We start from the raw sequence: 44286 nt of genomic DNA, 5'->3' as shown, positions 1-44286 counted from the left end.
TGTAAACATTATCTCCTGCCTCTAATATTGTGCTTGTACCTGTAAAGTGATCATCAAGGTAAAGAACAGTGCTATCCAAACCATCAACAATAACTTTTAAAGTATATTCAGATTGTTGGTAACCTGTTGTGTACATTGAATACACCTCAGCTGCTTGTGGCATATCTCTTTGTTCGATACTCAAGTAAGTTCCGTTGTGGTCAATACCTAAGTTTTCGTAGAAGTTAATGGGCTTTACAGCATCAGCAGTTGTAAGCTCGTTGTTGTTTCCTTCTGCAAAGATAATTCCGAAGCTATCGTGTAGTGATCCTTCATTGTTGAAGTTTTCAGTAGTATATAATTGTACAGTCAACATATCATTCATTGTTGCTGGACGGCTTGTAGCTGTAAAATTCCCTGGCGCTTTGTCACTTTCGTTAAAGACAACCGAAGAAGCGCCGGCCGCTAAAGTCGCTACTTGTGCTCCCTGTCCTGGTTGTAAGAACTGGTTGGCAACAGAGCCAGATGTGTTTGTTCCTTCAGGAAGCATTACGGTAACATACGATCCGTGAGCTCCAAGTTCAGAATCATATACATAGTAATGACCAGGGTTTAGGTTTGTAGAAGCAGCAAATACACTATTAACATCTACCGCACTTTGGTATGGGTTACCAAACATTAAAATATCTCCTGCATTTGAAGTTGCATAGTTCTGAGTGCTAGTTCCAGTAAACAATGAACCTGTAGCACGAAGTACAGTTTCACCAGCAGCTAAATCATTAGTTAAGTCAATACTTCTGTCGCCACGAACAAACAATAAATAAGCATCACCGGCCGTCAATGTATTTACATCAGTATTTGCAACTGCTTCAAACATTTGTGCAGCTACATTCACACTGAACATAGAATAGTTTCCTGTAATTGTACCGTCAAAACCATTCATTTGGTCAGTTGTAGCACCTGTAATATGTGTTCCAAAACCTGGATTTGGATTGTCGGTATTGCTAGTAGCACCTTCTTGCCAGTTATCGTGGATAGTAGAAGTGGTAGTAACCGCGCTACTTATCATTCTATAAGAACGCTTGTTTTTCATGTAACGCTCAACTGTTACATCTCCTGTTATAGAAGAAGTTCCAAGTACTTCCGCCAATTCTCCGTTGCTTGTTGCAGTGCTAACAAATACAAGCGATCCGTTGTTGATGATGTCTCCAGCAATACTAAGTACGCTTTCAACGTTTAAAGTTGCTCCTTCATTGATAGTGATATTACGAGCTTCTACATCTGAAGTAAAAGTAGCAACACCGTCACTAACAACTATGTCATCAGCACTAGTAGATACACCACTAGGATCAAAAGGACTCCAAGCACCGCTTGAATATACATAACCTTCCATTTCTTGAATATCAAGATTAAAATCCCTTAGTCGAATACTTCCAGAACCGCTGGTCATTTCAAACTTGATACGACCGTTAGCTCCATTTAAAGATGACAAATCGATCAATTGTTCAAAAGTAGTATAGTTACTGCTTTCAATAGCAAAAGTAGTTACCGTAGTATAATTAACACCATTGTCATCGGATACGGAAACGGTTAGTTCTCGACCTGATCCAGATCCGTACGTTCTCATAGAAGCACTTACGACTAAAGCATTATAATTTGAAAAATCAATAGCAGCAGTAGTCATACTACCAGTTAGGTCTATTCTTAAATAATTTGTTATTGCAGTGTTATTGAATATAAAACCATAACCAACTGCTTCGTCGTAATCTGTTTGGCTTCCAAAAGCATTAGAATAAGGTATTGTGAAAGGAAGTGGGTCCTCAACAGTATAAGATTGCTCAGGGCTATTTGAAGTTTCAGGCGTTTCGTGAGCGTCTGTGGCTTGAATTTCGTAATAAACTGTTGTGCCATCTGCTTGTGCAGGAATAGCACTGTTTAGCATATACGTATCGCCAGCATCTAAACTCATTGCGATGATATTCGTTAAACTACCGCTTGTTGTTCCCCAATGTAGTTCTACTGAAGCAATGCCGTCACCATCTACGACATCTGCAATAACCATTACATCGTCTGATGAGGTAACTGTTGTGCTGCTTGGAGTTTGGTCTATGTTTGTAATAAACGGTCCTGTATTTCCTTCTCCTTCACCAAAAGCAGTCCAAGTAATATCATCGACAATTACTTGTTTGCTCGTAGTATTTCTAATTTCTATAGTAAAATCCCCTTCGATATTAATTCCAGAGACAGTAAAAATATGCTCGTCATAATCATCAAAAGCTGTTGAAGTACCTTGAGAAATACCGTTCACAAATAATTCAACCTGACGGTCACCACCACCTGTAAAACCTTTGTATAGCTTTACACTAAAGTCACCAATTCCATTTGGAATTAAACTAGAAGTAACTTTACTGTCATCGGAAGACCTTCTCAGCATTAATGCAGGAGCGGTAACACCTGTTGTACCGTTGTCATCGCGAGATTCTACATACGACCATGTAATGTCGTTATTTCCAACGAAAGAACTAGTTGAGTAACCACCACCTGCGTTTGAATTTGTAAAATCTTCAAGTCCCTGTGCCCACCCAATAGATGCGGCAAAAAATAACAGAACTAGTAAGCTGCCTGTTTTCAAGCGTTTGCGTAAAATTGAACCCATAATCTTTTTCTAAAATTTTTAGTTAATATTTATAATTGTGCAAAGATATGAAATATAGTACGCTATTTTTCACTAAAACACAGGTTTGGACTTTAATAACCTTTTAATAATGTAGCCAGTCTTTAGGAAGCATAGTTTACGCAAAACTTGTTTTTATTTTTTCATTCAAGGAGATGGTGTTTTGTGTTAATGGCTAGTTGTTTTAGAGACGGTTCATGCTCTATACAGCTTCTTTATATATTCGAGGATTGTTCGAGAATCCTTCGTAAAAACGTCGATTTATTGAAGGTGTCTCGAAGGAATCTCGAACCAGTCTCGAACAAGGTTAGAGGTAAACACGAGTAAAAGATGAAGGAGTGTCGATGGATTCGGGCGCGAATTACACTGTTTTTTTGAGAACTTCGCTCACTATCTTGACACAGCAGGACATTTAAACAAATCTCGGAACATTCAAAAAAAGTAGTGTTTTAAAAACCCAAAAATTCAATTCCTAAATCCCATTTCTTGAATACCAAACAGAAAAAAGAACCCATTACAGGTTCTTTTCTCATTTTAATTAACAAACAAAACACTAACCAAAATAACTAACATCTTTGTTTGCAAAAGCAAGTATTAGCTTCAGCAATTACTCTTTTATCAATCTAAGCGTACTTGTTTCTTCACCGTGTTTTAAAGTAACTAAGTAAACCCCAGATGCAATATTCTCGTCCATTGGTACTGTTACTGTGTTTGAACGACAGTCTAAAGTCTGCTTATAGATATTTTTCCCTATTAAATCGCTAATGCTAACTGACAATTGCTCTCCGTTTAATTTTGGTGCCTTGATATAGAATGTATCTCCGTTCAATGGGTTAGGGAAGAGGCGGATGCCTGAAAGTAGGTTGTTGTCATCAACTCCCAAGCGTTGTTCTGAACCTATTGAGAAACGGTTGGTTGCAATACTCAACGACTTGTCACCATTCACAGTAAAACTGTAGGTGTTTTCTCCAGTTTCTAAAAGTGTACGCGTTCCTGTGAAGGAATCAATAAGATAGAATTCGGTAGTTTCTAATCCATCGATAACCATTTTAAAGGTGTAATTGGTGTGTTGATAACCAGAAGTGTATAACGAATATTCTTCGCCCGCTTGTGGCATTTCTCTTTGTTCGATACTCAAGTACGTTCCGTCGTGGTCAATACCAAGGTTTTCGTAAAAGTTCATTGGCTTTACAGCATCAGCAGGGGTGAGGCTGTTGTCGTTTTCTTCAGCGAACACAATTCCGAAACTATCGTGTACCGATCCTCCATTGTTATAGTTTTCGTTAGTATATAATTGTACGGTTAGCATATCGTTTGCTAACAATGGGCGATTGGTTGCCGTAAACTGCCCTGGAGTTTTATCGCTTTCTTTAAACACTACAGATGAGGTGCCCGCTGCAGCGGTTGCTACCTGAGCGCCTTGCCCTGGTTGTAAAAAATGACTTGCAGCAGAACCCGAGGTGTTTGTTCCTCCCGGAAGCTCGATTGTTACATAAGCCCCATTATCTCCAAGGGTTGGGTCGTAAACATAATACATATTAGCGTTCAGGTTGGAGGAATTAGCAAACACCGTATTTATGTCAACTGCACTCTGATATGGATTCCCAAACATCACAAAATCTCCCGCGTCTTCTGAAGCAAAATTTTGGGTTTGTGTGCCAGTAACTAGTGAACCCGTGGCGCGAAGCACGGTTTCGCTAGAGGCTAAGTTGTCTCCAAGATTAATGGCTCTATCTCCTCTAACAAATAACAGATACGGACTTCCTGCTGTTAGGGTGTTTGCATCGGTATTTGCAATTGCTTCGAATTGTTGGGTAGCTACATTTACAGTAAACATTGAAGGGTTTCCTGTGGTAGTGCCGTCAAAGCCGTTTTGTTGGTCTATGGTGCTGCCTGTAATGTGTGTTCCATAACCAGCTACAGGATTATCCATATTGCTAATTGCACTTTCCTGCCAGTTATTGTGAATAGAGGTGTTTGTAGTAACCGCAGGACTCACCATTCTGTAAGAGCGCTTATTGCTCATATAACGATGCACGGTAGCATCACCGGTAATATTTGAAGTTGCTCCCATAGCAGCCAATTCTCCATTACCAGTAGCAGTGCTCAGAAAAATTAGATCACCATTAATTTCGATGTCTTTCACAGCTTTAATAGTGGTGCCCTCAGAAACGGTAAGCGTAGCTCCTGTGTTTATTTCAATGCCACAAGCGTTTATGCTTCCAAGTGTAGTGTTGTAATCATCGGCAAAAATGGCTTTCTTGCTGGGGGTAGGGGTGCCATTGCTCCATCCATCAGCTAGTGTATAGGTAGTAGTTTCAGGACAAAAGTTGCAACCTGATTCGCGACCTCCATCAAAAATATTCCAACCATAAGTAGTTATAATAGCTTGTCGTTCTATTGAGCTTGTACAGTACTGGCTATTTCCGCCATCAAATGTTACATTGTTTTGCAGGGGCAAGGCACTCCAACCAGTAAGTAAGGCGTCATAATTGGCAGTAGATAAGGTTGCGCCAAGAAACATCCAGGTCATATCCATAACGTTCGATACATCCCAGCTTCCGATGTTCTGATCGAAGGCATTAGCTTCATAAAACATCATCCCCATATCTGTTACATTGGCTACATTCCAGTTTCCAATATCTTGGTTAAAGACCTCTGCATGATGAAACATTCTATACATATTTGTTGCATTTGATACATTCCAGTTTCCTATGCTTTGGTTGAAGGCAATGGCATACGAAAACATCTCAGTCAAATCCATTAGACTGGACACATTCCAGCTTCCAATGTTTTGGTTAAAAACAGCTGCTTGGTAAAAAATGAATGACATATCTGTTACGCTCGATACATTCCATCCACCAATATTTTGGTTGAAGGTAGAGGCATAATAAAACATTTTACTCATATTTGTTACGTTAGTTACATTCCAACTTCCAATATTTTGGTCGAAGTCATAGGCATACCTGAACATATTGCTCATATCTGTAACATTTTCGACATTCCAGTTTGAAATACCTCCATTGAAAGAAGCAGCATCTTGAAACGTGGACACCATGGTGTTGACATTGCTTACATCCCAATCATTCAAATCTGAATTGAAGTTTGTACACCCAAAAAACATGGAATTAAAACTAGAATTGGCAGCCAATACGGGCGCATCTGTAGCAGATTCTGTGGTTAAATTTGAGCAACCTTTAAAGGCACTATCCATTCCCTGCCACACCTGCGTGCCCCATTGCTCAATGGTCAACAGTTTTTGGTCGTTGATGGCAATGCTATTTGCACTACCAAACTGGATAGCAGGAAAATCCCCAGTAATAGAAACCGTGTATATGCCAGCCGTGGTATATTGATGGGTAGCATCCGTAGTTTGAGCGGTAGAAATGTTTCCATCGCCCCAATCTACCGTATAGTTGTAGCCTGAAACAGCTGGATTTGTAGGGATGGTAATGCTTTCATTGGCAGTGGTGGTTTGCCAAGTGGTAATGAAGGCACTTGTAGGTTCCATTGAGCAGTTAAGACCGCCATCGGTAATTGTCCATCCGTATGTATCAATGAGTTCTTGGCGTTTTATATCGGCTGTGCAATATTGGTTGGTTCCGGCTCCAAAGGGTACATTGTTGGGGATGTCGTCTATACCATCACCGGCCACACCGCTACTATCGGTTGCCCAGCCAATTAGAATGGCATCATAATTTGCTGTTGATAGACTGGTACTCAAAAACATACCCTGCATAGCAGTTACATTGCCTACGTCCCAGTTGCCAATATTCTGATTAAAGGCAGTAGCCTCAATGAACATAGAGAACATCTTGGTCACGCTGCCCACATTCCAATTACCAATATCCTGATTGAATGCACTAGCCCCATAGAACATATAGCCCATACTGGTAACATTCCCCACGTTCCAATTCCCAATATCCTGATTGAATGCGGAAGCACCAGAGAACATAAATCCCATATCTGTTACGTTTACTACGTTCCAATTGCCAATATCTTGGTTGAAACTGGAAGGAGAATCAGATGCAAACATTCCATTCATATTTGTTACATTAGATACATTCCAACTACCGATATTTTGGTTAAAACTTAAAGAATTATAGAACATCCAGGACATATCCAAAACATTTGAAACGTCCCAATTTCCTATATTTTGGTTAAAGACGTTAGCATAAGAAAACATACTGCTCATATCCGTAACATTTTCTACATTCCAATTACTTACATCGCCGTTGAAAGCTGAAGCATTATCAAACATGCTATTTACATTGGTAACATTTTCTACATTCCAGTTGCTTACATCGCCGTTAAATGTAGAAGCGCCCCTGAACATATTGCTCATATCCGTTACATTTGACACGTTCCAGTTGCTCAAATCTCTGTTAAAAATGGAGGCGTCACTAAACATCCAGCTCATATCCGTTACATTTTCTACATTCCAATTGCTTACATCGCCGTTAAAACTACTAGCGCCATAAAACATAAAACTCATATCGGTAATGTTTGAGACGTTCCAGTTGCTCACATTTCCGTTAAAATTATTAGCTTCCGTAAACATTAAACTAATATCAGTTACCGCAGTTAGATTTGGTGAGTCTGTATAATTACCCTGTAAATTAGTACAGCCATAAAAAGCCCGTGTCATAGTAGTCCAGTTTCCAGTTCCCCACTGCTCAATAGAGGTGATTTTCTCTTTACTGCCAAAATTGTTAAAAAAAATAGCAGGGAATTCTCCCGTAATAGAAACCGTATATGTGCCAGCCGTGGCATACGTATGGGTAGCATCACCCGTTTGAGGGGTAGAAGTACTCCCATCGCCCCAATCTACCGTATAGTTGTATCCTGAAACATTTGGATTTGTAGGGATGGTAATGCTTTCATTGGCATTGGTGGTTTGCCAAGTGGTAATGAAGGCGTCGGTGTTACTAGCGCAATTTGGGTCTAAACCGCCATCGGTAACGGTCCAGTTATTCGGTGCGTTTGTTAATATATCTCTGGCGGCCGTTGCGCAATAGGTGTTATATCCTGCGTGAAAATCTACATTTGGTTGCAATGTTTGTGTGCTCCAACCATTTAATAAGGCATCATAATTTGCAGTGGATAGAGTTACTCCGTCAAACATTCTATCCATATCCGTAACATTTTCAACATTCCAGCTACTTACATCGCCATTGAAAGCAGAAGCATGCAAAAACATATACTTCATATTAGTTACGTTGGCTACATTCCAATTACTTACATCGCCATTAAACGCAAGGGCAGCAAGAAACATATAGCTCATGTCAGTTGCGTTGGCTACATTCCAATTGCTTACATCGCCATTAAAAGCAGAAGCTTCCCAAAATATTCCCATCATACTAATCACGTTTTCAACATTCCAGTTGCTTACATTGCCATTAAAAACAGTTGCATCGCGAAACATCATTCTCATATCAGTTACCGAACTTAGGTTTGGTGCATCTGTATAACTACCCTGTAAATTAACACATCCCTGAAATGCCCGGCTCATTGATTTCCATGTTCCTGTTCCCCACTGATCAATAGAAATAATTTTATTTTTATTATTGCTGTAAAAAAAACAGATAGATGGGAATTCTCCAGTGATAGAAACCGTATGTGTGCCAGGCGTAGCATACGTATGGGTAGCATCACCCGTTTGAGCGGTAGAAGTATTGCCATCGCCCCAATCTACGGTATAGTTGTAGCCTGAAAGAGCTGGATTTGTGGGGATGGTAATGCTTTCATTGGCGTTGGTGGTTTGCCAAGTAGTGATAAAGGCTGCTCCTGTACAATCCAAATTATCTCCCGTAAATGTCCATCCATCATTATCTATCATATTTTGGCGAGCTAATTCTCCATTACAATAATTTAAACCTGTTGCTCCTAAAGTAACATTGGGTTTTAGATTTAAAGCATTCCACCCATTTAAGGTAGAATCATAATTAGTTGTAGACAAATTTGAATCTGTGAACATATTTGTCATATTTATCACATTACTTACATCCCAATTTCCAAGTGAAAAATCAAAGGATCCTGCCCTGTTGAACATATTGTTCATATTAGTTACGCTACTAACATCCCAACCACTAATGTCTTGATTAAAGACGCTTTTAAAAAACATATGCTCCATATTAGTTACATTACTAACATTCCAACTACTAATGTCTTGATTAAACATATTGTGAATTTCAGGAATATCTGCTCCTAACATATAGCTCATATCTGTTACATTACTAACATCCCAACCACTAATGTTTGAAATCGTTCCGGTAATATCATAAAACATATAGCTCATGTCTGTAATGGTGCTTACATCCCAGCTGGCTAAATTTCCAATATAAGCACTAGTATCACGAAACATTTCCGAAGCATTTGTAACATTTGATAGATCTGGAACATCCGTAGCATTATAATTCATAAACACGCAGTTACTAAACATTGCCTCCATACTTGTCCACGCATTATTTCCCCATTGCTCAATAGACCTCAGTTTAAATGCATCGCTATTGGCATTCATATAAAAATGAGGAAACAACCCCGTAATTTCCACTCTATATTTATCACTAGAAGTAACACCTGAAATTAAGTAATCTCCGGTTAGGTTAGTCGCAGATCCATCTCCAATGCCTGGATTATCAAGATTTGTCCAAGTTATATTATAATTATAAAGGCCGCTCGCAGGGTTGGTTGGTATTGTATAGCTACTCCCTTTCCAAGTGGTGATAAAGGCATCGGCTGGTTGTGATACAGGACATATAGAAATGTCAATACTTGTGCACTCATCACCACCATCGCCATCCAATACAAGAAGTACGGGTTCGCCAGCAGTTAAAGTAGCTTGAAATGTGCTTGTGGTTCCAGCCTGAAGAAATCCGCACCCCTTTGAAGTATACGGGCCTCCACAGGTACCGCTTAGTAACCCAGCCTGAAGCCCAGAATTATAAGGGCTACAGGTGCTTAATACAGCTGTAACCTCGTGAGGGCCCGAAACAGTAGGAGTGTAGGTATACCATACGGTGTTTTCTACCGAAAGTGCGCAAATACTCATTGGGTCAAATGAATCTTCAGAACCTAAATCTGCTGTCGAACCTATGTTATTCCCACTTTTTACTAAACAAGAAGTTAGCACGGTTGGGGATGCACAGGAATCACTTTGTGCAATACCATTTAGAGCCATTGAGCATACTAAAAATAAAAAGTATATATTTTTCATAATCGCTAATTTTCGCTGATTTTTTATCGGAAATTTATTTAATAATGCAAGTTATGTTGAATTAAATAAATTTACGCAAAACAAGTCGTTTTGTGAAGTAATACCCTTTTTTTGTGAAGTATGGGTGTTTTTTTACGTTTAAATTGAATTTATGCTAAATTATCTGTTGCTGTTTAAAAACTGATTCTTCACTATTTCGAATAAACAAGGCTGACTTTTCATCTTTAACTTTTATTTTTACGTATTACAAGCCTTTTTGAGATATGTTTACTAAAATTGAGATATCTGTATGAATTATTGGTTATATGGGGGCTTATGGGTGTGGGTGATGTGGTTTTATGAGTGGTTGTTTGAAAAAGTATTACTTGTTTTTTAGTTGTGCCTGGTGCCAATAAAATTGAATAAACCAATCAAGCTGAAAGTAGATTCGTATTTTAAACTTGAGATTAATTACTCTTAACCATAGTGCTAAGCTTCACGCGAAACGGGATAAACAGTTTAATTTATATCATAGAAATCAGTAAAAAAATCAGCATATTGAATATTCAGAATTATTGAAATTAATAATCCACATATTGTTTTTCGCCATTGGCTTTTCTTGCATTTCGCAAAATGAGTTAGTGCAAACGAATTTGGAAAACAGCTATCCGATAGAAACATCGGAAGATTTCAATAAACTTCGACCGCAAATTCAGCAGCTGGCATCTCATAAAGAAGAAGATTTTTACTGGTCTACTAAACTTCTTAATACGCTGAAAAGTGCGAAAACTTGGGCTGAAAATCAGGGAAGCGAAACACAAGAACTTTTATCACAGTATTATTTGTTGATATATTACGACAACCGATTAAAAGATGACCTTGTTGTTTCTATTGGTGAAAAATTACTGATACAGCCAGAGTTTTTGGAGCTGCCTGAAAGTGTTTATGCGCTTTTGGCTATTAATTCTAGTTATCGGCGCAAAGGATATTACCAACAACAACTTAACATCCTGAACCTTCTGATTGAACAAAATGAGAAATTCAATTACTTGGTTTGGCCCAAAACCTACGGGTATTTTAATGAGTTAGCCCTTATTTATTATAATTTGGGACAGTACACACTTGCCCGTAACAATTATAAAAAGCAAGCAGACGTGTTTCTAAAGGCTGACAATTTTTTTCGAGCCAGCAGTATGTTCAATAATATTGGATTAACCTTTGCAAAGCAGGAAAAACCCGATAGTGCGCTTATTTTTTACAGAAAAGCAATTCAAATTTTGGGTCGAAACGATCTTAAAGACCACTATTTTTCCGAAGAATATATAAATCATTTTAAGAATGTAGTTGCATCGAATATCGTTAAAGTTGATATAGAAGGCGCAGGTTTTAACAAGAAGGAACAAGCGTTTAAAAATGAATTGGCTTCAAGCAAAGCTGTAAAGGAACCCAATACCGCAGCCCAAGTTTATCAAAATCTTTCTGAGCTGTATTATCATAACAATATGCTTGTATTAGCCCAAGCATACACGGATAGCACTTTAGCTTTTGAAAAATTTTTTCGAAACCCTGCCAATCGTAAAAATGCTTATTTATTAAAGGCGAAAATAAGCTTGGCACAAGAGGAGAATGAAAAGGCGCTAAATTATTTTGAGCAAAGTTTAGCTTTAATCGATTCGTTAAACAAAGCCAAGGATGAAAAAAGCTACGCTGAGGCAACGGCAAAATTCAATTTTGTTAAAACAGGGGAGGCATTAGAAAAAAATAAAAAACTGCTTCAACAAAAAGAAGAAGCTAATTTTATTCAACTTGTTTTTCTATGTATAGTAATATTGTTGGGATTCATTATTGGCTTTATGCTCTATAAGGCTATAAAAGCAAACAAAATTATTGCCAATCAAAAAGATGCACTTCAAAAAGGTTTAAATGAAAAGGGGATTATGCTAGATGAAATTCACCATCGAATTAAAAATAATTTACAAGTAGTGTCCGGTATTTTGGAGTTGCAACGTGGTAAAATTGACTCTAAAAAGCACGCAAAAATCTATGAGGAATCTCAAGCCTATTTGCAAAGTATGTCTATGATTCACGAACTGCTTTATGAACAGGAAGGGGTTTCAAAACTCGATATGCAAGCCTACTTAAAAAAGCTAGGCCATTTGCTTATAGATAGTTATCCAAATATCGATATTGGTTACAATGTTTCGGCTCCTACAGTGCAGTTAGATGTAAAAAAAGCAACTCCTTTAGCATTGATTATCTGTGAATTGATAACAAATTCGCTTAAACACGCTTTTGATGAAACAGGGACAATAGATATAACCCTTTCTAAGAACAAAGGTATATATATCCTAGACTATTCAGATAGTGGAAGTGGTTTTAATAACATCAATAATTCAAACTATTACAATACGGGGCTCAATTTGATTATTATGCTTGTAGAAGATCTTGATGGCACTGTAAAGTTTACGAATAATAACGGATTTAACTGCAACATAACCTTTACAGATTAATATGGAAAATCAAAATTTTTACATTGTAGAAGATATGGGAGTAACGCGGGCAGCACTGGTTTCAGTATTGCAGCGCGCGGGTTACCAATATGTAGGAAGCGCTTCTGCTGCCGAAAATGCTTGGTTAGAAATTCCACAAAAAAATGTGACAGTGGTGATTATAGATGTCAATTTAAAAGGTGCTAAAGACGGTATTTGGTTGGCTAAAAAAATAAGAGAATCTCTGAATTGTGCCATCGTTTTCTTGACGGCTTATGGCAGTGATGCAATGTTAGAGGAAATTCATAGTACAGACCCCGACGGGTATATAATGAAGCCATTCAATAATCCCACATTAATATCATCTGTAAAAATGGCTTGCAGAAATCTTCAGAAGCGAAACAAAGAGAAGAATCCCGTAAAAGTCATTCCTACGATTATCAAATCTAGAAGTGGGTTAGTGAAAATCAATAAAGCCGATTTGGTTTACCTCAAGTCTGAAGGAAACTACGTTCACTTAAAAATAGCTTCAATAACACATGAAGTACGTGGAAAATTAGATGAGGTTTTAAAAATGTTAGATTATGAAAATCTATACCGAATTCATAGAAGGTACGCCGTGAATGTTGAAAAAATTAAGGCTATAGATAGAAACTCAATCTTAGTTTCAATAAACAAAGAATTACCTGTTTCAAAATCGTTTAATTACGAAGAGTTGATTAAAAGACTAAACTTAGATTTAAAGTAAAATAGGGGTCAGGTATTTTACTGTTGACTTATTTTCAGACTGGCTAAAGTAGCATCTTTATCAGTCTTGTTTTCTTCAAAATCACTGCTCCGTATTTTCACGCAAAGTCGCAAAGTTTTTCGTTAAGGCCACAAAGGGTTATTTATTCTCTTTTGATTTCGCTTTGGATTTGGATTTCATCTTCAACTACATCTTCAAAAAAAAGAGGGCTCCACAATTGGAACCCTCTCTTCAAACAAACCACCTAATAAAACTAATCTATTAGAACATTCAGAGTTTTACTCCTTCAATTCTTTTATCCGCTTTCGTAAACCAATACAGACTCCAGCAATGAGGCCAATACTCAAGAAACCGTCAATAGGGGCATCTGGGATATTTGGATCTCCTCCAGGTAATCCTATCTGGGCGGTTGCGGTTATACTTCCAATAAGCATTAGACCGGTAAATAGTAATAAGGCTTTTTTACTAATGGTGCTATTGCTTACTTTCATATTATTTATTTTAGTTTTCATATTAATTCTGTTTTAAAGATTCTTATTCCTTAATTAATCTGTAAGTATAAGTCTCTCCACCGTGCTTTAACGTAACTAAGTAAACACCAGACGCAATATTATCGCCCATTGGAACAGTTACTGTATTTGCTCGGCAGTCTAACGTTTGCTCGTAGATGCTTCTTCCAGCTACGTCGCTGATGCTAACTGACAATTGCTCTCCGTTTAACTTTGGTGCATTTATGTAGAATGTATCTCCGTTCAATGGGTTAGGGTAGAGGCGGATGCCTGAAAGTAGGTTGTTATCATCAACTCCTAAACGTTGCTCTGTATAGATTGAGAAACGATCGGTAGCAATGCTCATTGGTTCATTAGCGTCAACTTTAAATTTGTAGCTATTTTCTCCAGCTTCTAAAAGGATACGTGTACCTGTAAAGTGATCTGCAAGGTAGAAGTCATTAGCTTCTAATCCATCAACTACTACTTTCAATGTGTATTCAGCTTTCGTATAGCCTGCACTGTACAATCCATATTCGTCGCCTGCTTCTGGCATTTCTCTATGCTCAATACTCAAGTAAGTTCCGTTGTTGTTTACACCTAAGTTTTCGTAAAAGTTCATCGGCTTTGTAGCATCTGCAGCAGTAATTCTGTTGTCGTTGCCCTCTGCAAATACAATTCCGAAGCTATCGTGTACTGGACCTCCATTGTTGAAGTTCTCAGTTGTATATAGCTGAACGGTTAGCATATCGTTTGCAGCCATAGGGTTAGCGCTAGTCGAAGTGTACATTCCAGGAGCTTTAGCACTCTCGTTAAACACTACTGTTGCAGGACCAGTTACTTTAACCTGTGCGGCTTGACCTGGTTGTAAATATTGATTAGCACTAGAACCAGCTGTGTTCGATCCATCAGATAGATCTACGGTTACATACGATCCGTAAGTCCCGAGACTTGGGTCATAAACGTAGTAGAATCCTGGAGCAACATTAGTTGAAGCAGCAAATACACTGTTTATGTCAACAGCACTCTGATAAGGATTTCCGAACATAACAAAGTTGTTTGCAGATGCATCAGCAAAGCTTTGTGTGTTGGTACCTGTAACTAATGAACCAGTAGCACGAAGCACCGTTGAGCTAGATAAATTGTCGGATGGATCAGTCAGATCAATGCTTCTATCTCCACGAACAAACAATAAATAGCCTTCACCTGCTGTCAAAGTGTTTACATTGGTATTACCAATAGCCTCAAACTGCTGTGTTGCAACATTAACCGTAAACATTGAAGCATTACCTGTAGCTGTAGCGTCAAAACCGTTCATTTGGTCTGTAGTAGTTCCTGTAATATGGGTTCCAAAACCTGGAGCTGGGTTATCTGAACTACTAGTAGCACCTTCTTGCCAGTTGTCGTGGATAGAAGAGGTTGTGGTTACTGCGCTACTTACCATTCTGTATGAACGCTTGTTTTTCATATAACGCTCTACGGTAACATTCCCTGAAATATTTGAAGTTCCTGATACCTCAGCAAGCTCTCCGTTTCCAGAATCACTACTTGCAAATACAAGGTTTCCATCATTAGTAATGTCACCACCCAAAGTAAGTACATTGTTAATTTCTAAAGTAGCACCAGACATAATAGTAAGGTTGTTTACTCCAGTATTTGCAGTAAGACTTGTTGTACCGTTTATTACATAAATGTCATCTGCTGTCGTAGCAACACCACTTGGGTTTTGAGGACTCCAAGTACCGTTTTCATAAACAAAACCGTCATATCCATCATCGTGTACTTCAATACCGAAAGTACCTGTGCTTGAACCATAACCATCAACTTGGATGTAATAGGTGTTCCCAGGCGTTAAGCCAGTCATTGTAGCTATAGATCTCCAATTATGACCAGTAGTTCCTCCTCCATCTTGATCACAGGCAATTTCTGCACCTAGGGTTAATAGGTCTGCACAATCTGTAGGAGCTTCATAAATAGTGACTTCAGTGTCATTCAAAGATCCACCCGCGATATCCGTAGTCACTGTTGCGTTTCCACTAAGTGGAGCTTCAAAGCTAAACCATACAGACATAATAGTACCATAAGCACAACTACCTTGTGGTTCGTTAGCTTGTGCAGTTGCGCCAACATTCGTATAAGCATCTCCAGCTGAACTTGCGCCCAAGGTTAAAGGTAAAGCATCACAAAGATCGTCATTAACTAAAGCTGAAGGCGTAGTAAAACTAAGTGGTCCTACGTATTCACTCAATCCAGGTTCACAGTTAGCGCGAACATATAAATCGTATTGTGTGTTAGCGTTTAATCCAGAAATCTGACCACCAGGTGAATTCGCATTTAACAAGCTAATTTCGTTGCTATCGCCTGGAGTATAACCAGGTGTTCCATAAGAAACAACCCATCTGGACTCAGTACCACCTGCTGTCCAATTTATAATAACTGAAGTTGCAGTTACCTGTACTAAATTAAGATTTGTAGGAGCAGCACAAGCTGGTGCTGGCACAAGGTTGATAGTATAATCTTCTACTTCTCCAATGTTAATATTCTCACACGGTGCAGGTATTCCTGGAGAATTACTCAAGGAAACACGCATTCTAGTAGTTATAGGGTTTACATCAGAAGGTAGAGTGAAGGAACCAGTAGCTACTACATCAGCCGTAGTTGCTATTGAAAAAACCCTTTCTGTAGCTTCAAATGTGCCGTTGTTGTTGTAGTCTATCCAAACAGCGTAATATGCAGGATAATCAGCATCAGAACCAGTGGTCAAGGAAATGGTGTATGTTGCACCAGCGGCTAAATCTGTACTTATATTTGTAAAATCAGAGTATCCACTTTCCGTTGAAGTATTGTTGATAGTATTTAAACTTACATTACTAATATGGAAGTTTGCAAGTGGATAATTTGCATAAGAATCACAATACGTTACTTCCACAGAATTAGTAGTGAAGGAAACCGCAGCTGAATATTCAGAAGGTGTTCCGTCTGTACACTTGCTTCTCACTTCAACTTCATATTCAGTTTCAGGATTAAGCCCTGTTACATCGTAGGTATTCGTTGCAATATCAAGTACATCAGACCAAGTAGAAGAAGCTACTTCACGGTATCTAAGGTCATAAGTCATCTCTGTAATTGACGTCCAAGTCACTGTCGCCGTTTCTTCAGCAACGTTAGTTACTGCAACATCCTGAGGTACTAAAGCAGTACAAGTAGCCTCCAAAAGCACAATCGTATAGTCTTCAACTTCTCCATTAACAATCGAGTCACACGGACCAGGCACTGTTTGTCCTGATGTCATAGAAACACGCATGGTTGTGGATAGTGGGTTACTATCTGCAGGAATTATGATGGAGCCTGTTGCAACTTCAACTGAACCTCCAGTGTACTCAAACACTTTTTCCGCTGCATCAAAAACGCCATTGTTATTATAATCTATCCAAACGCCATAAGAAGTCCAGTAATTTCCATCAGCAGAAGGAGTTAACGAAATTGTGTATGCTTCACCAGCAGTTAGCTCCGTACTAATATTTGTGAAATCAGAGTAAGTGCTTTCCGCTGAAGTATTGTTTATAGTATTTAAAGTTACATTACTTAAATAGTAATCACCTCTTGCAACACTACTAGAAGAGTCGCAATAAGTCACTACCATAGTAGTCGTAGTAAAAGAAATTGCAGTTGAATAATCTGAAGGTGTTCCGTCTAAACATTTACTTCTCACTTCAACTTCGTATTCAGTTTCAGGATTAAGTCCTGATACTTCGTATGAATTTGTTGAAATATCAAGTACATCAGACCAAGTAGAAGTGGCAACTTCACGATATCTTAGATCGTATGTCATCTCTGGGATTAACGTCCAAGTTACTGTTGCTGAATCATCGTTTATATTACTAGCACTAACATTTTGAGGTGTTTGAGCAATACAAGGTTCTGCTGTTTGAAGATTTATAGCATAGTCCTCAACTTCACCAAGAGATATTTCACCACAAGGATTTGATATTGCTGAATAGCTCAGTATAACACGCATGGTAGTTGTTGACGGATTCACATCCGAAGGTACAGTGAAGGAACCTGAAGCTACATTGTTAGCGACACCTTGGGTAGTGAATACTCTTTCAGATGTATTAAATACGCCATTGTTATTATAATCTATCCACACATTATAATAAGTTCTGTAATTAGCATCTGCGCCAGTAGTAAGTGCAATAGTATAGGTTTCACCAGCGGTTAATGTTGTGCTTATATTTGTAAAATCTGAATAGGTACTTTCGGTTGAGGTATTGTTTATTGTATTTAAAGTCACATTGCTTATATGATAATCTGATCTTGCCGATGAAGAGAAAGAAGCACAATAATCTAGTCCAGCAGTAGTGAAATTAAGCGTATTTGAGTAGTTTGAAGGTGTTCCCGATACACATTTACTTCTTACTTCCACTTCATATTCGGTGAAAGTGTTAAGTCCGGTAATTTCATAAGTATTAGAAGTAATGTCCGACACAGATGTCCAGGTCGAAACTCCTACTTTACGGTATCTCAAATCGTAGGTTGCTCCAGGAATTGGTGTCCAAGCAATAGTAGCGGTTTCTCCTTGAACCTCGAGAGTGTTAACTGCTTGTGGTACAGATGCAGTTGAGCAATCTACTTGTATTCCAGTAACAATAAGACTAAAAGCTTGACTTCCTCCAACTAAGGTTCCCTTGTGACTAATAGTTACAGTATATGTGCCGGAAGCATTGGCAACTTCAATGCGCTCGAACGGATCAACGTGGTTGTCTCCACTGTTGCTATTTGTTGTAGCAGAAGTGAGTCGCCATGGGTAGAAAGTAGTTCCGTTTTTTGAAACACGGATATCCAAATCATTCACTAGCGTTGGTGTAGGAGAGTTTAAAATATTGTTTATTTCTCCTTGTCTATCTGTCCAAGAGACGGAAGCAATTAAATCGTTAACGCCATCGGCATCCACTTGTAGTGTGATAGTTTGTCCTTGTGAGATTAGCATCTCGTACATAAGCGCACTAGTTCCATTTTGCGTTATGGTTTCTGCAGCACGTTTTGAGTTTAAAAGTCCCCATCCAAATCGAGCATCAGGCCCCACAGGTCCAGCATCGTCTGCAGTATGTAAAGCAAGTCCTTTTAAAGTAGCAGCTTTCATAAAATTGCTGTTCACTTTATTATAATGCTCTTGCAATAATAATAAAGAACCCGCAACATTTGGCGAAGCCATAGAAGTTCCAGTTTTAGTATCGTAGGCATTATTAGAAGTTTCAACAGTAGAATACACAAAATATCCATTTCCAGAAATGTCTGGTTTGATTCGTAGGTCGTCCGTTGGGCCTTGACTACTAGAAGAAGTAATGGCTACTGAAACTAAGTTTCCGTTACTATCTATAACTGCATCCTGGCTATTTGCCACAATCAGGTTGTTTTTTGCTGTTTGCCTATTGGTTAACATATCATAACCTGGCGCAAGGGGATGACCGTTAAAGTGGGTGTTATTTCCATCGTTTCCTGCTGCAACAACCATTAAATAATAAGGTGCGTTAAACATCAGGTTATCCCAAACTCGTGATAGATATTGATAAGATCCGAATAGTCTATCGTCTGAAACATTTTGAGCGTAAGTACCATAGGAATGGTTTGAAATTAACATTCCATTTGCTGCTTCTGTTGTTGCTTCAGCTAAGTCATCATTCCATTTATAGGCTTTTACGTTTGAACGTGGAGCCATCCCTTTAGCTTGGGGTTCAACACCCGAAGCACCTATTGTACCAGCAACGTGTGCAGCATGAGAGTTTAGTTGTAGACCGCCTTCTTCTGAGCTGTCCATAATTGAGAAGCGGTTAGTACCACCAGGTCCATCATACTCTTGATGCGTTGCTCGAGGATGTCCTCCATCCCAAACATAGGCAGTCATATTTTGGCCTTCGAGGTTGTAGCCTGTAGAACCACCAATGTTAAGGTGGTTTGTTCGTGTCGAATTTGCTGCATCGGCATTATAAGTGGTATTATAGAGAAGGGTGCCGTCTGGAAGAACTTCCTGCAACTCAACATACGAACCTTCTTTTGTAGTATAGGCAACAGGAATGTTCCTGGCTTTTGCAAATTCAATTGCTGCTTTTTTCTTCTTTGTCGACTCTTCTAGAGATTTGGCAGCTAGATCTCGAAGATACGCCTGGTCATACGACGCAGTGATTTTTTTAGCTTGTTCTGGTGTTTGAGCTGATGCTAAAGTACTGAAAAACATCAGGTTCAAAACCAAGAATCTTGTAGCTACGAGGTGTAGTTTTTTCATAATTCCGTGGTTTATTAAGTGAATTACAAAACTGATGTTTATATAAAAGTATAATCTAGGGGATAACCCTATTTAACTTTTGATTCGCATAAACAGGAGGTTTTTGAAGTTTTAAATCGTCATGCTTTTTCTTGAAGTTATAATTTCTCTCTAGGGCGCAAAGTATTTTTTGTCGTGAGTCTAAATGTCGTGGTGTAAATCGTCAAACTTCATCTTCATCCTCATCCATCCCCAAAAATAAAAAGCGGTTCCCGAGGGAGCCGATCTTCCAACTTTTAACCAATACTACGAAGTGTATTCTACTTTTCAGGTCGAAACCTCCCCCATATATTACGTGAATATCATTTCCAGTTTATTAATAAAACATAAACGGTATTAACCAACCAAAAATCTGAATATAATGTAGTTAGAATAAGGAATCTTAAATGAAGTTTAAAGCATAAACAAGTAGTAGGAGAAATGGTGGAACAGGAGAGAAGTCGTAATATAAACAAAAGTTACATTAGTCCAATTTAAGCATCTTACCCTTTCTTCTATTTTCTATGGTGATAATATCTTGTAATCTTCAGTTAAGGCTGAGTTGTGGTTTTCCGCCATTTAATATTACAACCCATACTAGGCTTTTGGTCTTTCCGCTGTGGGTTGTTGTTCAAAATATTATCTAAAGCCTCGCGAAGGTCACGCCCGTTTACTGGAATACCATTCCCAGGTCTGGAGTTGTCTAACTGTCCGCGATAAACAAGCTTTAGTTCAGCGTCAAAAAGATAGAAATCGGGAGTGCAGGCAGCATCGTAGGCTTTTGCTACTTCTTGAGTTTTATCATATAAGTACGGAAATGGATACCCAACACGTTGCGCGGTTCGCCACATTTCGATTGGGCTATCTTCTGGATACTTTTCAACATCATTGCTGCTAATGGCTACAAATCCAAAACCTGTAACTCTATAATCATTACAGATGCGCACTATTTCATCATTCACGTGTTTAACAAAAGGGCAGTGATTGCAGATAAACATTACTACAGTTCCTTTTTCACCGCGGACGTCCTTTAAGGAAACCGTATTCAAGCTAACTGCATCTAGCAAAGTGAAATCAGGTGCAATAGTATTTAAAGGAAGCATTGTGGATTCAGTATCGGCCATTTTTAAATATAATTTTGATTTTAAATTACGGTTTAAAGTTACAAATTTTGAATGGTTAATATGAGGTTGATTCGTAAGCATATAAACTTTTCTAAGTCTTCATGCCATATTTATTTGTGCTAAATAAAATTTAAATCTTTGCTAGTGAAGAATAACTCTATTAACTTTAAAAATTAAATCAATTATTATGAAAAATTCTTATTCATCACTTTCGGTGGCAATCGAAGATTTACAAAATAAAGGTTATTCTGAAGATTTCAATCTTATAGCCGATGGAATTGAGTCAAAATCCTTAAAAAAAGAGTGGAAGGCAGGCGAATTAGAGGTCGTTAAATTCTACCGTTTTGAAGGAATGACCGATCCTGGAGATAACACAATTCTATATTTAATAGAAACCCAAGACGGAAGAAAAGGATTGCTTGTTGATGCTTATGGTGCAGAACGCGGTGCGATTTCCTCAAAAATGATTCAAAAACTTTCTATTAGACACGATGAATAATCTCTCTTGGGAAGATTTTGAAAAAGTAGAAATGCGGGTCGGCACTATTTTAGAAGTCAATGATTTTCCTGAAGCCCGAAACCCGTCCTTTCAACTCCTAATAGACTTCGGAAGTGAGATAGGGCGTCGCAAAACATCTGCACAGATTACTTCACTTTATTCAAAGGAAGAATTGATAGGCAAACAAGTTATTGCTGTTGTGAATTTTCCTAAAAAACAAATAGCCAATTTTATGAGCGAATGCCTGGTTTTGGGTGCCGTAGATGGAAAAGACGTTACACTCCTGCAGCCAAGTAAGGATGTTGTTAATGGATTGCGGGTTTTATAGGTTTCTTATTGTTAATTCGCTCACTAATTTCTTTAATTAAATGCTAAGAGTTTAATTTATTAATACATTGTTTATTTGGTTTAAATCTCTTTCTACCAATGAGATAGGAGGTGTGAGCAATATAAAAAAACCGTTTACAAATTTTATGCAAACGGTTTTTTATTATTTATAGAATAGATCTATTTCTTTTCAATCCATTTTCTTGCATTAACTAAGGCTTCAACCCAAGGAGAAACTTTGTCATCCTTTCTATCTTCTGGGTAGTATGCCCAGTTCCAAGGGAACGTAGAACGCTCTAAGTGAGGCATCATTACTAAATGGCGACCTGTTTTATCGGTCATCATTGCAGTGTTAAAATCACTTCCGTTTGGGTTTGATGGCAATTTATCATAACCGTATTTTGCAACAATATTGTAGTGGTTTTCCTCTTTTGGGAAACTGAATTTTCCTTCCCCGTGAGCCGACCAAATTCCTAATGTGCTTCCTGCCATTGAAGATAACATCACAGAATTATTCTCCTGAATTTTTACCGAAGTAAACACACATTCAAATTTATTGGTATCGTTATGAAGCATTTTTGGTTTTTCTTCATCTTCAGGATTAAGTAATCCTAACTCCACAAATAACTGGCATCCGTTACAAACACCTAAGGATAATGTATCGTCTTTAGCAAAGAAATTCTTTAATGCTTTATTCGCTTTTTCGTTGTAAAGGAAAGCTCCAGCCCAACCTTTAGCACTTCCTAAAACATCACTGTTACTAAATCCACCAACAGCAACTAAGAATTTTATATCCTCAAGATCTTCACGACCTTCAATAAGATCGGTCATATGCACATCTTTTACATCAAATCCTGCCAAGTGCATCATATAAGCCATTTCTCGCTCACTGTTACTTCCTTTTTCACGGATTACAGCTGCCTTGGGTCTCGACTGCGCTCCACCTGACATTGTCTCCTCGAGCGCAGTCGAGAGGTTGCCTGTGAAATTCTTTGGAAATTCGAAAGTTAATGGCTGATTTTTAAAATTGTCAAAACGTTCTTTAGCTAGTTCTGAACCGCTTTGATTTCGGTCTAATAAATATGAAGTTTCGTACCAAGCATCACGCATTTCAGGAATGCTGAATGAAAGTTCTTCACGGTTATTTTTAATAGCTAGTGTTTCATTAGTTGTAACAGTTCCAATTTTTTTGAAATCGATATTATTTTCAGATAGAAGTTTTTCAACTGAAGTATCTTCCGAAGCTTGAATTACAAGACCTGCGTTTTCAGCAAAAAGAACTTTTACCATATCACGTTCACCTAAGTTTGAAAGATCTAAATCTGCTCCAAGATTAACGTTGGCAAAGCACATTTCTAATAAAGTAGTTATCAATCCACCTGAAGCAACATCGTGTCCAGCAAGAATTTTACCTTCTTTAATGAGTTCTTGTAACGTATTGAAAACCGTTTTTACGTATTCGGCACTTTTTACATTTGGCGCTTCGTTTCCGATAGCGTTTAAAATTTGTCCAAAAGAAGATCCGCCTAGTTTAAAGTTGTCTTGAGAAACATTGATATAGTAAATACTACCACCACCGTTCTGAAGAACAGGCTCAACTACTTTTTGAATATCGTTACAGTTTCCGGCAGCAGAAATAATTACGGTTCCTGGAGAAATAACCTCTTCGTTTTTGTATTTCTGCTTCATTGAAAGTGAATCTTTTCCGGTTGGAACATTGATTCCTAAATCAATTGAAAAATCTGAAACAGCTTTAACAGCTTCGTATAGTCTTGCGTCTTCACCTTCGTTATTACAAGGCCACATCCAGTTGGCTGAAAGTGAAACACTTTTTAAACCATCTTTTAACGGAGCCCAAACAATATTGGTTAGAGATTCGGTAATAGCATTGCGCGATCCTGCAGCAGGGTCTATTAAGGCTGTTAGCGGAGAATGCCCAATAGAAGTGGCTACGCCCTCTTTACCTTGATAATCTAAAGCCATTACACCACAGTTGTTTAATGGTAATTGTAATTGCCCTACGGTTTGTTGTTTTGCAACACGACCCGTTACACAACGGTCAACTTTGTTGGTAAGCCAATCTTTACAAGCTACAGCTTCTAATTGTAGCACTTGTGTAACGTATTCCTTTATTTTTGAAGCTTCGTAAACAGAGTTTTTATAGTTTCTATTTACGGTTTTGTCTTTCATTATTGTTTTTGGTGAGCTACCAAACATATCTTCAAGAGCAAAATCCATAGGTTTTTTGCCGTCTTTGTTTTCAAAACAGAAACGTTGGTCGCCTGTAACTTTCCCTACTTCGTACATAGGAGAACGTTCGCGGTCTGCAACTCTTTTAAGGTTTTGAATGTCTTTTTCACCAATAACTAAGCCCATTCGCTCCTGGCTTTCATTCCCCATTATTTCTTTGTCGGATAGGGTAGGGTCGCCAATAGGAAGTTTGCTTATTTCTATACGTCCTCCAGTTTCTTCAACTAACTCACTTAAACAGTTTAAGTGTCCACCTGCACCGTGATCGTGAATAGAAACAATTGGGTTGTGGTCGCTTTCTACCATTGCTCGAATGGCATTGGCAGCGCGTTTTTGCATTTCTGGGTTACTACGTTGAATTGCGTTAAGTTCAATTCCGCTGCTAAATTCACCAGTATCTGCCGATGAAACTGCAGCACCACCCATTCCGATTCGGTAGTTATCACCACCTAAAATTACAATATTATCACCTTCTTGAGGCTTGTCTTTTATAGCTTGACTTGCTTTTCCGTAACCGATACCACCAGCAAGCATAATCACTTTATCGAAACCTAATTTACGGGCGTCTTCTTCGTGTTCGAAAGTAAGAACAGATCCAGCGATTAATGGCTGACCGAATTTGTTTCCAAAATCGGAAGCTCCATTACTAGCTTTAATTAAAATATCTAAAGGCGTTTGGTAAAGCCAATCGCGTTCTTTCATTCCTTTTTCCCAAGGTCTGTTCTGAGCGGAGTCGAAGGGCTCTTTGTTTAATCGTGAATATGAAGTCATATAAACCGCTGTTCCAGCAAGCGGTAAAGAACCTTTTCCTCCTGCCAAACGATCGCGAATTTCACCTCCACTACCAGTTGCAGCACCGTTAAAAGGCTCTACTGTAGTTGGGAAGTTGTGCGTTTCAGCTTTTAATGAAATCACACTGTCGAAATCTTTTTCTTCGTACCAATCTGGCTTATCTGCGCTTTTTGGAGCCCATTGTTTTACCTTAGGTCCTTTTATAAAAGCTACGTTATCTTTATATGCCGAAACAATATCGTTCGGGTTTTCTGATGAGGTCTTTTTAATAAGTTTGAATAGGGAAGAAGGCATTTCTTTTCCATCTATTTCAAAAACACCGTTGAAAATTTTATGACGGCAATGCTCACTATTTACTTGGCTGAAACCAAAAACCTCACTATCGGTAAGCTTTCTACCTATCTTTTTTGATAAGTTTTCTAGGTATTCAACTTCTTCAGCATTTAGCGCTAACCCTTCTTTTTCATTGTATTCAGAAATATTTTCAATTTCTAAAATTGGTTCAGGTTGCACGTTAATATCAAAAAGCTCTTGATTTAGTTCCTGAAATTTTTGAGAAATCATAGGGTCGAAAGCCTCTTTTACAACTGAACTGTTGTGAAATTCCTCTATGCGAATTACGCCTTCAATCCCCATATTTTGAGTGATTTCAACGGCATTAGTACTCCAAGGCGTAATCATAGCTGCGCGAGGACCAATAAAAAAATCCGACGTGTTTGTGGACAGGACGGATTCCTCTAACTTAGCCTGATTGCCAAAAAGCCATTCCAGCTTTTTAGTATTTTCTTCTGAAATATTTGCGTGGGTTTGAACGGCAAATACGGTGTTTTCGGTATTCCCAAAAAAGTGAATCATCCTGAACTTTCTTTAAATATTATTGAGCTGCAAAGGTAACTTATTTCGTGTAAAATATGATAGTGTGTTTACGAGGTTGTTAGAAGGATTTTAGCTTAATGAAAACCTTCCTTTTTATCTTGTTTAAAAATAATGCCGAAGATTAAAACGCAATCTCATTTACAATATTTAAATTGTTATACAGTAGTTCACGTTTCTAGTCTTGGTTCGCGCCTCAACGGTGGGCAGACTTGGTTCTTGTAGCGCAGCGGCGGTTGCTGATCGAAGCCGAAATATCTTGTTGCTTTCTTTGGAAAACACTGAAAATCTTTAAATAAAAAAAAAGCGAATCCAGATGGACCCGCTTTTGGTTGTATTAGAAAATAATAAGGTTACTATTGAACCATAATCTTTTTAACAACACGCTTTTCAGAAGCTATAAGTTCTACTAAGTACATTCCAGAATCTAAGTTAGAAACGTCGATACTTTTTTCAGAAGAATTGAAGGTATTGTGCATTACTTTTCTTCCTGAAATGTCATATACAGCATAGGTTTCAACAGGAGAAGAAGTATTGTCGCTTACCCAAACAACGTCCGTAGTTGGATTTGGATACACACTAATATAGTCTGCGGCAAAATCCTGCACTCCAATCATGTTCCAACGGTCTTCGGCTACTGGACCTCCCCAGATTATAGTTGCTAAGTATGGGTTGTCAATAAATGGATTTCTGTTTCCGTAAACATTTTCCAAATAAGGGTTTCTTTGGTCTTCAAATTCACTTACAGGATCTTCCACGTTCCACTGCAGATAAATTTGAAGCATATCGTTTCCGCTTTGCAAACTACCCATTCCATTTAGGGAAGGTTTGCATCTGTCTCCGTAACGGGTGTACATATACATCATTATTCTAGCTACATCGCCTTTCCACTCGTCTCCTGGATAAAAGCCACCAGAAGAAGGTCCTGCAGTTCCTGAACCAGCGGCCATTTTTAAATTACCGCGGTTGTTATTCATACGTTGATCTGATGGGCGTAGGTTTTGAGGGTCGGCGATAATTCCGGTAGAGCCTGTCATGGCTGGATTTGCATTCGATCTAGCAAAAGTGTGCTCGCGGTTGTATTCGCAATTACCACCTCCAAAATTATTTTTATTACGGGTTCTGTCTGTAACACAATTTCCATCGTTGTCGTTATACCCATAAATTAGAAGTACGTTATTGCTATTGTTAGGATCTTTGTCAGTTATTTTCATAGTGTCCTTATTATCCCCATAATTGAAGGAAGAACTTGCATTGTCAATTTTATTCTGAAGTTCATAGTATAGGTCTTGACCAGTAAGTGTAAGGTCTACATCATTATAATATGGTTGTTGGGCGAATACAACTTGTATGCTAGCCAAAAAAAGTAGGGTAAATAATTTTCTCATCTTGAATTGATATTTGTTTTTAATGCGCCAGAAGGTCTGTCCAATTTATCTTTTGGCTTTGATTTTTGAAATTAAAGTGAAGGTAGCCTCGTTTGAAAGTAATAATTAGACTATTCTTTCTTCGACTTTTCTTTTTTCTGAAGCAAAGAAATATAAAATCCATCAAAACCACTTTTACTTGGCAGTATTTTTTCTTCTTTTAACAAAGAAAAATCTTTTCCTTCCTCTCTAGCTAAAAATGCTTTGACTTGCATTTCATTTTCAGAAGGCAGGATAGAACAGGTGGCATATACAAGTTCGCCTCCGGGTTTTACCATACGGGAATAGGAGTTAAGCAACTCTTTTTGAGTAGCGCGGATAGAATCTAAAAACTCAGGTTGTAGTTTCCATTTGGCGTCGGGATTTCTTTTTAAAACCCCTAATCCTGAACAAGGAGCATCGATTAATACTTTGTCTGCTTTTTCAATAAGCTTTTTTATAACCTTAGTTGAATCTATAACGCGGGTTTCGATGTTAAAAACATCGTTTCTTCTTGCGCGACGTTTCAATTCGATTAACTTGCTATCATAGATGTCCATTGCAATCAACTGCCCTTTATTTTCCATCATTGAGGCAATGTGCAAACTTTTTCCACCAGCTCCAGCGCAAGCATCAACAATGCGCATACCAGGTTTTGCATCTAGAATTTCTGCCACTTTTTGTGATGAAGCATCCTGAACTTCAAACAATCCATTTTTAAAAGCATCGGTAGTAAATACATTTGTACGCTCCTTTAGCTTTAATGCATACGGATATCCAGGTAATGTCTCGGTTTCAATTTCGAGATCGGCCAATTCATTTTGAAGGTTTTCAACGGTAGTTTTTAAAGTATTTACACGCAAAACAACATCTGCTTGTTGGTTTAAGGCTGCAATTTCCTTGTCCCATTTTTTTCCAAGTTCTTGTTCTCCTAGTTCATCCAACCAATCAGGAAGCGATTCACGATACTTTCTAATTTTTGATAATTCGTCAAACTTACCTTTAATTCGACGGGTAGGGGTGTCTTCAAATTGTTTCCAATCTGGAATTTTTATGCCGTTTAAAGTGGCCCAAACAGTAAATAGTCGAAATAAATTAGGACGACTAAATGGCTCGCGAACCTCTGCAATTTCAGCATACAATCGTTTCCACCTCACTATGTCGTAAGTGGTTTCGGCAATAAACCCTCTATCGCGTGAGCCCCATCGCTTGTCTCGCTTTAGGGTGTTTTTAAGTACTTTGTCGGCTTGTTTATTCTCATTGAAAATAAGATCAAGCGAATCTATTGTTGCGAAAACGAGATTTCGGTGTAGTTTCATTCTAGGTGTTTTTTACCGCAATAAGATTTAAAATTATTGCGGGCATGTTTTTTAAAGTGTTCGTTCTATTGAAAACTTTAGCAAATGCAAAGGTATCTTTTTGAAACTGAATTCTAAACTGAACTTCAATACAAATTTCAACCTTTGTAGTAAAGTTAAAATAGGTGCATCAAGCTATAATTTGTTTTAACCAGCCTGTTTAAAGTAACTGAGTGAATTTCAACTTATACAGTTAAAGTTGAATTTTTACGCCAAGTAATACTTCGTTTCCAATCGTCTATTTTAGGTCGCTGAGTGAAAATTAACAACACAGTAAAGTTAAAATTTGCCTGCTAAGCTATATTTTATTTAAAATGAGTGATTTAAGGTAGCTGAGTGAATTTCAACTTACGTAGTTAAAGTTGAAATTTGTACCGAAGCTTATTACTTTTGGCAAAAAATGAAAATATGCGTTTTATCATTGCGATTGCTGTCGTATTGGCTTTTGTTTCTTGTACTAATAAAGCCGAAATTGAAATTAATTCAGTAAAAATTACTCCTGTATTTATGGACAGTTTAAGCATTCGGGCAATTCATCCTCTCGATGAAAACCGAGTGTGGTTTGCTGCAAACAAAGGAAAAGTGGGGTTAATAGATGGCGATACTCCAAAGTTAGCTGTAATTAAATATGCCGATTCGTTATTGCATTTTCGGTCTATTGCGGCTACAAGTGAAGCTGTGTTTGTATTGAGTATTGCCAATCCTGCAGTTTTATATAAAATTGGTTTTAATGGCTCTGAGGCTACAAATATTGAAGAGGTATATAATGAGATAGGCCCAGAAGTTTTCTACGACTCGATGAAATTCTGGAATGATGATGAAGGAATTGCAGTTGGAGATTTAATAGGAGATTGTTTGTCGGTAATTGTTACCAGAGATGGTGGGAATTCATGGGAAAAGCTTCCGTGTGAAATGCTACCAAAGGTTGAAAAAGGAGAGGTTGCCTTTGCGGCAAGTAACTCTAATATTGCAATATATGGTGACAACGCGTGGGTCGCAACAGGTGGTAAAAAATCGAGAGTAATGCACACCGCAGACAGAGGAAAAACCTGGAAAGTTTACGATACTCCTATCGTTAGCGGAAAAGCAATGACGGGGATTTTCAGTGTTGATTTTAGAGACGAAAACAATGGAATTGTAATTGGAGGTAATTGGGAGAAAAAAACTGATAATGAAAAGAACAAAGCTATCACGACCAATGGTGGCAAGTCTTGGAAATTAATAGCCGATGGCGAGGAACCTGGGTATAAGTCTTCAGTAAAATACATTCCAGGCACAGCAGGGCAGGGGATAGTTGCTGTTGGATCTCCCGGAATTTCGTTTAGTGGAGATGGTGGTAAAAGCTGGAAAGAACTTTCAAAAGAAGCATTTTTCGCCATTGAATTTGTAAACGATAGTGTTGCTTTCGCTTCTGGAAACAATAGAATTGCTAAGCTACTTTTTAAATAATCAGAAATGATAATTCAAAATAAGGAAGCTTTTTTTGTATTCTAAATTGCGATGACAATTGATTTCATCAAAGCTTGGTGAGGTGATATATTTGAAAAAAGTGAATTTTATGCACGCTTCTAAATGATTGGTCAGCACCATTTGCTTGGCTGAGTACACTTATTTAGTCATCCTATATCTGTGATAGGAATGATAGTTAGTGATTATGAGTTTATTTGTTTTTATTATCCTGCAAACTTTATAAGTTCAATTCAGTTGATAACTACTTCAGATGCTTGTTTTGAATAGGGGGAATAAGTTGTCTAGCTAAAAAGCATAAATTCTTAATTCTTGTTCGCGATGCCTTAGAACTTTATTTTAAACCGCAATTTAACTCAAAATTAAGGTCAATAAGAAGAATGCTTTTAAAATTGTTCTCAAATTAACTGAGGTTTATCTATCCAAAAATCGAATGTTGAGGCTTTTGATTTTTCAGAGAATATAAAATTATTAACAATACTCCGTGTGTGTTTTGGGTCCAATTAAAAATTAATAGGTAGAATCTTTATTTTATTTCATAAGCCTGAAAGTAAAATAAAGATTTTTTGAGGTAACTTTCTTAGTGTATGGATAAAATTTTCAAAATCTGTTAAAAACACACGCGGGGTTATCTGTGTTATTTTATTTTAATTCAATCTAGTAAAACATTGTGAGTCCGTTTAGAATTTTTTAACTTCACGCCTTTATTATTAACCAAAACAATTCATAATGATTAAAAAAATTACCTTTTTATTTTTAGCGTTACTGATTTCCACGTTTTCGTGGCAAGGAATGGCGCAAGTTTCCATTGGGGAACAAGACGGGACGACCTCTACCATACCAATTGCTGGGTGTTGGGGGTATTCATACACGCAGCAAATAGTATATTCAAGCGAGATTAACGCCTCTGGAGATATTACTTCTATCTCTTTTTACTATACAAGCGGTGGATTTGATAACAGTTTAGATTGGGATATCTATTTAGGTCATTCAACTCAAACAACATTTGCTTCTACTACTGATTGGGTTGACGCTTCAGGACTTGAACAAGTTTATTCAGGTACAGTAACATATCCAGCTGCAGGAAATTGGATGACAATAACATTCGATACTCCATTTAGTTATAACGGAACAGACCACTTAGTTGTAGCTGTTCATGAAAATATGCCAGGATATACTTGTTCTGCTAATTTCGCAAAAACTGAAACTATTACAGGGACTAACAGAGGAATGACGTATAGAAGTGATACAACGAACCCTGACCCAACATCTCCTCCTTCAGCTTCTACTAGAGTAGATTATATCAATACTATGATCTTGGGAGGTATCCAACAATCATGTCCAAGTCCAACTGAAGTTGCTGCTTCTGCAATAACTCAAACTACAGCCGATGTTAACTGGACAGCTGGTGCTACTGAAACTTCGTGGAATCTAACTTGGGGATTAGCAGACTACATTCCTGGTGATGGTAATGAAATCGGTCAGGCTACTGTAAGTACGACTTCATACCAAGTAATGGGGTTAACACCAAACACTAGTTACAGAGTTTATGTTCAAGCAGATTGTGGTGGAGAAGAAAGTGCCTGGATAGGCTATTCATTTAAAACTGCTTGTGGTGTTGTTGACACTATGGTCGAAAACTTTGATTCGTACGGTACAGGAAGCATTGTTCCAGATTGTTGGGAAAGAATAGTTCCAGCTGCATCCGCAGGAAGTCAGACTATATCTTCAACTTCTCCAGCTTCAGGAACTCGAAATATTTATCAATATACTAGTGCTACATCGAATTCAATTATTGTAGCATTGCCAGAATTTTCTAATATAGACGCAGGTACTCACCGTTTAAAGCTTTCTGCAAGAGTAGGCTCAGGTTCTGGTGCTTTATTAGTAGGTTATGTTACGGATGTTACTGATTATGATAGCTTTACTTTAATTCAAGAAGTAAGCATTACTAACACTTCGTATGCTACAAATTCTGAATATTCAGTGGTTGTTCCTAATACAGTTCCTGCTGGGGCTAGATTGGGTATTAAAAGTGCAGCCAATGGAACTAGTCACTATTGGGATGACGTTTATTGGGAAGTAGTACCTTCTTGTATGGCACCATCTACTCTTGCCGCTACAGGTGTTACTGATTCTACAGTAGACATCGATTGGATGGCTGGTAATACTGAAACTTCCTGGAATGTTTCTTGGGGTGCTACTGGTTATACTCCTGGCGATGCAGACGAAGTTGGAACTGCAGTTGCTACAGCGACAAACTTTCAAATAACTGGCTTAACCGCTGAAACTGCATATGATGTCTATGTTCAAGCAGATTGCGGAGCTGGAGACTTAAGTCTGTGGACTGGACCTTTAGGTGTTTACACTGGATATTGTATTCCTACTAATACTGGAGACTCTGGTTATATTGAAAGTGTTACTATAACAGGAGATTCTGGAGCTGATATTAGCAACTTAGATTCAGGAGCTGGAATAACAGGATCTGGATATAGTGATTTCAGTGCTCAAACTGTAGTCGTTACTCCAGAGGAAACCATTAGCTACACTGTAGCATTAGAAAGTGGAGAAACTGCAGGTTTGAAAATCTGGATAGATTGGAACAATGATCTCACATTTGACGAGACAACTGAAATGGTTTACCAATCTACTAGTTACAGCGGAAACTATACTGGCTCACTTACAATGCCAGTAGGTGCAACTGGAAACTATAGAATGAGAATCGGATCTTCTTATACACCAAGTTCTGGACCTGCTAACGCTTGTGCCCATACAGGACAGGGAGAATATGAGGATTATACAATTAATATTGCTACGCTTGATACGTGTACGGAAGCCGTTGCAGGAACAGTTGTAGGTGAAACAGAAATGGAAGTTTGTGCCTTGGCACCTTTCAGCATGACTGTTACAGGAAATTCTGAGCCAGCTGATGGTTTAACCAGAACGTGGCAATCTTCTCCTGCAGGATCAGGAACTTGGACAGATTTAGGTGTAGCTTCTTCAACAATTACCATTGCTGGTATTGATGTAGCAACAGATTATCGTTACCACGTAGAGTGTACTAACGGAGATATGGATGATTCTGAAATTATTGAGGTAACTTTAAACCCAAATCCATCTGATTGCTATTGTATTCCAGAAGGAACTAACTCTGCTCGTTATATCGATAACTTCTCAACTACAGGAGGGATCGAAAACATTTCTAACCTTGGCAGTGGTTACGCTCCAAATGGATATGGTGACTTCACAGCAATGACGGTTGAAGGAAACCCAGGAGATGAAATTAGCTTTACAGTTGATGTTTTAGGTGGTACTGCTGGATTTAGAATCTGGGTAGATTGGAATATGGATGGTGTATTTGATACTACTGAAGAAGTAGTTTATAACTCTACATCCTATTCAGCTCAACATATGGGGTCGTTTACTATCCCAATGGATGCAGCTTCAGGAGATACAAGAATGAGAGTTGTTAGCCATTGGCTTGATCCTGAAGGAGACATTGACCCTTGTGAGACAGGTTTTACCTATGGTGAATTTGAAGACTATACACTGAGTGTGCCTGGAGCTAGCGGACCTTTCCCAAGCCCATATTGTGATATAGCCGATGCAGGTGATGTATGGGTAGAAGAAATCACTAGTATAGATGTTGATGCAACAAACGTTATAACAAACACGAACACAACAGATCCATTAGTAGACCACACCGATGTTATAGTAGATTTCACAGCTGGTCAAACATATAATCTTTCAGTTGAAGGAAATACGTATGGCGATTTTGAAACAAATATCGTAGCGTTTATCGATTGGAACCAAAATGATATGCTAGATGATGCAGGCGAAATTTATGAGCTTGGAACTTTAGCCAATTCTGATGGAGCCGATGGTATTTCTGTGAATATGGACATTCTAGTGCCTGCAGATGCTGTTCTTGGAGAAACTCGTATCAGAATTACAAAAACATATTTTGATGATCTTTCTCTTCCAATTGTAACCCCTTGTGGAATTCAGTTTGACCCATTTGGCCAAGGTGTTGAAGCAGGATACGGTCAAGCAATAGACTTTACATTAAACATCCTTGAAGGAAGTACAGACGATTGTACTGGTACTCCTGACGGTGGTCTAGCAACTGCAAATCCAGAAAGCGGTGAGGCTAACTCAGCTTATACAGTTTCAGCTACAGGATTTACATCTGCAAACGGAATTACTTACCAATGGCAATCAAATACAGATGCTGCTGGATGGGTAAATGAAGGAGCTTCTTCAACTACTTATGCCGACTTTATGGCTACTGCACCTGCTACTAGCGGAGTTGTTGTAGAATGGAGACTGGAAGTAACTTGTGGACCTTCAGCAGAATCTTCATATTCTTCTGTTGCAACATTTACAACTATTGAACCTTCTATATACTGTATTCCAGTATTGGATTGTACTGATAATGATGCCATAACAAATGTTACTTTCCAGGAAATTGACAATACTACTACTTGTAGTCCAAGTGGATATGGTGACTATACAGCAATGGTTGCCACAGTTCAATCTGGCGGAACATTCCCAATGTCTGTAACCGTAGGTGATGGATGGAACGTTGAGTCAGCATCTGTTTGGATTGATTTCGACAACAGTGGAACTTTTGATGAAAACGAATTCTTCTATATTGGAACAGGAAGCGGTGAGGTTTTAACTGAAAACATTGCTATTCCTGCAGATGCAGCAGATGGTGACTACAGAATGAGAGTTCGTGTTGCTGCAGTACCTGGCGATGCAGCTACTTGGGATTTAGCTTGTGATGAAGATCAAGGCTATGGAGAAACCGAAGACTACACCGTTACTGTTACTAGTGCGGCTGGATATTGTATCCCAATGTTAGATTGCTCTGACGATGATAGTATTACAAATGTTACTTTCGAAGGGATTGATAACACTACAACTTGTAGCGTAGATGGATACGGTGATTATACTGCAATGGCAGCTACCGTTCAATCTGGTGGAACATTCCCAATTTCTGTTAGCGTAGGCGGCGGATGGGATGTTGAATCAGTTTCTGTATGGATTGATTTCGACAACAGTCAAACTTTTGATGAAAATGAATTCTTCTTCATCGGAACTGGATCTGCTGAAGCATTAACTGGAGATATCGCTATTCCTACAGGTTTAGCAAACGGTGACTATAGAATGAGAGTTCGTGTTGCTGCAGTACCTGGTGATTCAGCTACTTGGGATCTAGCGTGTGATGAAGATCAAGGATATGGAGAAACTGAAGACTACACTGTTACTGTTGATGGTACAGTTGGTGTTGAAGATTTCTCAAACCTAAACTTCTCATATTATCCAAACCCAATGTCTGAAGTGCTTTACGTTACAGCTAATCAGAACATCGAGTCTGTTTCAGCTTACAACGTATTGGGTCAGCAAGTATTGAATACCAATCAATTTGCTGATGGTAAAGTAGATGTTTCTTCTTTACCTACCGGAACATTCATTTTCCGTGTAACTTTTGAAGGTGGACTTGAAGAGAACTTCAAGGTTGTAAAAGAGTAGTACGTTTTAAAACTCTAAATACTAATTAATAATAGCCGTCTCATTTGAGGCGGCTATTTTTTTTCGCTTCGCTTTCTTTCAATATCAAATAGTTGGAGCTTAATGTGAAGGAGCGAAGAACTATTAGTATTCTGAATAAATGCAATTTAATTAAAGCAAGAGGAATCTGTACGAAACAAAACCGTAGATACCTATGGGAAAGAAGGATATTGAAGTAAGGAAATATCACCTTCGAAAAGAGCAGGAAGATGTTTCTTAAAACTGGATGAATGGTTTTCGGAAAGCGATAGTTTGAAAAGACCGATACTTAAACCAGCAAACTATAAGCTCTACTGTATATATTTTTAGCGTACACCGATAATTTGGTTAAAACTCGTGATTCCCCAATCAATGACTAAAGTCTTAGAGTAGATTTAAATATCAGAAAATTACCTGGAATTTAATACTTATAAATGGTGCTAAACCTCTGCGTCTAATACATTTGTTACCACGTGATATCTCGGGTCTTCGACAGAATCTTCTATTATCGTCTCAAACTCTGGATTCCATTTTAAAAGAAGTGCTTTACAATCTGGACTAAGGTGTGTCAGTTTTATTTGCTTCCCACTATCGATATACTTATTTGCTATATTTCGAACGGCTTCCACACCCGAATGATCAGATATTCTAGATTCAATAAAATCTATCTCGATTGATTCTGGATCGGAAGAAACACTAAACTTGCTGTTAAATGCTGTTGTAGAGCCAAAAAATAAGGGCCCCCAGATTTCATAAACCTTGGTGCCGTCTTCTTTAATTCTTTTTCTAGCTCGAATTCGTGTTGCGCTTTTCCAAGCAAATACAAGGGCACTCATTATTACACCCACAAGTACCGCAATAGCCAAATCTTGCCATACAGTAACTACCGAAACCGTAATTAAAACGATAGCATCTGCAACAGGGATTTTATGTAGAATTCTAAAACTACTCCAAGCAAATGTGCCAATTACAACCATAAACATAACCCCAACTAATGCTGCAATTGGTATTTGCTCAATCAATGGAGCGCCAAACAGTACGAAGCATAAAAGAGCAATTGCTGCCGTTGCGCCCGAGAGTCTTCCGCGTCCGCCAGAGCTTACGTTAATAATAGATTGACCAATCATAGCACAACCTCCCATACCTCCAAAAAAGCCATTTAAGATATTTGCGCTTCCTTGAGCCACACATTCGCGATTCCCGCTTCCACGAGTTTCAGTCATTTCATCTATTAAATTTAATGTCATTAACGACTCAATAAGGCCAACCGCTGCAAGTAAAAATGCTGTTGATAGTATTAGATCCCAATGCCCACTAATTGTATCTATAAATCCAAAAAGCTGGGTTTGAAATACAGGAAGAGAACCCTTTAAGCCACTCCCGCCACCATCGCGTATAAACGATCCAACAGTGCTAACATCTAGGTTGCCGAAAATAGTAATAGAAGCAACTACGACAATCGCAATTAAAGCTGCTGGTAATTTTTTTGTAAGTTTAGGAAGTCCGAACATAATAGCCATCGTTAATCCTACAAGGCCTAACATAACCCATAAATCCATACCGCTTAGCCATTGTGGAACAGTGCCACGACTTTCCTTAAAAAGCCCCAATTGCGAAAGGAATATAACTATTGCCAAGCCATTTACAAACCCCATCATTACGGGATGTGGGATGAGTCGTACAAATTTTCCTAATTTAAATACCCCAGCCATAATTTGAATAGCTCCCACAAACAGTAGTGTTATAAAAAGCCATTGTAAACCGAGATACTCAACAGGAGAATCTAACGATAGCCCAACTTCATTCCCTTTTTGGATTAAATGAACCATAACTACAGCCATCGCTCCAGTTGCTCCAGAAATCATTCCGGGCCGCCCACCAAACAAGGCGGTAACAATCCCCATAATAAAAGCGCCATATAACCCGACCAAAGGGTCAACTCCTGCAACAAATGAAAAAGCTACAGCTTCAGGGACTAATGCAAGTGCAACAGTAAGTCCCGAAAGAATATCATTTTTTGGGTTTTGAGTGAAAGTTAATAGGTATTTTGCTAACATTTTTGGTTTTTTAAGGGCGGCAAAGATAGTGTTTTTGAAAATAGCCCTAAACCTCTTTTTTGAAAGTTAGCGATATAGTTATTTTAAGAAGATGCAAAGATGCGGATCAATCATAGATAAGCCATAGATAAGCCATAGATAAGTCATTAAAAGCCATTAAAAAAGCGACTGTTAAAATTTACTGTAATTATGTAAATTACGCCTATGCAACTAAAGTTTAACCCCTGTTATAAAAGGCTAGATTAATAACGTGTTTGAGCTACTTAACTTAAAAAAACTTTCCTTTTCATCTTCCTTTTCTTCAGAAACAAAACCAATAGATTCAATGGTGTTTTATCTAAAAATCTTAAACTATTATTTAAACCATTTATATTTTTGGATTAGACGCTTGGTTCTTAAAGTTAGGCGGTGGTTGCTGGGCAAGTCAAAGTTTCTTGTTTCTATCCACGGACATTATCGATTGCTTATTCAGAAATTCTTTTACTTCTATTTCTTTCCTTGCGTTCTTATATTAAAACTTGGAGCTTCATAATCTTTCGGTAAATAATTAGCAGGGATTGTAGTCGAATTTCCATCGCGGGCAGCTCGGTAATGTGGCGACAGAATTTCAATTCCACGTTCATTAAATACATCTTGAATGTTTTGACGCAAATCGGAATAAATACTTCCTTGTTTATTAGCTTCACGAACATAGGCATGAACCTCATAGGCTACATAAAAATCTTCGAGTCCGGTTTGAAACACAAACGGATTTGGTTCTTTTAAAATAAGTTCAGTGCGTAAAGCAGCGTCTATTAACGCCGTGTGTACGTCTTTCCAAGGAACATCATAACCAATAGTAACTGTTGTATGTACTATCAATCCTTTTTCAGGGGCATCGCTACTGTAATTTATGGTGTGGCTATTCATTACTGTAGAATTTGGGATGGATATAATTTCATTAAACGGAGTTCTAACTCGTGTAACCAATGCAGATTTCTCAATTACATCGCCAGTAACATCACCGATTTTTACACGATCGCCAATGGTAAACAATCGCATATAAGTAAGAACCAAACCTGCAATAACGTTCGATAAAGAACCTGCAGAGCCAAAAGTGAACAGAAAACCTAAAAATACAGACACTCCTTTAAAAATAGGAGAGTCACTCCCTGGTAAATAAGGCCATAGGACTACAAACATGAAGGCTAATAAAAGAATTCGAACTATTTGATATGTCGGTTCTGCCCAATCGGGATAAAACCCGTTAAGCTGGAGGTTACCTTGTGCAATTTCGTCTTTTAAGAATCGTATTGCGCGAAGTACATAGCGATAGACTACTATGATAACTATAATTGTAATTAAATTTGGCAGGTAGTTCCAAAACGAGAGTAAGATGTTTTTTAACGGATCTAAAACATACCCAAAAAGAGTTGCGGCAAAATGTTGTGTCCAAGGGAAAATACCAAAAAGAATAGGTAGGGCAATATAAATAGCTACAACTATCGTAAACCATTTTACGGCATTATTTAACAACAACAGCACACTTATCTGCCTCTTTGCATCAAATAAGGTGTAGTTTTTAATTTGAACTCCTTTAATTTTTTTATTTTCTTGAGATTGTATCTTTAATGCTGTCCAAGCGAATAATTTTGAAATATATTTAACAAGAGCCGCAATAATAAGAAGCACTAAAATAGCCAAACCTATTTTCATTGCTAGGTTTAAATAATTAGTTTCTTCTTTATATTCAATTACTTCGGCATTAATAATAGCCACGTACTCTTTGGCTAATTCTTCCTTTGTAGTATTATTCCAAAGTGCATCCGATTCATTAATACTCATTATAATGGATTCGCCTTGAAGTATATCAAAGGTGGTTTCAGCATTTTCTATTTTAAGAGAATTAACATCAAAATCAATCGTGCTTCCTAGTTTTTCAATTCTTTTATTTACAGCTTCGGCGCGCTCTTTTGGTGAAAAACTACCAGATTTAGAATACAACAGAAATAGCGTGTCTCCAAAAAAACCAGTAACAGGATAGCCTTTTGTTACTTTTTTTAATGAGTCTATACGCGCTCTTTTTTCTGAAATCCGTGAGTTTTCTTTCTCATTAATAGCAATTAGCTGTGCCTGCAGTTCTTCTTTCTTTAAATTATCGGTCGTTTTTAGAGCGTTTAATTGCTGTTCTAACGCGACTTTTTGCACAGAATCTGCAATACGTTGTTTCTCTATTTCGAGAAGTCGTTTATTATAACTTTCCAGCAATGCAATATTTACCGAATCTTTTTTAACGGCTGTAGTGTCTTCTTGAGAAAAACCTATGCCCGATAAACAAGCAATTGCAAGAATTGTGATTATAATTTTAGTTCGCATCATATTGCTCAAATTTGTGGCTAAAGTAATTAAAAAGTCGTCTACTTTTTACTTCGTCCAATTTCTTTAAAAATCTTCCAAGAACCAAACTTTAATATAGTTGTGGCGCATAATAAACCAGAAAGCATGGCTCCAGCAACACCTACTATCGTTATATCTTGACCAGTTAAATAGAGTCCTTTTAGCTTTGTTTTTGGTCTAAGAAAAGGGAGTTTAAATCTTTCTGTAGCATGTGCCAACCCGTATATTTCACCGCTTTTATAACTTGTGAAATTCGCTGTTGAAAGCGGTGTAGAAACTTCGGAAGCAATGATTGTTCCTTCAATTTGGGGAAAAAATTTGAATAGCACTTTTAGCATTTCTTCTTCAAATTCTTTTTTAAGCGTTAGATATGTCTTGCCACGTTTCATCCAGTTTGTGTTTTTATAGGCTTCAAACCACTCCATTTTTCCAATAGTAATAGCTTGAATGGTAGATGTGTTAGGATTAACAATATCCCAGTTAGGGTCTTTTGCTGAAGGAAATGAAATATATGCGAAGTTTTTTGGCGCGTTTTGGAGCGTAGCTTCATGAAAAATCTCGTCTATATTTTGGTTCTTGTAATACCAGAAATTATGTTTAGGTAGATTTAACGCATCACTCGATTTATTTAATCCTAAATATAGACAAATATGGGCGCTTGCAGGTTTTACATTCTTTAGGTTAAAATTACAAATGTTTCGATCTGTTTCGGAAAGTAGGCTGTTAAAGGTATTGTTTACGCCAATATTACTAATTACACTCTTGCAAGAAATAAACTTTTCTCCAATTTGTATTCCTTGAACTTGTTTGTTTTTGGTAACAATTTTTGTAACATCGGCATTTATATAAATGGTTCCGCCGTTTGCTGTAAATACCTCCAACGTTTTTTCGCATATTTGGTCTGCGCCTCCAACAGGGTAGTAACCGCCTTCTAAAAAATGACCAATTACCATGGCATGAACTCCAAAACTGCTTTCTTGTGGCGATAGGCCGTAGTTGCCGCATTGGGCGCATAGAACAGCGATTAATCGTTCGTTTTTTGTGATTTCACTTAGAACCTCGTACGTAGTTTTTTGGGTGTATTTGGCATATCTTTTTCTAAATATCCAACCAACCGAATTGCTTAGCCAACGCTCAAACACCTTTTCAAAAAAGAAGGCACTTCCGCGTTTGTTTGCTTTTTCAATTAGTTCTAAATATTTGTCAATTGCTTTTTCTTCATTTGGAAAATAGCTAATAAATTGTTTTCTGAAGTTTTCTTTACCAGCTTTAAAAATATATTCGGTGCCGTCAATATTTGCAACATCGTATATGTCGCCCATGCTTTCCCAAGCTAATTTTCCATCTGTCAAAAAATCGAAAAACCCTCGCAATGAGCCATCTTTCGCCATATTACCAACATAATGTACTCCAACATCCCATTGAAAGCCGTCTTTTCTTTTAAAACTGTGTGTAAAACCACCAGGTACATAATGCTTTTCGAAAATAGCAACTTTTTTTCCAGCTTTGGCAAGCCAAGTAGCGACTGTTAGTCCGCCCACTCCGCTACCAATAACTATATGATCCAGGCCTGAAAAGTTCAGGTCTCTTTTAAAAGGTTTGCAAAGTTTCTTTGACATACTGTAAGCGTACGAATAATAATTTCGAAGGTGTAAAATATAAAAAGTATTTATAGCGACCTTTAAATTTAGAAATAAAAAAACCGGCAACAGTTTTCGCTGTGCCGGTGTAAGCCTTAATTTACATTATTTTAAATATCGTCAAATTCGATGTCGGTAAACGTGCTTGTATCAACATCGCCGTTTTGAGCTACTTTTGAGAGGTCTGCAGTACTTTTTTCATCTGCATGTGGCGGTTTGTAATCCTTTTGATGACGCTCGCTAATTACCTCTTCGCCTTTTTCATCAATTACATAATCTATCATTTCAGCCAGAGTGTCTTTGAACTCGCTAAAATCTTCTTTATACAAATAAATCTTATGTTTTTTGTAGTGGAAAGATCCATCGTCGTTAGTAAACTTCTTGCTTTCGGTTATTGTCAGGTAAAAGTCTCCTGCTTTAGTAGACCGTACGTCAAAAAAATAAGTACGTCTTCCAGCTCGCATCACTTTTGAAAAAATCTCTTCTTGCTCCATTGTAAATTGATCGCCCATGTTGTTTGTTTTTTTCTTTATACGGTGCCAAAAATCCTAAAAATTTCCAAACCATCCAAAGTAAAATTTACATTTCTTTTTCCAAGAGTTGTTTTGCGTACAATTCCTTATAATATCCTTCTAGATTCACAAGTTCGTTGTGCGATCCGCTCTGTATTATTTTCCCATCTTCTAATACAATAATGTTAGTAGCATTTTTTACTGAAGAAATTCGATGGCTTACAATAATCGTGGTTTTATCTTTTGAAATTTTGTGAAGGTGCTGAAGTATTTGTTCTTCTGTTTCAGTATCTACGGCTGAAAGACTGTCGTCAAATAGCAGGATTTTCGGGTCTTTTATAATTGCACGTGCAATTGACAAACGTTGCTTTTGACCTCCACTCAGCGTTATTCCACGCTCTCCAAGAACTGTGTCGTAGCCCTTGTTGAATTCAATAATATTTTTGTGAACCACAGCGCTTTTTGCAGCTTCAATAACCTCCTCCTCAGTAGCGTCTTCTTTTCCAAATCGAATATTATTCCGAAGCGTATCGCTAAATAAAAATGCATCCTGGGGAACATAGCCAATACTGCTTCTTAAATCGGATAAATTAAGGTTTTTGATCGGAATGCCGTCAATAGTTAACATTCCTTCTTCAACGTCGTAAAGTCTTCCTATAAGTTCAAGAATAGTAGATTTTCCTGAACCAGTATTTCCTACTATAGCAAGGGTGTCTCCTGGTTTTACCGAAAATGAAATATCTTTTAACGCTACGATGCCGGTATCGGGATAAGTGAATGTAAGGTTGTTAAACACTATATTTCCATCGATAGGAGTGTTTTCTTCAACTTCATTTTGAATATCTGGTTCTGTTTTTAGAAATTCGTTAATTCGTTTTTGCGAAGCTTCTGCCTGCTGAACCATTGAAGCAACAAACCCTACGATTGCAACGGGCCAGGTGAGCATATTTACGTACATCAAAAATTCTACTAGGGTTCCTAGTTCTTCTATTTTTCCATCCATATAGCGCATTCCCCCAATATAAATTACGAGAATATTACTCACGCCTATTAATAGAATCATTAAAGGAGCGAACAATGCCTGAACTTTAGCTAAATCGATGTTTTTATCCTTACTGCCTTCTGCAAGATTCTCGAAATCTTGATTAATTCGTGGCTCTATTCCGTACGCTTTTATTACTGAAATTCCGCTAAAACTCTCTTGCGTAAACGACGTTAATTTTGATAGGTATTGTTGAACAATGGTGCTCCGCTTATTAATCATTACACTCAGCTTGAAAATAGCAACAGATAGCAAGGGTAGTGGGGCAATGGCATATAACGTCAATATTGGATCCTGATAAAACATATAACTAATTACCACTATAAATAAGGTAATTGTCGTGATGCTATACATAAAAGCAGGTCCTACATACATTCGCACTTTAGACACATCTTCGCTAATGCGATTCATTAAATCTCCTGTTCTATTTTGTTTGTAGAATCCTAATGATAGTTTTTGATACTGTTCAAACACTACGTTTTTTAAATCGTATTCTACATATCTAGAGACCACAATGAACGTTTGTCGCATCATAAATGTGAAAAAGCCAGAAAGTAATGCTGCGCCTAAAAGTATTAAAACATTAATTAAAAGGTGCTGTTTTACGTATGCCAAATCGGTTATTTCGCCATTCATATACTGTTCAACGATAGTTACAGAGTCTCCAATTTTCATTGGGACTACAAGTTTAAAGACTGTGGCAATAATGGTTATAAACACCCCTACGATCAATCGGCCTTTGTATTTAAAAAAATAAGGGTTTAGGTATTTTAATTCTTTCATTTTCAGAAACTGCGAGCGGTTTAAAATATTCCTAAATTAACAGGCTTTGCTTTGTAGAATATATAGCAAACCACTACTTTTGCATTACCATTTTGAGAAATAAATAATTAATTATATAAAGCTATGAGCACCGATATAATCGACACTAAAGAACTTCATAAAATAGATCCAGTTTTTGGACAAGGATCTTTTGACAATCACGAACAAATTGTTTTTTGCAACGACAAAGATACTGGATTAAAAGCAATAATTGGGATTCACAATACAGTTTTGGGACCAGCTTTGGGTGGAACCAGAATGTGGAATTACTCTAGCGAGTGGGATGCATTAAACGATGTTTTGCGACTTTC

19 protein-coding genes and 1 pseudogene (1 of these 20 cut by a window edge) are annotated in these 44286 nt (G+C 37.8%); 7 read left to right on the top strand and 13 right to left on the bottom strand.

Translation table 11 applies throughout. The annotated features are described in order from the left end of the window. Positions 1–2635: pseudogene (locus ACN0U3_RS10490) on the bottom strand (hypothetical protein); the annotation flags it as partial. A gap of 625 nt (positions 2636–3260) precedes the next feature. Further along, on the bottom strand, positions 3261–9869 hold the full coding sequence (locus tag ACN0U3_RS10485; protein ID WP_417266181.1) for a BspA family leucine-rich repeat surface protein: 6609 nt from the start codon (positions 9867–9869) through the stop codon (positions 3261–3263). A 554-nt stretch (positions 9870–10423) separates the two neighbouring features. Between ACN0U3_RS10485 and ACN0U3_RS10480 the strand changes: the two genes are divergently transcribed. Together ACN0U3_RS10480 and ACN0U3_RS10475 are read left to right on the top strand one after the other, a co-directional pair. Next, complete coding sequence (locus ACN0U3_RS10480; protein WP_143036905.1) at positions 10424–12358, top strand: tetratricopeptide repeat-containing sensor histidine kinase; 1935 nt, start codon at positions 10424–10426, stop codon at positions 12356–12358. A 1-nt stretch (position 12359) separates the two neighbouring features. After that, a complete protein-coding gene (locus ACN0U3_RS10475) occupies positions 12360–13085 on the top strand; it encodes a LytR/AlgR family response regulator transcription factor (protein ID WP_417266180.1) in 726 nt (241 codons plus the stop codon). 278 nt (positions 13086–13363) lie between these two features. Here the strand turns inward: ACN0U3_RS10475 and ACN0U3_RS10470 are convergent, their stop codons facing one another. From ACN0U3_RS10470 to ACN0U3_RS10460, 3 genes are all read right to left on the bottom strand, one after another. After that, complete coding sequence (locus ACN0U3_RS10470) at positions 13364–13597, bottom strand: hypothetical protein (RefSeq protein WP_417266179.1); 234 nt, start codon at positions 13595–13597, stop codon at positions 13364–13366. 22 nt (positions 13598–13619) lie between these two features. After that, positions 13620–19856, bottom strand: coding sequence for a GEVED domain-containing protein (locus ACN0U3_RS10465; protein WP_417266178.1), 6237 nt, complete (start codon positions 19854–19856; stop codon positions 13620–13622). Positions 19857–20425: 569 nt separating this feature from the next. Further along, positions 20426–20998, bottom strand: coding sequence for a thioredoxin family protein (locus tag ACN0U3_RS10460; RefSeq protein WP_073219073.1), 573 nt, complete (start codon positions 20996–20998; stop codon positions 20426–20428). 187 nt (positions 20999–21185) lie between these two features. On the opposite strand from ACN0U3_RS10460, the gene ACN0U3_RS10455 reads away from it, so the two are divergent. Both ACN0U3_RS10455 and ACN0U3_RS10450 read left to right on the top strand, forming a co-directional pair. Beyond that, the gene (locus ACN0U3_RS10455; protein WP_073219049.1) at positions 21186–21497 is read left to right on the top strand and encodes a phosphoribosylpyrophosphate synthetase; all 312 of its coding nucleotides are present in this window, start codon (positions 21186–21188) and stop codon (positions 21495–21497) included. Beyond that, positions 21490–21825, top strand: coding sequence for a tRNA-binding protein (locus ACN0U3_RS10450; protein WP_073219046.1), 336 nt, complete (start codon positions 21490–21492; stop codon positions 21823–21825). The genes ACN0U3_RS10455 and ACN0U3_RS10450 overlap by 8 nt, the downstream gene beginning before the upstream one ends. 179 nt (positions 21826–22004) lie before the next feature. Here ACN0U3_RS10450 and purL read toward each other — a convergent pair whose 3' ends face one another. The 3 genes from purL to ACN0U3_RS10435 form a co-directional block, all read right to left on the bottom strand. Next, the gene (purL, locus tag ACN0U3_RS10445) at positions 22005–25721 is read right to left on the bottom strand and encodes a phosphoribosylformylglycinamidine synthase (protein WP_417266177.1); all 3717 of its coding nucleotides are present in this window, start codon (positions 25719–25721) and stop codon (positions 22005–22007) included. 374 nt (positions 25722–26095) lie between these two features. Further along, entirely contained in the window at positions 26096–27127 is a 1032-nt protein-coding gene (locus ACN0U3_RS10440) for an endonuclease (RefSeq protein WP_417266176.1), read from the bottom strand. A 110-nt stretch (positions 27128–27237) separates the two neighbouring features. After that, on the bottom strand, positions 27238–28464 hold the full coding sequence (locus ACN0U3_RS10435) for an RsmB/NOP family class I SAM-dependent RNA methyltransferase (RefSeq protein WP_073219038.1): 1227 nt from the start codon (positions 28462–28464) through the stop codon (positions 27238–27240). Positions 28465–28911: 447 nt separating this feature from the next. Between ACN0U3_RS10435 and ACN0U3_RS10430 the strand changes: the two genes are divergently transcribed. Then, the gene (locus ACN0U3_RS10430; RefSeq protein ID WP_417266175.1) at positions 28912–29952 is read left to right on the top strand and encodes a WD40/YVTN/BNR-like repeat-containing protein; all 1041 of its coding nucleotides are present in this window, start codon (positions 28912–28914) and stop codon (positions 29950–29952) included. A gap of 747 nt (positions 29953–30699) precedes the next feature. Next, complete coding sequence (locus tag ACN0U3_RS10425) at positions 30700–35508, top strand: GEVED domain-containing protein (protein WP_417266174.1); 4809 nt, start codon at positions 30700–30702, stop codon at positions 35506–35508. A 458-nt stretch (positions 35509–35966) separates the two neighbouring features. On the opposite strand, the gene ACN0U3_RS10420 is transcribed toward ACN0U3_RS10425, so the two are convergent. The 5 genes from ACN0U3_RS10420 to ACN0U3_RS10400 all read right to left on the bottom strand — a co-directional run bounded on the left by ACN0U3_RS10420 (position 35967) and on the right by ACN0U3_RS10400 (position 43936). Beyond that, positions 35967–37583 (bottom strand): SulP family inorganic anion transporter, encoded by a 1617-nt coding sequence (locus tag ACN0U3_RS10420; RefSeq protein WP_417266173.1) that lies wholly within the window; start codon positions 37581–37583, stop codon positions 35967–35969. Positions 37584–38069: 486 nt separating this feature from the next. Next, positions 38070–39941 carry a mechanosensitive ion channel family protein gene (locus tag ACN0U3_RS10415; protein WP_073219026.1) on the bottom strand — a complete coding sequence of 624 codons (1872 nt, stop codon included), beginning with the start codon at positions 39939–39941 and terminating at the stop codon, positions 38070–38072. 38 nt (positions 39942–39979) lie between these two features. Further along, positions 39980–41578, bottom strand: coding sequence for a phytoene desaturase family protein (locus ACN0U3_RS10410; protein WP_417266172.1), 1599 nt, complete (start codon positions 41576–41578; stop codon positions 39980–39982). Positions 41579–41709: 131 nt separating this feature from the next. Then, on the bottom strand, positions 41710–42111 hold the full coding sequence (locus tag ACN0U3_RS10405) for a PUR family DNA/RNA-binding protein (RefSeq protein ID WP_073219021.1): 402 nt from the start codon (positions 42109–42111) through the stop codon (positions 41710–41712). Positions 42112–42178: 67 nt separating this feature from the next. Next, positions 42179–43936: an ABC transporter ATP-binding protein gene (locus ACN0U3_RS10400; RefSeq protein WP_073219018.1), complete on the bottom strand. Its 1758-nt coding sequence runs from the start codon at positions 43934–43936 to the stop codon at positions 42179–42181. A gap of 123 nt (positions 43937–44059) precedes the next feature. Here ACN0U3_RS10400 and ACN0U3_RS10395 point away from each other — a divergent pair, with 123 nt between their 5' ends. After that, a protein-coding gene (locus tag ACN0U3_RS10395) for a Glu/Leu/Phe/Val family dehydrogenase (protein ID WP_417266171.1) crosses the window boundary here: on the top strand, positions 44060–44286 show its start. 871 nt of this gene lie beyond the right edge of the window; only the first 227 of its 1098 coding nucleotides appear in the window; it begins with the start codon at positions 44060–44062; its stop codon lies off the right edge, out of view.

Source organism: Brumimicrobium sp., from assembly GCF_048268645.1.
GTDB lineage: Bacteria > Bacteroidota > Bacteroidia > Flavobacteriales_D > Crocinitomicaceae > Brumimicrobium > Brumimicrobium ulvae.
Note: the sequence above shows the minus strand (reverse complement) of the source record. Positions and strands in the feature narration are given on the sequence as shown.

Coding starts and splice junctions, on each gene's coding strand:
- ACN0U3_RS10435 (WP_073219038.1), bottom strand. CDS start 28,464: ATGAAACTACACCGAAATCTCGTTTTCGCAACAATAGATTCGCTTGAT.
- ACN0U3_RS10405 (WP_073219021.1), bottom strand. CDS start 42,111: ATGGGCGATCAATTTACAATGGAGCAAGAAGAGATTTTTTCAAAAGTG.
- ACN0U3_RS10415 (WP_073219026.1), bottom strand. CDS start 39,941: ATGATGCGAACTAAAATTATAATCACAATTCTTGCAATTGCTTGTTTA.
- ACN0U3_RS10470 (WP_417266179.1), bottom strand. CDS start 13,597: ATGAAAACTAAAATAAATAATATGAAAGTAAGCAATAGCACCATTAGT.
- purL (WP_417266177.1), bottom strand. CDS start 25,721: ATGATTCACTTTTTTGGGAATACCGAAAACACCGTATTTGCCGTTCAA.
- ACN0U3_RS10485 (WP_417266181.1), bottom strand. CDS start 9,869: ATGAAAAATATATACTTTTTATTTTTAGTATGCTCAATGGCTCTAAAT.
- ACN0U3_RS10475 (WP_417266180.1), top strand. CDS start 12,360: ATGGAAAATCAAAATTTTTACATTGTAGAAGATATGGGAGTAACGCGG.
- ACN0U3_RS10410 (WP_417266172.1), bottom strand. CDS start 41,578: ATGTCAAAGAAACTTTGCAAACCTTTTAAAAGAGACCTGAACTTTTCA.
- ACN0U3_RS10400 (WP_073219018.1), bottom strand. CDS start 43,936: ATGAAAGAATTAAAATACCTAAACCCTTATTTTTTTAAATACAAAGGC.
- ACN0U3_RS10420 (WP_417266173.1), bottom strand. CDS start 37,583: ATGTTAGCAAAATACCTATTAACTTTCACTCAAAACCCAAAAAATGAT.
- ACN0U3_RS10465 (WP_417266178.1), bottom strand. CDS start 19,856: ATGAAAAAACTACACCTCGTAGCTACAAGATTCTTGGTTTTGAACCTG.
- ACN0U3_RS10455 (WP_073219049.1), top strand. CDS start 21,186: ATGAAAAATTCTTATTCATCACTTTCGGTGGCAATCGAAGATTTACAA.
- ACN0U3_RS10450 (WP_073219046.1), top strand. CDS start 21,490: ATGAATAATCTCTCTTGGGAAGATTTTGAAAAAGTAGAAATGCGGGTC.
- ACN0U3_RS10430 (WP_417266175.1), top strand. CDS start 28,912: ATGCGTTTTATCATTGCGATTGCTGTCGTATTGGCTTTTGTTTCTTGT.
- ACN0U3_RS10460 (WP_073219073.1), bottom strand. CDS start 20,998: ATGGCCGATACTGAATCCACAATGCTTCCTTTAAATACTATTGCACCT.
- ACN0U3_RS10440 (WP_417266176.1), bottom strand. CDS start 27,127: ATGAGAAAATTATTTACCCTACTTTTTTTGGCTAGCATACAAGTTGTA.
- ACN0U3_RS10425 (WP_417266174.1), top strand. CDS start 30,700: ATGATTAAAAAAATTACCTTTTTATTTTTAGCGTTACTGATTTCCACG.